The organism is Candidatus Clostridium eludens (genome assembly GCF_045310515.1).
In the GTDB taxonomy this organism is placed as follows: Bacteria; Bacillota; Clostridia; order Clostridiales; family Clostridiaceae; genus Clostridium_B; species Clostridium_B eludens.
Genome location: NZ_JBJHZX010000023.1, coordinates 1 through 57671 on the forward strand (window position 1 = coordinate 1; position 57671 = coordinate 57671).

The 57671-nt window shown below is 29.4% G+C and carries 61 protein-coding genes and 1 pseudogene (1 of these 62 running past the window's edge); 57 read left to right on the forward strand and 5 right to left on the reverse strand.

What is annotated here, in order from left to right:
* Nucleotides 1-102: 102 nt before the first annotated feature.
* Entirely contained in the window at nt 103-1860 is a 1758-nt protein-coding gene (locus tag ACJDU8_RS15070) for an Rqc2 family fibronectin-binding protein (protein ID WP_406792978.1), read from the reverse strand.
* 155 nt (nt 1861-2015) lie between these two features.
* On the opposite strand from ACJDU8_RS15070, the gene dapF reads away from it, so the two are divergent.
* The 50 genes and pseudogenes from dapF (at nt 2016) to ACJDU8_RS15320 (ending at nt 47094) form a co-directional block, all read left to right on the forward strand.
* The gene (gene dapF / locus ACJDU8_RS15075; RefSeq protein ID WP_406792979.1) at nt 2016-2837 is read left to right on the forward strand and encodes a diaminopimelate epimerase; all 822 of its coding nucleotides are present in this window, start codon (nt 2016-2018) and stop codon (nt 2835-2837) included.
* Nucleotides 2837-3925, forward strand: coding sequence for a hypothetical protein (locus ACJDU8_RS15080; protein ID WP_406792980.1), 1089 nt, complete (start codon nt 2837-2839; stop codon nt 3923-3925). The genes dapF and ACJDU8_RS15080 overlap by 1 nt, the downstream gene beginning before the upstream one ends.
* A 132-nt stretch (nt 3926-4057) precedes the next feature.
* Nucleotides 4058-5554: a GspE/PulE family protein gene (locus ACJDU8_RS15085; protein ID WP_406792981.1), complete on the forward strand. Its 1497-nt coding sequence runs from the start codon at nt 4058-4060 to the stop codon at nt 5552-5554.
* Nucleotides 5555-5723: 169 nt separating this feature from the next.
* Entirely contained in the window at nt 5724-6764 is a 1041-nt protein-coding gene (locus ACJDU8_RS15090) for a type II secretion system F family protein (RefSeq protein ID WP_406792982.1), read from the forward strand.
* Nucleotides 6765-6836: 72 nt separating this feature from the next.
* Nucleotides 6837-7262, forward strand: a complete 426-nt coding sequence (locus ACJDU8_RS15095; RefSeq protein WP_406792983.1) for a type II secretion system protein — start codon at nt 6837-6839, stop codon at nt 7260-7262.
* A gap of 29 nt (nt 7263-7291) precedes the next feature.
* Nucleotides 7292-7744, forward strand: coding sequence for a prepilin-type N-terminal cleavage/methylation domain-containing protein (locus tag ACJDU8_RS15100; protein WP_406792984.1), 453 nt, complete (start codon nt 7292-7294; stop codon nt 7742-7744).
* Complete coding sequence (locus ACJDU8_RS15105; protein ID WP_406792985.1) at nt 7696-8232, forward strand: type II secretion system protein; 537 nt, start codon at nt 7696-7698, stop codon at nt 8230-8232. Before ACJDU8_RS15100 ends, ACJDU8_RS15105 begins: the two co-directional genes overlap by 49 nt.
* A complete protein-coding gene (locus ACJDU8_RS15110) occupies nt 8201-8698 on the forward strand; it encodes a competence type IV pilus minor pilin ComGF (RefSeq protein ID WP_406792986.1) in 498 nt (165 codons plus the stop codon). Before ACJDU8_RS15105 ends, ACJDU8_RS15110 begins: the two co-directional genes overlap by 32 nt.
* 56 nt (nt 8699-8754) lie before the next feature.
* Nucleotides 8755-9099: a hypothetical protein gene (locus tag ACJDU8_RS15115; protein ID WP_406792987.1), complete on the forward strand. Its 345-nt coding sequence runs from the start codon at nt 8755-8757 to the stop codon at nt 9097-9099.
* 3 nt (nt 9100-9102) lie between these two features.
* A complete protein-coding gene (locus ACJDU8_RS15120; protein ID WP_406792988.1) occupies nt 9103-9837 on the forward strand; it encodes a hypothetical protein in 735 nt (244 codons plus the stop codon).
* Nucleotides 9838-9911: 74 nt separating this feature from the next.
* Entirely contained in the window at nt 9912-10355 is a 444-nt protein-coding gene (locus tag ACJDU8_RS15125; protein WP_406792989.1) for a hypothetical protein, read from the forward strand.
* A 30-nt stretch (nt 10356-10385) separates the two neighbouring features.
* Complete coding sequence (locus ACJDU8_RS15130; protein ID WP_406792990.1) at nt 10386-10796, forward strand: hypothetical protein; 411 nt, start codon at nt 10386-10388, stop codon at nt 10794-10796.
* A 340-nt stretch (nt 10797-11136) separates the two neighbouring features.
* Nucleotides 11137-12213: a M24 family metallopeptidase gene (locus ACJDU8_RS15135; RefSeq protein WP_406792991.1), complete on the forward strand. Its 1077-nt coding sequence runs from the start codon at nt 11137-11139 to the stop codon at nt 12211-12213.
* Nucleotides 12214-12478: 265 nt separating this feature from the next.
* Nucleotides 12479-13036, forward strand: a complete 558-nt coding sequence (gene efp, locus ACJDU8_RS15140) for an elongation factor P (RefSeq protein ID WP_406792992.1) — start codon at nt 12479-12481, stop codon at nt 13034-13036.
* Between the two features lie 39 nt (nt 13037-13075).
* A complete protein-coding gene (locus tag ACJDU8_RS15145) occupies nt 13076-13486 on the forward strand; it encodes a CD1247 N-terminal domain-containing protein (RefSeq protein WP_406792993.1) in 411 nt (136 codons plus the stop codon).
* 307 nt (nt 13487-13793) lie between these two features.
* Nucleotides 13794-14720 (forward strand): stage III sporulation protein AA, encoded by a 927-nt coding sequence (spoIIIAA, locus tag ACJDU8_RS15150; RefSeq protein ID WP_406792994.1) that lies wholly within the window; start codon nt 13794-13796, stop codon nt 14718-14720.
* 1 nt (nt 14721) lies between these two features.
* Entirely contained in the window at nt 14722-15240 is a 519-nt protein-coding gene (spoIIIAB, locus tag ACJDU8_RS15155; RefSeq protein WP_406792995.1) for a stage III sporulation protein SpoIIIAB, read from the forward strand.
* Between the two features lie 69 nt (nt 15241-15309).
* On the forward strand, nt 15310-15507 hold the full coding sequence (spoIIIAC, locus tag ACJDU8_RS15160) for a stage III sporulation protein AC (protein WP_406792996.1): 198 nt from the start codon (nt 15310-15312) through the stop codon (nt 15505-15507).
* A 9-nt stretch (nt 15508-15516) separates the two neighbouring features.
* On the forward strand, nt 15517-15900 hold the full coding sequence (gene spoIIIAD, locus ACJDU8_RS15165) for a stage III sporulation protein AD (RefSeq protein ID WP_406792997.1): 384 nt from the start codon (nt 15517-15519) through the stop codon (nt 15898-15900).
* A gap of 9 nt (nt 15901-15909) precedes the next feature.
* Entirely contained in the window at nt 15910-17118 is a 1209-nt protein-coding gene (gene spoIIIAE, locus ACJDU8_RS15170; RefSeq protein ID WP_406792998.1) for a stage III sporulation protein AE, read from the forward strand.
* 16 nt (nt 17119-17134) lie between these two features.
* Nucleotides 17135-17731 (forward strand): stage III sporulation protein AF, encoded by a 597-nt coding sequence (spoIIIAF, locus tag ACJDU8_RS15175; RefSeq protein WP_406792999.1) that lies wholly within the window; start codon nt 17135-17137, stop codon nt 17729-17731.
* Nucleotides 17732-17746: 15 nt separating this feature from the next.
* The gene (gene spoIIIAG, locus ACJDU8_RS15180) at nt 17747-18391 is read left to right on the forward strand and encodes a stage III sporulation protein AG (protein ID WP_406793000.1); all 645 of its coding nucleotides are present in this window, start codon (nt 17747-17749) and stop codon (nt 18389-18391) included.
* 96 nt (nt 18392-18487) lie between these two features.
* Nucleotides 18488-19054 (forward strand): SpoIIIAH-like family protein, encoded by a 567-nt coding sequence (locus ACJDU8_RS15185; RefSeq protein WP_406793001.1) that lies wholly within the window; start codon nt 18488-18490, stop codon nt 19052-19054.
* Nucleotides 19055-19221: 167 nt separating this feature from the next.
* Entirely contained in the window at nt 19222-19620 is a 399-nt protein-coding gene (locus ACJDU8_RS15190) for an Asp23/Gls24 family envelope stress response protein (RefSeq protein ID WP_406793002.1), read from the forward strand.
* Between the two features lie 190 nt (nt 19621-19810).
* On the forward strand, nt 19811-20287 hold the full coding sequence (gene nusB / locus ACJDU8_RS15195; protein WP_406793003.1) for a transcription antitermination factor NusB: 477 nt from the start codon (nt 19811-19813) through the stop codon (nt 20285-20287).
* 103 nt (nt 20288-20390) lie between these two features.
* Nucleotides 20391-21593, forward strand: a complete 1203-nt coding sequence (gene xseA / locus ACJDU8_RS15200) for an exodeoxyribonuclease VII large subunit (RefSeq protein ID WP_406793004.1) — start codon at nt 20391-20393, stop codon at nt 21591-21593.
* Between the two features lie 9 nt (nt 21594-21602).
* On the forward strand, nt 21603-21821 hold the full coding sequence (locus ACJDU8_RS15205; protein ID WP_406793005.1) for an exodeoxyribonuclease VII small subunit: 219 nt from the start codon (nt 21603-21605) through the stop codon (nt 21819-21821).
* An 83-nt stretch (nt 21822-21904) separates the two neighbouring features.
* Nucleotides 21905-22786 (forward strand): polyprenyl synthetase family protein, encoded by an 882-nt coding sequence (locus tag ACJDU8_RS15210; protein WP_406793006.1) that lies wholly within the window; start codon nt 21905-21907, stop codon nt 22784-22786.
* 77 nt (nt 22787-22863) lie between these two features.
* Nucleotides 22864-24738 (forward strand): 1-deoxy-D-xylulose-5-phosphate synthase, encoded by a 1875-nt coding sequence (dxs, locus tag ACJDU8_RS15215; protein ID WP_406793007.1) that lies wholly within the window; start codon nt 22864-22866, stop codon nt 24736-24738.
* Nucleotides 24725-25582, forward strand: a complete 858-nt coding sequence (locus tag ACJDU8_RS15220) for a TlyA family RNA methyltransferase (RefSeq protein ID WP_406793008.1) — start codon at nt 24725-24727, stop codon at nt 25580-25582. The genes dxs and ACJDU8_RS15220 overlap by 14 nt, the downstream gene beginning before the upstream one ends.
* Nucleotides 25579-26430 (forward strand): NAD(+)/NADH kinase, encoded by an 852-nt coding sequence (locus tag ACJDU8_RS15225; RefSeq protein ID WP_406793009.1) that lies wholly within the window; start codon nt 25579-25581, stop codon nt 26428-26430. The genes ACJDU8_RS15220 and ACJDU8_RS15225 overlap by 4 nt, the downstream gene beginning before the upstream one ends.
* A complete protein-coding gene (locus ACJDU8_RS15230) occupies nt 26427-26879 on the forward strand; it encodes an arginine repressor (protein ID WP_406793010.1) in 453 nt (150 codons plus the stop codon). Before ACJDU8_RS15225 ends, ACJDU8_RS15230 begins: the two co-directional genes overlap by 4 nt.
* A 12-nt stretch (nt 26880-26891) precedes the next feature.
* Nucleotides 26892-28589: a DNA repair protein RecN gene (gene recN / locus ACJDU8_RS15235; RefSeq protein ID WP_406793011.1), complete on the forward strand. Its 1698-nt coding sequence runs from the start codon at nt 26892-26894 to the stop codon at nt 28587-28589.
* A gap of 206 nt (nt 28590-28795) precedes the next feature.
* On the forward strand, nt 28796-29896 hold the full coding sequence (gene spoIVB, locus ACJDU8_RS15240; RefSeq protein WP_406793012.1) for a SpoIVB peptidase: 1101 nt from the start codon (nt 28796-28798) through the stop codon (nt 29894-29896).
* Nucleotides 29897-30120: 224 nt separating this feature from the next.
* Nucleotides 30121-30938, forward strand: a pseudogene (gene spo0A, locus ACJDU8_RS15245) (sporulation transcription factor Spo0A).
* Between the two features lie 196 nt (nt 30939-31134).
* A complete protein-coding gene (locus ACJDU8_RS15250; protein ID WP_406793013.1) occupies nt 31135-31656 on the forward strand; it encodes an NUDIX hydrolase in 522 nt (173 codons plus the stop codon).
* A 75-nt stretch (nt 31657-31731) separates the two neighbouring features.
* A complete protein-coding gene (spoIIM, locus tag ACJDU8_RS15255; protein ID WP_406793014.1) occupies nt 31732-32382 on the forward strand; it encodes a stage II sporulation protein M in 651 nt (216 codons plus the stop codon).
* 250 nt (nt 32383-32632) lie between these two features.
* On the forward strand, nt 32633-33511 hold the full coding sequence (xerD, locus tag ACJDU8_RS15260) for a site-specific tyrosine recombinase XerD (protein WP_406793015.1): 879 nt from the start codon (nt 32633-32635) through the stop codon (nt 33509-33511).
* A 52-nt stretch (nt 33512-33563) separates the two neighbouring features.
* The gene (locus tag ACJDU8_RS15265; protein WP_406793016.1) at nt 33564-34733 is read left to right on the forward strand and encodes a phosphopentomutase; all 1170 of its coding nucleotides are present in this window, start codon (nt 33564-33566) and stop codon (nt 34731-34733) included.
* 41 nt (nt 34734-34774) lie between these two features.
* Nucleotides 34775-36076, forward strand: coding sequence for a pyrimidine-nucleoside phosphorylase (locus tag ACJDU8_RS15270; RefSeq protein WP_406793017.1), 1302 nt, complete (start codon nt 34775-34777; stop codon nt 36074-36076).
* A gap of 145 nt (nt 36077-36221) precedes the next feature.
* On the forward strand, nt 36222-36650 hold the full coding sequence (gene hepT, locus ACJDU8_RS15275; RefSeq protein WP_406793018.1) for a type VII toxin-antitoxin system HepT family RNase toxin: 429 nt from the start codon (nt 36222-36224) through the stop codon (nt 36648-36650).
* Between the two features lie 63 nt (nt 36651-36713).
* Entirely contained in the window at nt 36714-37112 is a 399-nt protein-coding gene (mntA, locus tag ACJDU8_RS15280; RefSeq protein ID WP_406793019.1) for a type VII toxin-antitoxin system MntA family adenylyltransferase antitoxin, read from the forward strand.
* 95 nt (nt 37113-37207) lie between these two features.
* Nucleotides 37208-39715 (forward strand): DEAD/DEAH box helicase family protein, encoded by a 2508-nt coding sequence (locus tag ACJDU8_RS15285; protein WP_406793020.1) that lies wholly within the window; start codon nt 37208-37210, stop codon nt 39713-39715.
* A gap of 23 nt (nt 39716-39738) precedes the next feature.
* Nucleotides 39739-40050, forward strand: coding sequence for a phosphoribosyl-ATP pyrophosphohydrolase (locus ACJDU8_RS15290; RefSeq protein WP_406793021.1), 312 nt, complete (start codon nt 39739-39741; stop codon nt 40048-40050).
* 143 nt (nt 40051-40193) lie between these two features.
* A complete protein-coding gene (locus tag ACJDU8_RS15295; RefSeq protein ID WP_406793059.1) occupies nt 40194-41009 on the forward strand; it encodes an HRDC domain-containing protein in 816 nt (271 codons plus the stop codon).
* A 180-nt stretch (nt 41010-41189) separates the two neighbouring features.
* The gene (locus ACJDU8_RS15300) at nt 41190-43184 is read left to right on the forward strand and encodes a serine hydrolase domain-containing protein (protein WP_406793022.1); all 1995 of its coding nucleotides are present in this window, start codon (nt 41190-41192) and stop codon (nt 43182-43184) included.
* A gap of 97 nt (nt 43185-43281) precedes the next feature.
* Nucleotides 43282-43968 (forward strand): response regulator transcription factor, encoded by a 687-nt coding sequence (locus ACJDU8_RS15305; protein WP_406793023.1) that lies wholly within the window; start codon nt 43282-43284, stop codon nt 43966-43968.
* 14 nt (nt 43969-43982) lie between these two features.
* Nucleotides 43983-45008, forward strand: coding sequence for a sensor histidine kinase (locus ACJDU8_RS15310; RefSeq protein ID WP_406793024.1), 1026 nt, complete (start codon nt 43983-43985; stop codon nt 45006-45008).
* 18 nt (nt 45009-45026) lie between these two features.
* On the forward strand, nt 45027-45779 hold the full coding sequence (locus ACJDU8_RS15315) for an ABC transporter ATP-binding protein (protein ID WP_406793025.1): 753 nt from the start codon (nt 45027-45029) through the stop codon (nt 45777-45779).
* Between the two features lie 154 nt (nt 45780-45933).
* Nucleotides 45934-47094 carry an FtsX-like permease family protein gene (locus tag ACJDU8_RS15320; RefSeq protein ID WP_406793060.1) on the forward strand — a complete coding sequence of 387 codons (1161 nt, stop codon included), beginning with the start codon at nt 45934-45936 and terminating at the stop codon, nt 47092-47094.
* A gap of 178 nt (nt 47095-47272) precedes the next feature.
* Here the strand turns inward: ACJDU8_RS15320 and ACJDU8_RS15325 are convergent, their stop codons facing one another.
* The 3 genes from ACJDU8_RS15325 to ACJDU8_RS15335 all read right to left on the reverse strand — a co-directional run bounded on the left by ACJDU8_RS15325 (nt 47273) and on the right by ACJDU8_RS15335 (nt 49422).
* Complete coding sequence (locus ACJDU8_RS15325; protein WP_406793026.1) at nt 47273-47854, reverse strand: accessory gene regulator ArgB-like protein; 582 nt, start codon at nt 47852-47854, stop codon at nt 47273-47275.
* A complete protein-coding gene (locus tag ACJDU8_RS15330) occupies nt 47847-49181 on the reverse strand; it encodes a sensor histidine kinase (protein WP_406793027.1) in 1335 nt (444 codons plus the stop codon). Before ACJDU8_RS15330 ends, ACJDU8_RS15325 begins: the two co-directional genes overlap by 8 nt.
* Before the next feature lie 82 nt (nt 49182-49263).
* On the reverse strand, nt 49264-49422 hold the full coding sequence (locus tag ACJDU8_RS15335; protein ID WP_406793028.1) for a cyclic lactone autoinducer peptide: 159 nt from the start codon (nt 49420-49422) through the stop codon (nt 49264-49266).
* A 222-nt stretch (nt 49423-49644) separates the two neighbouring features.
* Between ACJDU8_RS15335 and ACJDU8_RS15340 the strand changes: the two genes are divergently transcribed.
* The 7 genes from ACJDU8_RS15340 (at nt 49645) to ACJDU8_RS15370 (ending at nt 57256) form a co-directional block, all read left to right on the forward strand.
* Nucleotides 49645-50274 carry an AAA family ATPase gene (locus ACJDU8_RS15340; RefSeq protein ID WP_406793029.1) on the forward strand — a complete coding sequence of 210 codons (630 nt, stop codon included), beginning with the start codon at nt 49645-49647 and terminating at the stop codon, nt 50272-50274.
* An 83-nt stretch (nt 50275-50357) separates the two neighbouring features.
* Nucleotides 50358-50621, forward strand: coding sequence for a hypothetical protein (locus ACJDU8_RS15345; RefSeq protein WP_406793030.1), 264 nt, complete (start codon nt 50358-50360; stop codon nt 50619-50621).
* Nucleotides 50622-50972: 351 nt separating this feature from the next.
* The gene (locus tag ACJDU8_RS15350) at nt 50973-51596 is read left to right on the forward strand and encodes an IS607 family transposase (protein ID WP_406793031.1); all 624 of its coding nucleotides are present in this window, start codon (nt 50973-50975) and stop codon (nt 51594-51596) included.
* Nucleotides 51580-52722: an RNA-guided endonuclease InsQ/TnpB family protein gene (locus ACJDU8_RS15355; protein WP_406793032.1), complete on the forward strand. Its 1143-nt coding sequence runs from the start codon at nt 51580-51582 to the stop codon at nt 52720-52722. The genes ACJDU8_RS15350 and ACJDU8_RS15355 overlap by 17 nt, the downstream gene beginning before the upstream one ends.
* Before the next feature lie 181 nt (nt 52723-52903).
* Nucleotides 52904-53503: a TetR/AcrR family transcriptional regulator gene (locus ACJDU8_RS15360; protein WP_406793033.1), complete on the forward strand. Its 600-nt coding sequence runs from the start codon at nt 52904-52906 to the stop codon at nt 53501-53503.
* A gap of 1 nt (nt 53504) precedes the next feature.
* Nucleotides 53505-54380, forward strand: a complete 876-nt coding sequence (locus ACJDU8_RS15365; protein WP_406793034.1) for an alpha/beta fold hydrolase — start codon at nt 53505-53507, stop codon at nt 54378-54380.
* 578 nt (nt 54381-54958) lie between these two features.
* Nucleotides 54959-57256: a PAS domain S-box protein gene (locus ACJDU8_RS15370; protein ID WP_406793035.1), complete on the forward strand. Its 2298-nt coding sequence runs from the start codon at nt 54959-54961 to the stop codon at nt 57254-57256.
* A gap of 107 nt (nt 57257-57363) precedes the next feature.
* Here the strand turns inward: ACJDU8_RS15370 and ACJDU8_RS15375 are convergent, their stop codons facing one another.
* Nucleotides 57364-57671: the 3' end of a DUF4153 domain-containing protein gene (locus ACJDU8_RS15375; protein WP_406793036.1), read on the reverse strand. 1432 nt of this gene lie beyond the right edge of the window; 308 of the gene's 1740 nt are visible here — the last part of the coding sequence; its start codon lies beyond the right edge, outside the window; it ends in the stop codon at nt 57364-57366.

Sequence of the window (57671 nt, forward strand, 5' to 3'; positions counted from 1 at the left end):
CCCCTAAAGGATAACGTATTCTAAGTGCTAAAGACACTAAGAATACTGTTAATAAGGTTCAGATGGAGAAAAGCATTTATCATAAGCAAACTCCACCTGAACCTAAGAATCACTTGATTCAATCTGTGTGATAGAAGGCTTTACAGGATTTACATATAAAGTTTTGTTTGAATAATATATTACCATTCCAGGTTTAGCTCCGTTTGGTTTATGTACATTTCTAACTTCCGTATAATCTACGGCCACTTTTGAGGAATTCTTGGATTTACTATAATAAGCAGCAAGATTGGCAGCTTCCTCCAAAGTTTTATCTGGAATTTTACCAAAATTTTTTACTATTACATGAGATCCGGCAATATTTTTTGTATGAAACCATAAGTCTCTTTTATCTGCAAATTTTAAGGTAAGGTAATCATTCTGAAGATTGTTTTTACCTACATATATTTCTATTCCGTCACTGGAAATAAATTTTACAGGTTTAAAACTTTTAACCTTTTTCTTATTTGCTGACTTCTTAAACTTAATATATCCAGTTTCCATAAGCTCCCTTTTTATTTCTTCAATATCGTCATAACTATCCGAATTAGTTATATTTATTAGTACAGAATTTAAATATTCAAGTTCTTCATTTGCTATTTTTAACTGTTCAATAGCTGCTTTTTCTGTTTTCTTTAGTTTATTGTATTTTTTAAAGTAAATTTGAATATTTTCAGAAGGTGTTTTATTTTTATCTAATTTTATAGTCATGTACTCCAGTGTATCACTGTAATAATTTTGAACTTTTATATGAGAATCTCCTTTGTGTATACTATAGATATTTGAGGTAAGCAATTCTCCCTGTACTCTATATATATCTTTATTTTTACAATCTTCCAAATTCTCCATTAAAATTCTAATTTTTTTGTTGCATCTCTCTAAATTTATATTTATCAATTTTTGCATATCAGAACTTTTACTATTTAACCTGTCTGTCATGTCTTTTTCATAATAAAAGTCATCTATAAGCTGGGAGGGGGTGGAATATTGTTTTTCCTCGCAATTATTCAAATAAGTTAGCTTTTCGCAGTAAAAATCCACCATTTTTCCATTTTCTATATAATAAGCAAAGTAAAATTCATTGTTTTTAAGCTGGGAAAAAATTTTATTACAAAAACCATATAAAATAGTTATAGTTGCTTCATTAAGGATATCTAGATCACATAATTTTAATTGGGCTAACATATGGTATAATTCTTTTGAGAAGGAATTACTTACACCTGTAAATATTTTAGAAAAAGAGCTTGGATTCAGGGATTTTGTGTTTTGTAATGAACATTTAAACTCTTCTCTGGTATAACAAAAAGGACTTAGTTTATTTGAAACAGGCGGAAATATATATTTAATCCCAGGGAATATAGATCTGATAGAATTAATTTCAGGTGTTATATGTTTTATACTATCCATAATTATAGTATCTTTTTTACGTATTAAGGTTATATTACTATGCCTTCCCATTATTTCCACAACCAAGGTATAGGTATTGTCAAATCCCAGTTCATTTGAGCTTTCAAAATCTAAAAATACTATTCTATCTGTATCTAATTGTGTTATGTTAATTAATTTTGATGAATTTAAATATTTTCTTAAAATCATACAAAACATAGGAGGCTGCATAGGATTTTTTTTAGTTTTATTTGTAATGTGTATTTTAGGATATACAGAACTGGAACTGATTAATAATTTATAGAGTTTTCGTTCATTTCTGATATTTATTATTATTTCATCTTTTTCAGGCTGATTAACTTTTTCAACTTTCCCTCCTAGTAAGGTTGATTTTAATTCTTGTAAAATACTGTGTATAAAGATACCGTCTAAGGCCATAATATTCATCCTCTCATATGTTGTATACCTAATAAATTATACCATTTAAAATTTTTAAAATAAAGTTATAAAATTATTGTTGATAAAAGATTAGTACAGTAGTAAACTTAATTTGAAATATTTAGTATGTTTTTATGGGAGGGTGAAATTTTGAAATGAAGTTTACTAAAATGCATGGAACAGGAAATGATTTTATAGTCATTGATGATAGACAAAATATATTCTTGGGAAAAGAAAGGGAACTTGGTTCAAAACTTTGCAGTAGACATTTTGGAGTAGGAGGAGATGGCATATTAATAGTCAGGGAAAGTAATATTGCTCCCATTAAGATGATAATAATAAATTCAGATGGTTCCTATGCTTCTATGTGTGGAAATGGAATAAGATGTTTTGCCAAATATGTATGGGAACAGAATTTAATAAAGGAGCCTGTTGTAAAAATTGAAACAGGAGATGGAATAAAAGAAGCTTTTTTAAGTATAGAAAATGGAGAAGTAAAAGAAGTAACTATTGATATGGGAACACCTTCTTTTGATCCTGAAAAAGTTCCGGTAAAATTTGAAGGTGAAGTTGTGGAAAAAGAAATAAAGATTGAAGATAAGAGCTATATTATTACTACTTTATTTATGGGAGTGCCACATACAGTTATATTTGGAAAACTTGAAAATTATGATGTAGCGGAAGGAAAATATATTGAAAAGTACCCTATATTTACACAGGGAACCAATGTGAATTTCTGTGAAATCGTAAATGAAAATGAAATAAAAGTTAAAACTTGGGAAAGAGGTGCAGGTCCTACTTTAGCTTGCGGCACGGGAAGTTGTGCATGTGTTGTGGCGGCCCATAGAGTTGGTCTTGCAGAAAAAAAAGTTAAGGTTACAGTACCAGGTGGAAGACTTTTAGTAGAAATAAAAGATCATAATGTATTTATGACAGGTCCTGCAGCAGTTTCATTTAAAGGGGAATGCGATATTTAATGGAATATTTTTCGAAAAAAATAATACTCCTTATTATGACGTTTATTATGAGTTTTACTTTAAATGGATGCATTAATAAAAATGAAGATGAAAGTGAAAAAGTAGAAATACCCCATTATTCTGACGTTATTGCAATTGAAAATAATGAAAATGGCAGTGAATTATATAATATCAATAATTATCAGTTATCTGAAAATGGATCAATTGATGATATGACACAATTAGTATATAATACACAAAAATCTGTTTATGTTTATTTAGTTAATCTAGCTAAAGAAGGGCAGCTTAGAAATAATAAAATGATTATAGTATATAATGGTATTAAAAGTGAAGTGAAAGATTTCTTTACGGCAATGGATATAGAATTAAATTCTTCGGGAGATAAAATTGCCTACAGAACATTTAAAAGTAATTCTTTAGATAGTGCACAGGGAATGAGAATATATGATTTAAAAGATAAAAAGTATGTGAAACTTAATTCTAAAGTTTTAGTTTCGGGAAATCTATATAAGTGGCTGGATGACCATAGAATAATTTATTATGGAAGCATAGAAGGTAAAAAAGACTCTGATAAAATATATATGTATGATTTTAATACCCATAAGGAACAGGTTTATTTAAATGATACTGAAGGGTATTGTATGTATTTTACTTCTGCGGGTAATAATTTATTATTTCTATCTAGGGCTGGGGAGAGTTTGTATTTATACTACTATGAATGTAAAAGTAATCAGATTAAGCTTTTAAGTAATGATTTTACAGGAATATATGACTCCATATCAGATGATAAAAGTGGAAATATATTTTTCTTTGCTAGTATAGGGAAAGATGAGACTGCTCTTTACAAATTTAATATAAATGATAATAAATTAGAGAGAATTACATATGATTTTCCTCAAAATATTAAAATTTCCGCAGGCATATCCAAGGATGAAAAAGGTAATATATACTTTATAGGCGTGGGGAATGAACAAAATAGTGGAGATGTATTTATGTATGATATAGATAAAAAATCCATAAATATTATCTCAGACCATGAAGGAAATTATAGTATTTATGGAGATAGAGGCAAAGTAATATTTAATTAGTAATGAATAGGTGCTGTGAAAATGAATAAATTTTCATAGCATTTTTTTATTTTTATTTTAGAATAAGTGTTTAAAAATTTATATTATGGACATAATCCCAAATGTATAAATTAATAGAAAGTGAGAATTATAATGTTTTCTGTGGAATTAGAAGATATAAATATTGAAGACATTGTTTTAGACACAGAAATAGTAAGGAAAATACCGGAGGAAATAGCTAGAGATAATTGTTTAATACCCTTAAAACAAGTTAATGGGAAGCTTATTGTAGCTGTAGGTAAAGAACTAAATTTAACATTAATAGAAGAATTAAAGTTTATATTAGGCAGTCAAGTACTATTTTTTAAAGCAAATAAAAAGAAAATACTTCAGTTAATAAATACGTATTATTGCAAACAAAATTTACATCATGCCTTAAAGGACATAAAATTAAATGAAAACATTTCAAAATTGACATTAAATTCCACATCTTACAGGAATAAATTTCAGAGTTCTCCAGTGGTAAAAGCGACTAATTATATAATAGATAAAGCAATAGATGAAAGAGCTAGTGATTTGCACATAGAGCCGTTTCAAAATAATGTAACTATAAGGATGAGAATAGACGGGATAATAGGAGAGTATATTAAAATTCCCGCCAATATATATCCCCTTATATGCACTAGGATAAAAATAATGGCAGACATGGATATAGCAGAAAAGAGAATACCCCAAGATGGAAAAATAAAATATGTTAAGCAAAACTTAAATTATGATTTAAGGGTGTCTACTCTTCCTACTATATATGGGGAAAAATTAGTTCTAAGAATTTTGTATAAAGATGAGAGTATAAAACATTTAAATACTCTAGGTTTTTTAAAAGAAGATGAAAAAAAAGTAAGGGCTATGATTTCGCGAAGCCATGGACTTATCTTGGTAGTAGGTCCAACTGGTTCTGGGAAAACAACCACCTTATATTCTATCCTAAATACTATAAACAAATATGAAAAAAATATAGTCAGCATAGAAGATCCTGTGGAATATACTGTAGATAATGTAAATCAAGTTAATGTAAACAGCAAAATAGGACTAGATTTTGCACAAGGCCTTAGAAGCATACTAAGGCAAGATCCTGATGTTATAATGCTTGGGGAAATAAGAGATGAAGAAACAGCACATATAGCAATAAGGGCTGCAGTGACGGGACATTTAGTGATAAGTACACTTCATACTAATGATGCTATTGAATCAATAGTGAGACTGAAAGATATGGGAGTAGCCCAGTATTTTATTGAAGATGCATTAATAGGGGTCATATCTCAAAGATTAGTTAGAAAAATATGTCCCTATTGCAAGGTGGAATATATATCTTCTTCTAGAGAAGCTAAAGAATTAAATTTATCGTCTAATCATGTTTTATATAAGGGAGATGGTTGTGCAAAATGTAATTGTATGGGTTATAAAGGAAGAACTGTTACCTATGAAATAGTTAACATGCATTATATTAAAAAAGAATATTTTAAAAATAATAGTTCTAATATTAAGGATAGCATTAAAAAGTCAAATATAGTTTCACTTAGACAGAATTGCATACAACTTGTTAAATCAGGAGTTACTACTTATGAAGAGTTTCTTAGGGTAAGCTTCTAGCAAAGGCAGGTGAAAAAATATAATAAAATATTGGGCGCTAAACAAAAGCGGAAAAAAAATTAGGGGACAGTGTGAAGAACATAAATTTAAACAGTTAAAATGTGATTTAAGGGAAGAAGGCTACTTTATATATAAAGAAATTCTTACAAAAAAATATAAGGAGCTTTTTTTGAAAAGACCTAACATATTGGATATAAGTATTTTATGTGGTCAATTAAGTCTTATGCTAAGTACAGGTATATCTGTATTTAAAGCACTGGATACTTTGGAAATTCAATGTAATAAAATTTCACTTAGGTTAGCATTGAATACTGTAAAAGAAGATGTAATAAAAGGAAAAAGCATACATAGAGGAATGGAAAGATTTAAGAAAGTATTTCCTGTGTTTATGGTTGAAATGATTAAAATTGGAGAAGAAAGCGGACGATTAGATGAAATATTAAAAAAATTATCATTTTATTATGAAAAACAATATAATGTAATCTCATCTATAAAAACTTCACTTATATATCCAGCATTGATTTTAATAACAGGTGTATTTATTATGTTATTTTTAATGACTAAAATAATCCCTACATTTACAGATATCATAATATCAAGCGGAGGAGAAATCCCTATTTTAACTAAGGTAGTTATACGCAGCTGTGAATTTTTAAGACTTCATTATATGAAAATATTTATGGTGCTAATTTTAATGCTGGTGTTATTGTATAAATTTAGTAAAAACACTAAAGTAAAAAGGATTTTAGAAAATATTAAAATCAAAACACCTTATTTTGGAAATATATATAATAATTTAATTATTTTTAAGATATGTTCTTCTATGTCTATACTTATGAAATCAGGGATAAATATAGTTAAGGGTTTTAAAATTACAAGTAAGTTGTTGGAAAATAGAGTTATAGCTGAAAAAATACAGCATTGTGTAAAATATATGGAACAAGGAGAAAGTATATATGATTCTTTAAATAAGGCACAAATAAATAACAAGATGCTGTTATCTCTTATTAATACAGGAGAAGAAACGGGAGAGATAGACATGATATTTTCCAAATTGGAAGAATTATTTAGGAGCCAAATGGACAGATACTTTAAAAAGTTAACTAAGATTATAGAACCTATTGTAATAGTGTTTCTATCTCTGTTTGTGGGAACATTTGTTATAGCAGCGCTTATGCCTATTTTTAGTATAATGGATTCCACTTTGTAAATAAAAGTTCACACTAATTGTTTACAGATAAATAATTTTAGTATAACTAATAAGAAGAAAGAGAGATGAAAGATGATAAATATAAAAATATTTAAAAATTATAAAAGAAGGGGATTTACACTTATAGAACTTATGCTGGTGGTAGCAATAATTTTAGTCCTTTTAGGATTCTTAATTCCTAAATTTTCAGCATATCAGGATAAAGTAAAAACTACTAAAGCAATAAGCACGGCTAAGCAAATTGAAACAGCTGCTATGGCTAGTTATGGTGACAATGAAGGGAAATTTAATGAAGAAGATGTACAAAATTATGTATCACAACTTACTTCTGCAGAGAATTTACAGGTTAAAGGAGATTCAGCTGAAAGTGATCTCATAACTATAAGTTATAAAAGTGATGAAAATACATATACCTTAGAAATAAACGCAGCAGATAATTCCTGTATAGTTAAGGACGGACAGAGACAAATATATCCTAAGGCATCTTCGGCTGAATAAGAGACAAAATAAATTCTAGGAGATAACTTATGGTGTTTAAAATTAAGGTAAAAGGGTTTACGCTTATAGAAGTGCTTCTGGCAATAAGTTTATTTTCCATACTTTTAAGTTTTAGCTTAGTTAATTTGGGAACTTTTAGCAGTATTAAAAATGAAGTAGATGTGGATTTAACCAGCAATAGAATTATAAATTTTATAAATAAGTCTAAACTTTATTGCAGGGATAAAAGTAAAGAAGGAGGATATATTTATTTCAATGTAAGTAGTCAAAATATAACTTTTAATGTTGGGCTGCAGAAAATATTTAAGATGGAATTACCAGATGGGTTTACTTTAAATGCAGTAGGTAATGACAATAAAATAAAAATAGATCACCGTGGAATTACCGCAGATGCTTGTAGTATAAAATTTAGAGATAGAAAAGGGGAATTGCATTGCATTACTATATGCGTTGGAACAGCCTATGTGGAATTGAAATATTAAAGTACATGATAAAGAGAGCAGTGGAAAAAGGTATATTAATAAGAAATGGTATATCTGTCAAAAAAGGATTTACTTTAGTTGAAGTATTATGCAGTATAACAATTTTTGCAGTATTGTTTATGACGGCCATTTCTATACAATTAAATTCATTTAAAATAAAAAAATACAATGAAAGTTTAGATAACTCTACTTTAATTATAGAACATATAAAAAATAATATTATATATAACTGTGATTATGATGAAATTTCATATTTAAATTCTACAAATAAACGCTATATAAACTGTAATACTTTAAATTTTGAACATATTAAGAATGAGAACGTAATTAATTTATTTTCAGATGTAATACCTAGTAAGGAGCCTTATATTGTATTAAATATATCAGGTACGAAAGTTTTAAAAGTAAATTTGCAGTTTTATGAGAATATATATGGCAATATAAAAGTTCAGGAGTGTGAGTTTTATAAGGGAAACTATAAAAAGTAAAATAGAGTCTAAAAAAGGTTTTACAATTATAGAAATACTTTTAGTTATATCGCTTGTATTCATAATAGTTACTTTACAGGTAACTGTGATATCTAAATACATGAAATTACATAGAAAAGAGATAAATTATAGCAGAGAATGTTTTTATATAAATGAAGCATTTATGATAATAGAAAATGAGATAAAAAATGCAAAGTGTATAGATATAGAAAATAATATGATAATTTTAAAAAGGTATGATAATAAAGGCTATGATTATATAAAAAAAAATAGAGGTTCTGCAGTAGTTGTTTCTTATGGGGCTATTGACTCTCCTACAGTGAATAATGTATTAAAAGGTGTAAAAGAGTTTCAAGTGGAAAAACATAAAAAAGTGTTTTATGTATCTATAAATATGGAGAAAGGTAATTTTTATACAAAATGTTTTGCAATAGAAAGAGAAAAGTTAAGAAAGGATTTATATTAATATATGCACTGCTTATAGGATGCATTTGCATTTTCATTTCACTGGGATGTTATAGTATGGAAATGTACATTAGATCTGATAACTTAGACAGGCATAAAGAGGCTTTTAAAACTGATATAACTAAAAAATATAAGGAATATCTTTTAACTGAGTTAAATCAATATATATGTGACAATGTATCCTATGAAACTACTAGTTTGAAAGAATATATGTGCTCTTTGGATAATTTCAAGATATATTTTGAGGGATCTTATATTTATTATGATGGAAGCCTGGATTGTTTTATTATTAAATATATATTTGACGGTAAATTCTATAAACAAGAAACATTTGAATATGAAATAAGAGATAAAGATATAGTGTATAGTTGTGTAGATTATTCCTTTGAGGAAGGAGGTTAAAAAATGTGGCAAAAGGCATTTTTGGAAGTAAGCAAGAAAAGCATAATATATAGAGAAATTTGCAAGAAAAAATTCTTTATAAATTTATTTAATAAAAGGAATAAAAAAGTTGTTTTTTCAAATAAATTTAAAGATATTAAAGTTAATCTAAAAAATAAAAAACTATGTATATTAGTGCATGGAGAAGAGATATATGTAACATATATGAATTTACCTAAGATAAAGAAGGAAAATCTTTATGGGGTAATAAAATATGAATTGAAAAGTAGATTTAAAAACATGGATAATATAATGTTTTCTTATGAAATACTTAAGCATAATAGACACAATTTAGAAGTAATTGTATTTTGTATGAACTGGAGTAATATAGATATAGCCAAGATATGCAGTGATAGAGGGGCCAGTATTAAAGGTATAGTGCCAATCCAATTTTACATATGGTCAAACTATAAAGATAAATTGGGAAGTGAAAATTATATATTTACCTTAATTGTGGATAATATCTTATATCTTATGGCTTGTGGAGAGGGCAAAGTTATATTTAATAATGTATTTAAGAATATATTTAAAGAAGACTTCTTGGAAAATTTAGAACAATTTCAATTTAAATTAAATATTTTAGTTCCTAATATTAAATTTTCTACTATAGCTTTTGTAGACTTTTTATATAAGGATATAATAGAAACTCTGTCTAAAAAGTATATTTGTAAGGATTTCGGTAAATTTAATATGAACTAACATGTAACATAGCAAAGTATCTGGAAGTAATAGCAAGCTAAATATGCCTCAATTTAAGGTAGGTGATTTTAATTATGAAAAGCTTATATTTTTTGCCCTATTGGTACATAGAAAATAAGCAAAATAAAAAGAGTAAAAACCTTAAGCTTTTTATTCTAATACTTTTGATAGTAAATATTATATTTTTTAATATATATTTCATGAATAAAAATAAGCTTAGTACTGTAGAAAATAAGTTTGCAAAATATAATTCCATGGAAAAATCAGAACATAATGAGAATAATACTATGAAAAGCTTTGTAAATTTTTATAGTTATATATATATAAAAACAGATCTGAAAAGTGTAGATATTGAAAACAAAAATATAGATATACGTGTGGAAGGTGACGAGAAACAGTGCTTATCTTTAATTAAAGATATTGAAAAGTCAAATAAATTTATAGTAAAGAATTTGAATTGTTCAGGAAGTGAAAAAGAAAAAAATAAAATTTGGGAAATAAATTTATTTTTTAAGTGAAGTTATTTAGATTAAGGTGGAATATTAATAATGAATAAGGTAAATAATATATATAGAGTTATTATATTGTTTTTGATTTGTAGTGGAGTCATGTTTTTAGTAAAAAATTATAATATTATTTGCTACTTGAAACAGGAGAATAGTAAACTTGAATCCTTAGAAAAAAAGCAAATTAAAAAAAATTATAAAGTAGACTATTCCGAAGTTTTAAGTGAGTTAAATTGCATAAAAGAAGTACATATACTAAATTTGACAAATTCTAATGGACAAAATTTAATGGTACAGGCGGAAATAATAGGGGATAAAAATAAAGTAAAAAATATTTTAACAGATATTAAAAATAATAAGGATTTTTATAGTATAGGCAGCATTAAAATTCAGCAGTATGAGTTACAGAATATAAAGGTAGTGGCGGATATTAATTTTAAAAAATATAATTAATATCTCTGAAATTTCCAGATAATATTATATATTTTGCAAATACATTACTGGGCAAGTATAACGTGAAACTATTATATTGGTTAGTTATTTCTTTAACAATACTTAAATATTATGTTTGCAAATAATCACGAGTTTTGATAAAATAACATTGTTTAGTGCAATCTTACACAGAGTTTGTTGTGATTTTTAAACATAACTTGTAAGTTATGTAGTGTTGCATATTTTTTGATAATTAATTAAAGATTAGTTTGGAATTTTTAAAGGAGTAATAAAAAGTTCTATAAGTGAAATTTTAATGTATATATAAAATTTCCTGTTAAGTATAAAAGGGGTAATTCGAATGTTCAAAAAAAGAATTGAAAAGTTAAGAAAATCCATGGAGAAAAAAGGTTTTGATGGAATTTTATTAGTGGGAGATGCTAACAGAAACTATTTAAGTGGATTTACAGGAAATGAAAGTTTTGCTATTATAACTTTAGATAAAGCTTTTTTTATTACCGATTCAAGATTTACAGAGCAGGCCAGACAGCAGGTTGAAGATTATGAAGTATTGGAATATGGCAAAGGTGTTTCTTTTATAGACTTCTTGTCAGATTTGTTAGATAAAATCAATGTTAAAAAAGTTGGTTTTGAAGAAAATATACTTTCTTATAGTCAATATAATCTTTACACTAGTAAATTGCAGTGTGAATTTATTCCTATGAATGGAATTGTGGAAGAACTAAGAGTAATAAAGGATGAATTTGAAATAAAGGCAATACAAAATGCAGCTGTAATTGCAGATAAGGCCTTTGAACATATAATAAAATTTATAAAATGTGGAATGACAGAAAGGGAAATAGGCTTAGAATTAGAATTTTATATGAAAAAATTAGGAGCTAAGGATTTATCTTTTCCATCTATAGTTGCTTCAGGGGTAAGATCAAGTCTTCCTCATGGAGAGGCTACAGACAAAGTCGTAAATATGGGGGAATTTTTAACGTTAGATTTTGGGTGTATATTTGATGGATACTGTTCTGATATGACAAGAACAGTAGTAATAGGTGAACCAACACAAAAAATGATGGGAATATATGACATAGTGTTGGAGGCACAGCAGTTAGCTTTGAAAGAATATAAGCCCGGGATACCTGCATCCCATGTAGATGGTATTGCTAGAGATTATATAGCAAAAAAAGGATATGGGCAATATTTCGGCCACGGCCTAGGGCATGGAGTGGGAAGAGAAATTCATGAATTACCTACTATATCCTATAAGAATAAGGGTGAATTGAAAGTGGGTATGATAGTTACAGATGAACCGGGAATATATATACCAGATTTCGGGGGAGTTAGAATAGAAGACTTACTCATAGTAACTGAAAATGGAGGAAAAGTTCTGTCTAAGTCACCTAAGGAACTATTATGTATAGGATAATTATATAATATAACATTATATTATTATAATCATAAAATCAGATAAAAATTTAAAAAAGGTCGAATAAGAATAAGAAAGGGGTTAAAGCCGTTGTATCGACATTTTAGATGTTGAGTATGTAGGGTGGTATACATCCGAATTTATGTCCCTGGAGTGTAGGACCAGACCGAAACTAGCTAATAGCGAAATCGAAGCATTATGAAAGGGAAAGTAAGCTTAAAATTTATAGTTATATAAATAAAGTTTACATAACGGCATGAATATAATGATATCAGCAGGAGATTTAAGAAAAGGGACTACTTTTGAACAAGATGGACAAGTGTATACAGTAGTAGAGTTTCTCCATGTAAAGCCAGGAAAAGGAGCAGCATTTGTAAGAACAAAACTTAGAAATGTTATAACGGGATCAGTTACTGATACTACATTTAATCCCAGTGCCAAGTTACAAGAAGCAGTTATAGAAAGAAAAGAAATGCAATATTTGTATTCAGATGGTGAGTTATATTATTTTATGGATCAAGAAACTTTTGAACAAATTCCGCTAGAATATGCAAAAGTACAAGAGGCAATAAAATTTTTAAAAGAGAATATGTTTGCTATAATAAAATTTTATAAAGGAGAGGCATTTTCTGTTGAAGCTCCAAATTTTGTTGAACTTCAAATAACTCATACAGAACCGGGAGTTAAGGGAAATACTGCTACCAATGTTTTAAAGCCAGCTACTCTTGAAACAGGAGCAATTGTATCAGTACCTATATTTGTAAATCAGGGAGAAACTATAAGAGTTGACACAAGAAGTGGAGAATATATGGAGAGAGTTTAGTAAATACTAATGGCAAAATAAATTTAAGGATGTGATATTGTGGATTCTATTGTATCTAAAGTATCTTATCTTAGCGGCTTAGTAGATGGATTGAAAATTGATAGGAATACTAATGAGGGAAAAGTTATCATAGAAATTGTAAATGTGCTTAAAAGTATGGCAGAAGAAATTGATGATATATCTGAAGCACAGAAAAATATGATAGAATATGTAGATTCTATCAATGAAGATTTGGCCGATTTACAAGATAATTTATATGATGATGACTATGAGGCTTATAAAGATGAGGGAGAAAATTTTGCAGGAATTCAATGTCCTAATTGTAATGATATAGTATATGTGGATAAAGATATATTAGAACAAAAAAGAGAATTAACATGTCCAAATTGCCATAACAATATATATTTTCAAGATAATAATATAAAAGATGAGAAATCAAGTGATTCTTAGGTTCAGGTGGAGTTTGCTTATGAGAAATGCTTTTCTCCATCTGAACATTAGAAGAACTTATCCAGGCGCGTAGCATTGCTTATCTCCCACTTTGATAGAAAAGCAGAGAACCAAAATTTTTAATTTTGTGTGAATCGCTTTCACAGAGCGCGATGGGAGTATTAGCAATGGCAGCATTCGGATAAAATATATTTTTATTATAAAAATCCTATTAAAGTATGTTACTTTAATAGGATTTTTTATTTTTTTTATTTATGTGGAATAATTCGGACAAAGTAAAAATAGGAATTAATATAAAAGAAAGGAGATGAAAAATATAGATACTAAAGAGATTTTAAATATTATACCCGAAAGTTTAAAGATGGCTATAGGAGATTTAATAAAATCTCCCCATTTACAAGAAATAAGAATAAGAGCAAATAGGCCTTTAATAATTCAACTAGGGAAAAAGGAAATTGTAATTGAGTATACACCTAAATTAGAAGAGCTAAAGGTAATAGTTCAAAGGATGAGTAATTATTCTATTTATGCCTTTGAAGAAGAAATTAAACAGGGGTATATAACTATTAAAGGCGGACACAGGGTGGGAATATGCGGAAGGTGCATTATTGAAAAAGATCAGGTTAAAACCATAAAAGATATTGCATCTATAAATATAAGGATATGTAGAGAGATTATAAAATGTTCTGATTCTATTATGAAATTTATTTTTAAAAAAGATGAAGTAATAAATACTATAATAATTTCCCCACCTAAGTGCGGTAAGACTACCCTTATAAGGGATATTGCAAGGAATATTTCTGAAGGTATGAAAAATATAGGGCTTATAGGGAAGAAAGTTTGTGTAGTAGATGAAAGAAGTGAAATAGGAGCTTGCTTTAATGGGGTTCCACAGCTAAGCGTTGGTATGAGAACAGATATATTAGATGGATGTCCTAAAAGTCAAGGTATAATTATGGCCATTAGAAGTATGTCTCCGGAAGTTATAGTTTGTGATGAAATTGGAACTTATAAGGATATGGAAAGTATCTTAACTGCCTTAAATTCTGGTGTAAGTTTAATTACTACTATTCATGGTTATGGAATAGAAGACTTATATAATAGGCCTGTTTTTAAAGAAGTAGTTGATAATAAAGTATTTAAAAGGGCTGTAGTACTAAGCAGTAGAGAAGGTTCTGGTACGGTAGAATATATATATGACTTTTTGGATAGCTCGGTAATATGGAGGCGATAAAATGGTGAAATTTTTAGGCTGTATTATGATATTATGTGCTTCTACAGGAATTGGTATTATCTATGGGGAAAGCTTTAAGAAGAGAGTTAAACAGCTAAAAGAAATACAAAGATGTATGTACCAGCTTCAAAATGAAATAATATATACTCATACGCCTTTACCTGAAGCTATTTTTAATACAGCATGTAAAAGTGTAAGTCCCATTGCAGATATTTTTAAAGACATTTCAGCTATGTTGGAAAAAAATTGTGTTGACAGCGTATATGAAGCTTTTAATAAGACATTAAAAGATAGAGAGAATGTTTTAAATTTAAAAAAGGAAGACATAGCTACCTTATTAGATTTATCCAGAACCCTTGGTGAATCAGATATAGAGGGTCAAAAAAAGATGTTTTCACTAACCCTAGAGAATATAAAGGATCAAATTGAAACATCTCAAGTTTTAATGAGTAAGAATTTAAAGATGTGCAGGAGTTTGGGTTTTTCATTAGGGGCCATAATAGTCATAGTCTTAATTTAGATAATAATAATTATACTTTTCCAATAGATTTGTTAATTTTTAATGGGAATGAAAAGGAGAGATAACAAAATGATGGACATAAGTTTAATTTTTAAGATAGCCGGTGTAGGTATAATTGTCATCCTTATAAATAAAGTTTTAGAAGCTAGTGGTAAAGGAGATTATGCAGTGGTAACCAATCTAGCAGGGATTTTAATTGTACTTATGATGGTAATAAATTTAGTGAATAAATTGTTTAATACAGTTAGAACTATGTTTCAAATTTAGGAGAAAACTATGGAGATAATCAAAATAGTAGCGTTTGCATTTGTTGCTTTGTTTATGGTATTGCTGTTTAAGGGCAAAAGAGACGACATAGCAGTTTACATAAGTATAATTGCAGGAGTTGCTATATTTTTATTTATGGTGACAAAGATAACAGCAATACTTCAATTCGTTCAGCAATTAGCGACCAAGGCAAATATAGATTTTATTTATTTAACCACTGTATTTAAAATACTTGCTATTGCATATCTAGCTTCCTTTTGTAGTGAAATATGTAGAGATGCAGGGCAGGGCAATTTAGGGGCAAAAGTTGAATTTGCAGGTAAAATCTTAATTTTAGTACTTGCAATTCCTATACTTATGGCTGTATTACAGTCAATTTTAAAGATTATGTAGGTGTTAGTTATGAAAAATAGTATATTAGTATTATTTATAGTTTTATTAATGTGCTTTAATGTACAAGCTTTTAATACAAACACTGTAGAAACAAGCACACAAAGTAAAATTAGTGTTGGAAATACAGAAGAAAGTAATACAGAAAATGTACAAAATGAAAGTCAACAGGAACAGATAAATCAATTTTATGATTATATAACAAATATGAAGACGGAAAATGAAATGTTAAATGATATAGATGTAAAAACTTATGTGCAGAATTTTTTAAAAAGTGGGCAAGGAGGTATATCATCTAAAAAAGTTTTAAGTGCAGTAATATCCTATGCAATAAAAGAGTTAAAGGCATCTATAAAGCTGCTGATACTTTTAATAGTAATCTCAATTATATGTACCCTTCTAACCAATTTACAAAGAGCTTTTAGTGGTGAACAACTATCTAATATAGCATATTTTGCATGTTATTCACTTATTATAATAATAATGGCAAAAAGTTTTTATATAGGTGTAGATATGGCTAAGTCCACTATAAATGAAATGACAAATTTTATGGTAGCTTTAATACCCATACTTATAACTTTAGTGGCTACTGTAGGGGGATTTGTAGAAGCATCAGTTATGGATCCAATTATAATAGGGGCTATAACTATAAGTGCAAACTTATTTATGTACATCATAATTCCTGTAATATCTATGTCCTTTGTAATGCAATTTGTAAATAACTTATCTTCTGAATACAAAATAGATAAACTCACTAAACTTCTAAATCAGGGGGCATTGTGGGCACAGGGAATTATAATGACTATATTTATAGGCATTATAACCATAAGAGGAATTACTTCTAAAACTATTGATCAAGTTACAGCAAAAACAGCTAAATTTGCAGTAGACAATTTTGTGCCTATAGTAGGAAAGAGTCTGTCAGACGCCATATCCACAGTGGCAGGATATTCTATATTGTTAAAAAATGCTTTGAGCAGCGTAGGGCTTATAGTAATTATTGCAATACTTTTGTTTCCTATAATTAAACTAATAATTATGATAGTTTTATATAAATTAACAGCAGCACTTATAGAACCTATAAGCGATGGGAGACTGGTAAATTGTATAAACTCTGCAGGAGATTCTCTTACACTTATAATGTCTTGTTTAATATGTGTATCTATAATGTTTTTTATAATGATAGCAATTATAGCTTCAGCGGGAAAAGTTATGATGTGAAAGAGGGTGAGATATTATGCTTGAATCCCTGAGAGAGTGGCTTATAAGTATATGTACAGCTGTATTTTTTATTACAGCCATAGAAATGCTTCTGCCTGATAACAGTATGAAAAAATATTGCAAATTTGTACTGGGGCTTATATTAATTACAATTTTTATTAATCCCATAGTCAAGATATTCAACAGAGATTTTGATATAAATGCATATACTGCAAAAGCTATAGAGAATTTTGATAACAATATTAATAGCCAAAAATCTGCAAAGGAATTTAATGAGTATAAGCAAAAAAGTGAATCGGATACCATAGAAGCCTTTGAGAGTAATCTACAGGCCAGTTGTGAGAAAAGTTTAAAGGAAAAGTATCCTGATGGAAATTATAAAGTGGTAGTAGAAGCTGATTATGACGATGAAAGTAACCTTGTATATATAAAAAATGTGGATGTGCAAGCCCAAAAAGGCAGTGTTGAAAAGGTGAAGAAAGTGGATATAAGCGGCAAAACTACTGCTGTAGGTAATTTCAATACTGAAAATAGTGAGGAAGCCAGCAGGATAAAAGCATACTTAAGCCAGCAATTAAATATATCAGAAGATGCCATACATGTAAACTCTTAATGAGGAGGGATAATTGTGAATTTCAATTTTAAAAAATGGTTAAACGAACTTCTTAAAAAAGGTAATAAAAAAAGTTCTGATGACAAAAAAAATATTATGAATCTGGTTATAGTATTTTTAGTAGGGCTGCTCATAATTATAACTATAAATTTTTTTAGTAGTTACAGTAAAAATACATACAGCAATGTAAGTAATAATAGTACAGACAATACTACTAGTGATAGCACTGGACAATCTACCTCAACAGATGGGAATGGCTCTAAAGATTATGAAGAATCCCTGCAAAAAAACTTAAAGGATACTTTAGAACAGATAGACGGAGTAGGGAAAGTAGAGGTTATGATAAGCTTTGAAAGTGGAGAAGAGCATGTACCTGCAGTAAATGTAAATGACACAACTAATACTACTGAGGAAAAAGACAACGCAGGCGGCACAAGAAGCACTACCCAAAAAAATAATGGAAGTACAGTGGTTATCACAAATGATGGAAGTAAATCAGAACCCCTTATAGTAAAAACATATAACCCTAAAGTTTTGGGAGTATGTGTTGTAGCTGAAGGTGCTGAAAATAAAATAACTGAACTTAGAATATCAAAGGCTATAACTGATTTATTTGGTTTATCTGAAGATAAGGTAAATGTATATCCTATGAAAAAATAGTATATAAATGTACCTTCAAGCATATAATTTTTTAGGAGTTAGGTATCTGAAAATAAATAGCAAGTTAAAGATGCCTTAGATAAAGGGGGAATTGAAATGAATAAAAAACAAGCAGTTATTATTGTAACTCTTTTAGCCCTGATTGTTTGTGTTGGGGTAGTTGCTACAAAACTAAATAGTCCTATAAATTACGTAAATGGTGTGGACAATAATGGAAGTACAGTATCATCTAGCAGCAGCGATAGTACTGGTGACAACAATGGCACTGAAAATAAAAATACTAAATCTGATGCCGCGCAGTCTAAAGATAGTCAGTCTGGATTTTTTGAAGAAACAAGGCTTACCAGAGATCAAAAAAATGCAGAGACTCTTCAAACTTTAAAAAATTTTATAGATGATCAGAATGTATCTAATGACAATCGCGCCGATGCTGAAAAAAAATATACTGCTTTAGCCATGAACACAAACTATGAAATGAAAATAGAAAATACTTTAAAAAGTAAAGGGTATGAAGATGCTATATGTTCCATAGAGAACAGTAAAGCAAGAATAATAGTTAAAGATAAGGATAAATTAACAGATAAGAATACACGGGAGATAAAAGATGTAGTTATGAGTATTTCTCAAATCCAGGATGTAGAGATTGAAGTTAAACAAAATTAGAATTTTAAAGTTAAGTGCACTAAAGGCATTACATAAATAGATATAACATAATATCTGGAAATAAATAAGAGTGAAAGATAGTTAAATCAATTGTAAAAAAAAATTTCATTTGATATAATATACCTAATGTTAATCTTTCCATGATGTGAAATCTAGGAGGTGCAGTTATGGAAGAAAATATGAATAATGAAGTTGATATGGGTATTGTAAAAATATCTGATGAAGTTGTAGGTGTAATTGCAGGTCTTGCCACTACAGAGATAAATGGAATAGTTGGAATGAGCGCTAACCTTGTAGGAGGAATTACCCAAATATTAACGGGTAAAAAAAACTTATCTAAGGGTGTTAAAGTAAGTGTAGGAGAGAGCAATGCAGCTATAGACTTATATGTAGTGGTAGAATATGGGGTGAGAATTCCTGATGTGGCCTTAAAGGTTCAAGAAAATGTAAAAAGGGCAGTTGAGTCTATGACAGGTTTAGAAGTTTCAGCTATAAATATACATGTTCAAAATGTTATGATTTCTAAAGCAGCAGAAAATGATGATATTGATATTATGGAAGAGTAAATAATAACAACACCCTCTACATTGAGAGGGTGTTTTATTTAATACAGTTATATTGAATATATTGAAATTGTGCATAAATATATGCATTTGCATATATATACACTTGAACTAGTATATTAGTTTAAGTATAATTATATCTGAAATGACAATAATTATTTTTAAAAGAGTATATATCAGCCAGGAGGAGAACATGAATAGAAAAAAGACCAGAGAATTGACTATGAAATTATTATTTCAAATGGCTATAAATAAAGAAGAAATCGATGTTATTATAGCAAATTTAAAAGAAAATATTCAAGCAGAACAAGGAAATGATGTAAATAATAATACAGCACACATTTACGGAGAAAATGCAGGAGAACTGAAGGATGTAGACATAGATTATGTAGTGAGGGTTTTGAAGGGAATAGAACAAAATGAAGATGTATTAAACAGAGAGATTGAAAAGTATTTAAGAAATTGGAAATTAAATAGATTATCTAAAATAGATGCTGCTATTTTAAAAATTTGTACTTATGAATTTTTATACGAAGATGATATACCTGAAAAAGTATCTATAAATGAAGCCATAGAATTAGCCAAAAAATATTCATCTGAAAAATCTGCTCCATTTATAAATGGAGTACTTGGAAATATGATAAAGGATGAAAAAATAAAAAAGAAATAGTATATCATAAGGCGTACGTAAAGAATAACCAGCGGGTGTGTAACCTATTTCACATAATATTGCTTAAGTAATACTCCTAATTTTAAAAAAGAGGTTTTAAAATATGTATATTAAAACATTGACAGTATCTGATATCAACCGTTATATAAAGAAAACTGTGGATAACGATTTTATACTTGCCAATTGTTCTATTAAAGGAGAAGTTTCTAATTTTAAATTTCACAGCAGTGGCCATATGTATTTCTCTCTAAAAGATCAATCTAGCAAGATAAATTGCATTATGTTTAAAAGTTCAGCGGAAAATTTAAATTTTATGCCTGAAGATGGCATGAAGGTTATAGTTAAAGGCAGAATATCCGTTTATGAAAAAGAGGGTGTATATCAACTTTACTGCAGTGAAATGAAGCCAGAGGGAGTAGGAGAGTTATACTTAGCTTTTGAAAGATTAAAAATGAAATTAGAACAAAAGGGATTATTTGATATTTCTCATAAGAAAAAAATACCTGTTTATGCTAAAAAAATAGGAGTAATTACTTCACCTACAGGAGCAGCAGTTAGGGATATAATAAATGTAGCTAAAAGAAGAAATAAAAAAGTAGAACTTTTAATTTATCCAGCATTAGTTCAGGGAACAAGTGCTAGCCAAGATATTATAAAAGGTATTGAAACTTTCAATTCTATGGATGATGTAGAACTTATAATTATAGCAAGAGGTGGAGGTTCTATAGAGGAATTGTGGTGTTTTAATGATGAAAAATTGGCAGAAGCTGTTTATAACTCTCAAAAGCCTATAATAACAGGAGTGGGTCATGAAATTGACTACACCATAGTAGATTTTGTGTCAGATAAGAGGGCACCTACACCTTCTGCTGCTGCGGAAATTGGGGTCTTTAGCCTAGAAGAATATCTGCAGAAACTATTAAATTATAAAAATATACTTTATGTTAACGCTAAAAATATGATAGGTGATGAAAAAAATAGACTAACTTTTATGCAAAGAGCTTTAGAATTAAATAACCCATTGGCCTACATAGCAAATCAATATGAAAGTATAGATAAAATTAAGGAAATTTTAGATTTTAAAGTAAAAGTAAAATTTAATGAAAAAAAAGAAAAATTGGCTAAAATAAATGCATTGCTTTCTGCCCATAATCCATTAAATGTTTTGAATAGGGGATACTGTATAATAGAAGATGGACAGAAAAATCTTATATCCTCTATAGAGGAGTTAAATAAAAAGTGTAAAGTTAAGGTTATTATGAAAGATGGAGCTTCTGAATTCAAACTTGTTCATTATAAAAAGTGAGGTGACTTTATGCCTAGAAAAACAGAAAATTATGAAAGTATAATGTTAAAGCTAGAAAGCATAGTAAAATCTATGGATAGTAATGAGTTATCTTTGGAAAATAGTATAAAAAATTATGAAGAAGGGATAAAGCTCTGTAATAAATTATATAAAATGTTAAATGAAGCTGAAGAGAAAATAAAGGTTCTTACTGAAGAGGGGGAAAAAGATTTCAATACTGAAACCTAAAACATCTTCAAAATCAACTAGATTATGTTTGTACTTATTGTCTATTTTTATATACCCAAAATTATAGAATGGAGAAATATATTATGGGGATTAAAGCAATATTTAAAACCTTAAAGGAAGAACTAGATATATATTTAAGAGAATATATGAAAGAAAAAGGAACTTATAATAAAAGAGTATACCAGGCCATGGAATACAGCTTAAATGCAGGAGGTAAAAGAATAAGACCCATACTATTCCTTTTGACATATAAACTCTATAATGAAAGTCATAGAGAAGTTATGGATATAGCAGCAGCTATAGAAATGATACATACTTATTCTTTAATCCATGATGACCTGCCTGCCATGGATAATGATGATTTAAGAAGGGGAAAACCTACAAACCATAAGGTGTTTGGAGAAGCTATTGCAATACTTGGTGGAGATGGACTCTTAAATGAGGCTATGAATATCATGTTTAGACATTGTATAGGAAAAGGAGAAAATGTTATAAAAGCTTGTAGTATTATTTCTGAAAGTGCAGGAGTTGAAGGTATGATAGGAGGTCAAACTGTAGATATTTTAAGTGAAAATACTAAAATATCTACAGATAAACTTTACTATATGCATAGTAGAAAAACAGGGGCAATGATAAAGGGTTCAATAGTTTCTGCCGCAGTATATGCATCTAGAAATGAGAAGGAAATAAGCAAATTAGAATATTACGGTGAAAAGTTAGGATTGGCATTTCAAATAAAGGATGATATATTGGATGTATTAGGGGATACTGCCCTTTTAGGTAAAAAAACAAGAAGTGACTTAAATAATAATAAAACCACATTTGTAACTGTTTATGGATTAAGTAAATGCCAAGAAATGTGTCATGCAATTACCCGTGAATGTATGGACGTTTTAGATGAGATAAGTGGAGATACTTCTTATTTAAAAGAGTTAACCCTATTTTTATTGAACAGAGAAAAATAAAATATTATGAAGCAGCACTTATAATGCAATAATATCTTGAAATTCAAGTATTGTTGTATAAAAAAGGATAGGTGAAAATGTTTAGTTTATTAGATAACTATAAGGATATAAATGATGTAAAGAAAATGTCTTTGGATGAGCAGAAAGAACTAGCTGAAGAAATTAGAAAATTTTTAATTGATAATGTATGTAAAACAGGAGGACATCTGGCTTCTAATCTGGGTGTTGTGGAACTTACCTTAAGTTTATTTAGTATCTTTGATTTAAATCATGATAAACTTATATGGGATGTAGGGCATCAAGCCTATGTACATAAAATCCTTACAGGTAGAAAGGATAGATTTAATACTCTGAGGCAATTTGGGGGAATAAGTGGTTTTCCTAAAAAATGTGAAAGTATATATGATTTTTTTGAAACGGGACACAGTAGTACTTCAATATCTGCCGCATTAGGTATGGCAAGGGCAAGAGATTTAAAGCAGGAAAAATATAATGTGGTAGCAGTCATAGGAGATGGAGCTTTAACAGGTGGAATGGCACTTGAAGCCTTAAATGACGTGGGCTATCGTAAAACAAAGCTTATAATAGTATTGAATGACAATCAGATGTCTATAGCAAGAAATGTAGGGGGAGTATCTAGGTATTTAAATAAATTAAGGGTAGACCCTAAGTATAATAGATTTAAGGCAGAAGTGGAAAGTACATTAAAGAAAATACCTAATATAGGCAAAGGTATGGCTAAATATCTGGAAAAATTCAAAAATGGAATAAAACAGATGGTAGTACCCGGAATGTTCTTTGAAGACATGGGAATAAAATATCTAGGACCTATAGATGGTCATAATATAAAGGAACTTACAGAAGTTCTAGCATCAGCTAAGAGAATAAATAACCCGGTTATCATTCATGTAATAACTAAAAAAGGTAAAGGCTATGAATTTGCAGAAAAAAATCCAGGTAAATTTCATGGGATAGGGCCTTTTAATTGTAATAATGGAGAAATAGCGGCTGTTTCTGCTAATACATATTCTAAAGCCTTTGGAGATGAAATGGTAAAACTGGCAAAAGAAGATGAAAAAATAGTGGTTATAACAGCGGCAATGAGAGATGGTACCGGTCTTAGAAATTTTGCGGAAAAGTTTCCAGAAAGGTTTTTTGATGTAGGAATTGCAGAACAACATGCTGTAACTTTGGCTGGAGGGATGGCTGCAGAAGGGTTGAAGCCAGTATTTGCAGTTTATTCTACTTTTCTCCAGAGAGCATATGACCAGCTTCTCCATGATATATGTATTCAAAAACTTCCGGTAGTTTTCGCTGTGGACAGGGCGGGAATTGTAGGAGATGATGGGGAAACCCACCAGGGTATATTTGATTTATCCTATTTAACCCAAATGCCCAATATGACTGTTATGTCCCCTAAATGTATGTATGAACTTATGAATATGCTTAAGTGGTCATTAAATCAAGGTTGTCCTATAGCTATAAGATATCCCCGTGGAGGAGATAGTATATATGTTAAACCATTAAAGCATTTTAAGTTTGGAAAATGGGATTGTATTTCAAATGAGGGAAAAATAGCACTAATAGCCCAGGGAAGAATGGTGGAACATGCAGTTTTAGCGGCAGAAAAGCTTAAAGAAAGAGGAATACCAGTAAGGATTATAAGTGCCTGTTTTATTAAACCACTGGATAAGGAAATGCTTCGGCAGTTGGTGGAAGAGGATGTTACCATTATAACTATAGAAGATAATATAATAAGGGGAGGCCTAGGCTCTTATATATTGGAGTATATAAATACACTGGATAAAAAAGTAAATGTGATAAATATAGGATTTAAAGATGAATTCGTAAAACATGGGAAACCAGATATTTTATATAAATTATATGGGCTGGATGTAAAAAGTATTGTAGATAGAGTACTTAAGGTATCAGAATTAAGTGGTATATTTTAAGGCGGCAAAGGAGTTTGTTATGTCAGAACCAAAGGAAAGGATAGATATACTTTTAGTAGATAAAGGGATTTTCTCTTCAAGAGAAAGAGCAAGGGCCAGTATTATGGCAGGAGAAATATTTGTAGATGGGCAGAGAGTAGATAAGTGTGGACAAAACATAAAAAAAAGTTCCAATATAGAATTTAGAGGAGAAAAGCTTCCTTTTGTAAGCCGGGGAGGATTAAAATTACAGAAGGCTTTAAAAGAATTTAACATAAATTTAAAAAATAAGGTATGTATGGATGTAGGTGCATCAACAGGAGGATTTACTGATTGCATGCTTCAAAATGGAGCTGAAAAAGTATTTTCCATAGATGTAGGATATGGTCAGTTTGCATGGAAACTTAGAACGGATAAAAGAGTAGTATGCATGGAAAGGACTAATATAAGGTATGTGACTTTAAAGGATATAGGACAATATGTAGATTTTGCAAGTATAGATGTTTCTTTTATATCATTAAAAAAAGTTTTGCCAGCGGTTATAAACTTACTAAAAGAAAATGGTAGTATAATGGCTCTTATAAAACCTCAATTTGAAGCAGGAAGAGAAAAAGTAGGAAAAAAAGGAGTAGTTAGAGAAAAATCTACACACATAGAAGTTGTGAAAGAAATTGTAACTTTTTTAAAAGAAAATAATTTAAAAGTAATTTCGCTGGACTATTCACCTATAAAGGGACCAGAAGGAAATATAGAATATCTTATATATTTTACCAAAGAAAAAGAATTTAATGAATTATTTAAAGAAGAGGATATAATTACCGTAGTAAGATCATCACATGGCGAACTGAATGGAGAGGAACTATGAAAAATATAGGAATTAATGTTAATACAACAAAAGACCCCAATAGAGAAATGTTAAATTTTATAATAAAAGTTATAAAAAATATAGATAAAAATGTAACCATAAAAACCTATGAGAATTGTATTGGACTGGATGAAAATGAAAGCAATCAATTAGATGTAGTTATAGTACTGGGAGGAGATGGCACTATATTAAATACATCTAGAAATGTACTTAAGTCAAAGACACCCCTGCTGGGAATTAATATAGGACATTTAGGTTTTTTAGCACAGGTTGAGATAAACAGTGTGGAGATAGCATTAAATAAACTTTTTAAAGGTGAGTATACAATTGAAAAAAGAGATATGATCCAGTGCAGCTATAATGATGGTAATGAAATAAAAAAATACGACGGATTAAATGATGTAGTATTATATAGGGGGATTAAGTCAAGAATACAAAGGTATGATGTGCATATAAACGATGCTTTTTATAATAGCTTTAGTGGAGATGGCATTATTATATGTACCTCTACAGGCTCTACAGCATATAATTTATCTGCAGGAGGGCCTATAATACATCCATTCTTAGATGTATTATGTTTAACGCCTATGTATTCACAGTTTTTTACAGCCAAGAGCATTGTATTGGACAGCAGATCACGTATAAGTATATCACTAGAAAAAAATTTTGAGGACTCATTTTTGTCTATTGACGGTCAAAAGTGGATAGAGGTAAATGGCTCAGAAACTATAAAAATAAATAAGTCTAAAAATAAACGCAGACTTATCAAGTTTGACGATACTTATTTTGACACACTTAGAGAGAAAATTATTTTTAATGCAAAAGGATGTGAAGGTGGAATATTATGAAGGTAACTAGGCATGCTAAAATACTGGAAATTATTAATTCGAATAATATTGAAACACAGGAAGAACTTGCAGAAAAGCTTAAAGGCAGTGGCATGAATGTAACTCAGGCTACTGTTTCTAGGGATATAAAAGAATTAAAACTTATAAAGGTATTGTCCGACAATGGCAGATATAAGTATGCAACCATATCTCATACAGAAAGTTTTTTGTCCAATAAACTGGTGAATATATTTTCTCAAACTGTAGTAAGTGTTGAAAATATAGATAATTTCGTAGTTATAAAGACTATTTCAGGTTCTGCGTCTGCAGCTGCTGAGGCTATAGATTCTCTGAATTTTATTGGTATAGCAGGAACTATAGCAGGAGATAACACTATATTTGTAATGGCCAGGGATAGGGAAAAAGCTCACACTATAACCCAAAAGATGAAAAAAATGATTTCACAGTAGGAGGCTTAGGCTATGCTGCTTCAATTAAATATAAAAAATTTTGCACTTATAGAAAAATTAGTTATATCTTTTGAATCAGGCTTTAATGTACTTTCGGGAGAAACCGGGGCAGGCAAATCTATACTCATTGATGCCATTAATTATGTATTGGGAGGGAAATTTAATAAGGATTTAATAAGAACAGGAAAAAATAAAACTTTTGTGGAGGCTGTTTTTACCATAGAAAACCCTAAGACTCTAGAAATATTAGATAAAGAGGATATATTTAGAGAAGAAGACATAGTTATAATTAGCAGAGAATCCTTTCAATCAGGAAGGACTGTTGCCAAGGTAAATGGAAGGTCTATTTTATTATCCAGTTTAAGGCGAATAAGCGGCACGCTTTTAGATATACATGGCCAGCATGACAGCCAAAATTTACTTATAGAAGAAAATCATATAAACTATTTAGATTATTATGGAGAAAACTTACTTCATGATTCATTAAAAGATTTTAAGGAAACATATGAAAGCTTGAATAAAATTAACAAAAAGATATGTGAAATCTCAGGCAAAGGCCAGGATAGAGAAAAAATTATAGATTTTTTAAAATATCAGATAGATGAAATGGATTCTGCAAATTTAAATGAAGGAGAAGAGGAAGAATTAAATAAAAAGTTCAAAATTTTCTCAAATTCTGAAAAAATAAATAATATTATTAATGATTGCTACATAAAATTATATAATGGAGAAGAGGGTGCAATTTCTATATATGACAATTTAGGAATAATTATAAAAGAGCTAAGTTCTATAAAAAATGTTGCGCCTGAACTTACCAATATATATAATTCTTTTGAAAACATATATTATAACATAGAAGGAAACATAGATGATTTAAGGAATATTAAAGATAATTTTTATTATGACGCAAATGAACTGGAATATATAAATAATAGGATATATCAAATAAATGGCTTTAAAAATAAGTATGGCAGCAATATAAAGGATATATTAAATTATAGAGATAAAATAAAGGCTGAATATGAAGAAATGAAAAATATGTCTCAGGTTATAGAAAAATTAAATTTGGAAAAGCTAAAACTAGAAGATATACTTAGACTAAAAGGTAAAGAAATTCATAAAATAAGATGTAAAATAGCAGAGGACTTACAGAAGAATATTAAAAATGAGTTGAATTTTGTGGGACTTGAAAAAAGTACATTTAAAATAGAAATTAAATTAGAAGATAAATTTACCTCAAAAGGTATGGATGATGTGAAATTTTATATAACTACTAATCCAGGAGAACCGTTAAAACCTTTGGAAAAAATTGTATCAGGCGGAGAACTCTCCAGAATAATGCTAGCCCTAAAAACAGTATTTGTGGATAAAGATTTTATTCCTACGGTTATATTTGATGAAATAGATACAGGCATAAGCGGCAGAATAGCGCAGTGTGTGGCAGAGAAGATGTATACTATATCCAAAAAGCATCAGGTATTTTGCGTTACACATCTTCCTCAAATTGCATGTATGTCGGATATTCACTATTGGGTTTCAAAACAGGTTATTGATGATATGACCTATACCAAAGTTAAAATGATGAAAAAAACGGAAAAAGAATATGAAATAGCCAGAATGATAGGAGGAAGTGAAGTTACAAAACTCACCTTGGAGCATGCAAAAGAGCTTATTAAAATGGCGGATTTAAAAAAAAATAAAATTAAATAATATTAGTTTTGCAAGTTATCTCCAAAGTATATAAAATGATAAATTATTTTAATGGATACTTTTAAGAGGTGACTTTTAACTTTTTGTATAAAATTTATATTTTAAAACAATACATTAACTTTAAATGAAACTATATGATAGCATAATAAAATATTTAAAAGGGCAACTTAAACGTAAAGAAGCAGTGTAAGACAGGAGGCAAAACTATGGGAAAAAAAATTAGAAATACGATATACTGGATGTTAATTCCTATCCTGCTTATAATATCAGTTGTCTATCATAAAGAAAGTGTATGTAAAAATGCTCATTTGCTTCAAAATAAAAAAATAAAATCTGCATTTAAAACAGTAGCAGCTAGTGATGTTAATGTATATTTAGGCGGTCAGCCTATTGGTGTAAAATTAAATACAAAAGGAGTGTTGGTAGTTGCCTTTTGTGATATAGAAACTTCAAAAGGCAAAGTTGCTAGTCCGGCGGCGATGGCTGGAATACAAATAGGAGATAATATACTTAAAGTAAATGATACCTTTGTAAAAAATTCAGAACAAACTCAAACTGAAATAAATAGATCAAACGGAAAAGATATTAAAATATTAATAGAAAGAAATGGGAATAAGATAGAAAAAGTAGTAAAAGCGGTAAGTGGTTTAAATGATAACAGTTATAAAATAGGATTGTGGATAAGGGATTCCACCGCTGGAATTGGAACCCTAACTTTTTATGATGAAAAAAGTGGTATGTTTGCAGCACTAGGTCATCCTATAGTAGATATAGATACAGGTACAAGATTGAATATAAATTCAGGAGAAGTAATAGAATCCTCTATTGTATCAGTTAAAAAAGGTACTAAAGGAAATCCAGGAGAATTAAAGGGTATATTTGTTAATGAAGAAGTTAAGCTAGGAAATATAGAGAAAAATACGGAATGCGGAGTTTTTGGAAAAGGAGACGATAAACTCAAAAAAGATTCTATTCCCATTAAAATTGGGCTTAGAAATGAGATAAAGGAAGGACCAGCTAAAATTCTAACTACTATATCTGGAGATAAGCCTGAATATTATGATATACAGATAGAAAAATTATTATCACAAGACTTACCAGGACCTAAAAGTATGGTGATAAAAGTTACAGATGCCAGATTGTTAAATAAAACAGGTGGAATAGTTCAAGGTATGAGTGGCAGTCCTATAATTCAAAATAATAAACTGGTTGGAGCAGTAACTCATGTGCTTATAAATAAACCAGATGTAGGTTATGGTATTTATATAGATTGGATGTTAAAAGATACAAATATACTGTCAAAATAAAAAATTTAGATATAACTTATAAAAGATTTAAGTAAATATAGAATATATGGTAAAATAATATTGTAGAAGATAGCATTTTAAATGCTATCTTCTAACTTTATATCATATAATAAATATATAAAAAAAATTTTTTTATATAAAAAAGAAGGAAATAAAATTCCTGTGTCGAATTTATTATTTTGTTAACATATGGCAATTAATTTAAAAAAAGGGGAGTGGCAAATATGGAAGAATCAAAAATAAATGTAATTATTGCAGATGATAATAAAGAATTTTGTAATATTCTAAATGATTATCTTCTAAATCAAAGAGATATAATGGTTACAGGTATTGCAAAAGATGGCGTGGAGGCTCTTAAATTAATTGAGGAAAAAAACCGGATTTAGTAGTATTAGATATAATAATGCCTCATCTTGATGGACTTGGGGTTTTAGAAAGATTAAATAGTATGAATATAAATCCGATGCCGCGAATAATAGTTCTATCGGCAGTAGGACAAGATAAAATAACCCAAAGGGCTATAACACTTGGAGCAGATTATTATGTAGTAAAACCTTTTGATATGGATGTATTCACTAAAAGAATTAGGCAGATGTTTAATAATGTCATAAGTAGTGGAGATGAAGTGAAAAAAACAGTATCCCTTATAGATGGGGGAGAAATAAAATTCTCAAGGGATAATCCTACTACTGATTTGGAACAGGAGATCACAAATATAATACATGAAATAGGTGTGCCTGCGCATATAAAAGGTTATATGTATTTAAGAGAAGCAATAACAATGGTAGTAAATAATATGGAGTTATTATCTGCAGTTACAAAAGAATTATATCCATCTATAGCTAAAAAATATAATACTACAGCAAGCAGAGTTGAAAGAGCTATAAGACATGCAATTGAGGTAGCATGGTCAAGGGGACAAGTAGAGACTATAAATAAAATATTTGGATATACTATACATAATGATAAAGGCAAGCCAACAAATAGTGAATTTATAGCTATGGTTGCTGATAAATTAAGATTAAAAAATAGGGTCAGCTAAATTTTCAAGATCTTCCGTTTGTTTCTTGTTTATAAATGGAAGATTTTTATGAATATATGAAAGTAGAAATAAGTATAATAAGCATTTAATTGACAAGAATAATGTTGAAGTATAAAATTGATTACAATGGCTAACTTTATTTAAGGTATATTTTATCATTAATTTAATAATCCAATAAAATCAGGGGTGTTTAACTATGAGTTTTTTCGAGAAAACAGTAAATAAAGAGATAATATATAGTGGTAAAATTATTGACTTAAATGTCCATACAGTTGAATTACCAAATGGGAAAACAAGTAAAAGAGAAATAATAAATCATGCTGGCGGAGTGGCAATACTTGCTTACAAGGACCCGGAGACGATATTTATGGTGGAACAGTTCAGAAAACCCATAGAAGGTACTTTACTTGAAATACCGGCAGGTAAGATTGAAAAAAATGAGGATGTACTTGAATGTGCCAAAAGAGAGTTGGAAGAGGAAATAGGATATAAAGCTAAAGATCTTAAATATTTAGGCAGAGTAGTTACAAGTCCAGGATTTTGTGATGAATATATATTTATTTATAAAGCTGAAGAACTATATAAAGGAAGAGATGACCTAGGAGACGAAGACGAATTCATAAATATTAAAGAAATTAAAATAGATAAGGTTAAAGAAATGATAAAAACAGGAAAAATAATAGATGCAAAAACTATTTGTGCTTTTATGATGTTATAATATTAAAGTCATATAACTCTTTTGTAAATCATAAATTAATTAAAAGAAAGTGATTAACAAAAGGGGGATGAAATTATGTTGGAAAATAGAGCATCAAATTTGATAAACAGTCATATTAAAAATAATTTTTGGCTGTATATTATAAGTTTATTATGCTTTTTTACGGGGATAGTTATTGGTATATATAGCGTCAGGTACATGGGTGGATTTGAAAAAAGTGATCTTTTAAGTTATCTGAAGGACTTTACTAAAACAGTGAATTCAGGCAGTATAAACTATAAGTCTATATTTCTAGAAACTTTAAAAAATAATGTTCCTATGATTTTAGCAGTATGGTTTTTGGGGCTTACAATGATAGGGATACCTGTAATACTTATAATAGATATAATTAAAGGATTTACCATAGGATTTACCATGAGTTTTGTAATAAGCGGCATGGGAGTTCAGGGCATGTGGTTTTCACTTTTGGGAGTGCTGCCTCAGAATATAATATATATACCATGCATAATATTTTCCTCTGTACTTGCTATGGAATTTTCGCTTATGCTTTTCAGAGACAGAGCTAGAGTTCAATGGAAATCTCATATTTTAGTTAGATTTACATCTTATTCTATGTCTTTTCTTTTAATATGCGTCGTAATGCTTATAGGTTTTTTTATGGAAACATATTTAACTCCCAATATGATTAAGCTTATTGCATCAAGTTTTACGAGGATACTATTATGATTTTAGACGAATCAAAATTAGATTTTATTATAGAAGTATTGAAGTGTTTTTTTGTATTAATATTTTTCGGCATGTTTTTACCCAAATTTATAGATTTAATATTATATAATTTTGTTATTAAACCTCATTCTTATGATAATAGTATATTCGTGTACAATATATTTAGTAGGAATATAGATATAATATATAACTATATTACTGTTTTTAACGAGTTTATAAAATTCTGACTCCCGAAGAGTAGGTGATAATTTTGGAAAGCTTTTTACTAGGTTATGCAGAGCAGTTAGAAAAAAAGCATATGAGTAAAAACACACTAGATGCATATATAAGGGATATAAGTAGATTTTGTGATTTTATAAAAAAAAGAAAAGGAAACTTGGAAAGTGTAGAAGTTGTATCTATAATGGCATATGTGCAGTATCTTCAAAAAGAGGGGAAAGCTATTTCATCCATAGTTAGGAACATAGTTTCCCTTAGAAATTTTTATAAGTATCTAATGATTAAAGGGGTAATAAATGAAAACCCTCTTTTGTATTATGAAATTCCTAAGGTAAAGCATAATATTCCTAAAGTTTTAACTATAGATGAAGTAGACAAGCTTCTTAGTTCTCCGGATTTTAGTACCTATAAAGGTATACGAGATAAAGCAATGCTTGAGATAATGTATGCTGCAGGAATGAAAGTAATGGAACTTTTAAGTTTAACTATATATGATATAGATTTAAAATTTTCACATATAAGGTGTAGGAGTTTAAAGAATAATGAAAGAGCGGTGCCAATAGGGTCTGTGGCAGTAGAATATTTAAAAAATTATCTAAATATAAGACCAAAATTGAATGTATATAACTTAGATACTTTATTTTTGAACTTAAGAGGAGCGCCCATGAGCCGGCAGGGGTTCTGGAAAATTGTAAAATACTATGCAAAAGAAGCTAAGATAGATAAGGACATAAATGCTTTTACATTAAGGCATTCCTTTGCAGTACATCTGCTGCAAAATGGTGCAGATATTAAATCTGTACAGGAACTTTTAGGGCATAAAGATTTATCTGCTACCCAGATATACTCTGCAGTGCTTAAAAAGAATAAAATTGCAGAAGTATATAAAAAGTCTCATCCACGGGCATAATTAACATATAGTTTCAATACTTTTTATGTATTAGAAAGGGTGAGGTATTTAAATGAGAAGGGTAATTTTAATAGTATTTGATAGTGTAGGTATAGGAGAGCTGCCAGATGCAGAAGAATATGGAGATGTGGGAAGTAATACTTTAGGAAATATATCAAAAGCCGTAGGTGGATTAGAACTCTCTAATCTACATAAGCTGGGAATTGGGAATATACAGGGAGCTAAAAATTTAAATAGATGTGCACAGCCTACAGGGAATTTTGGCAAATGTACAGAATTGTCTAAGGGAAAAGATACTGTAACGGGACATTGGGAAATTGCAGGAATTGTACTTAAAAAGTCTTTAAATACTTATCCAGATGGATTTCCACAGGATATAATAGAAGAATTTCAGGATAAAATTGGGAGAAAAGTACTTGGAAACAAAGTGGCATCAGGTACAGAAATAATAAATGAGTTGGGAAAAGAACATGTAGATACAGGGTATCCTATAGTGTATACTTCTGCAGATAGTGTATTCCAGGTAGCTGCCCATGAAGAGGTTATTCCCGTAGATGAGTTATATAAAATGTGCAGCACAGCAAGGAAAATGCTCTCGGGAGATAGAACTGTAGGAAGGGTAATTGCCAGGCCTTTTATTTATGATAAGGGGAAGTATGTAAGAACTTCAAATAGAAAAGATTTTGCACTGGATCCACCGGAAAAAACTATGCTTGATTATATAAAAGAAGCAGGACTAAATGTAATGGCAGTAGGAAAAATAGAAGATATATATAATAAAAGAGGAATAACAGAGGCAGTTCATATAAAAAATAATATGGATGGTATAGATAAAACTTTGAGTTATATGGAAAAAAATCAACCAGGTCTCATATTTACAAATTTGGTTGATTTTGATATGTTATATGGACATAGAAATGATGTAGAAGGATATGCTAAGGCTCTTATAGAAGCAGATGGAAGAATCCCTGAAATAATTTCCCGTATGAATGGAGAGGATGTACTTGTAATAACTGCAGATCATGGCTGTGATCCAACTACGGAAAGTACAGATCATTCCAGGGAGTATATACCTGTACTAGTATATGGTGAAAATTTAAAATCCAGAGTAGATATAGGAGTAAGAAAATGTTACTCGGATATAGGTAAAACTATATTAGATCTTTTAGATATAAAAAATGATTTATATGGAATTAGTTTTAAAGATCTAATAAAGAAGTAATTGAGAGATGCAAGGCATACATCTTTAGGGAGAAATTTAGTATGGATATGAAATATATAATTCAGAAGAAAAAAGTTGGTGAAAGTTTAACATCAGAAGAAATAGATGAAATGGTACAGGGATATATAAAGGAACAAATACCTGAGTATCAGATGTCAGCTTTTCTTATGGCAGTTTGTTTTCAAGGTATGACTGAACAGGAGACTGCAAATTTAACCATGTCTTTTGTTAATTCTGGAGATAAAATAGATTTATCAGATATTAAAGGTATAAAAGTAGATAAACATTCATCTGGAGGTGTAGGTGATAAAATTAGTTTGATTGTTGTGCCTTTAGTGGCTGCACTAGGCATACCTGTGGCTAAAATGAGCGGCAGGGGACTAGGTCACACCGGCGGTACTATAGACAAATTAGAAGCCATAGAAGGTTTTAATACCCAGTTAAGTAAAGGTGATTTTATAGACAATGTAAATACATATAAAATGGCTATTGTAGGTCAGTCCGCAAACCTAACCCCTGCAGACAAGAAGATTTATGCATTAAGAGATGTTACTTCCACAGTAGATAGTATTCCTTTAATAGCAAGTTCAATTATGAGTAAGAAAATAGCTTCAGGGGCAGATGCAATTGTTTTAGATGTAAAGGTAGGGTCTGGTGCATTTATGAAGTCCTTGGATGAAGCTAGAAATTTAGCAAGAACCATGGTCTCAATAGGCAAATCCCTTAATAAAAAAACTATAGCATTGCTTACGGATATGAATCAGCCTTTAGGGCATGAAGTGGGAAATGCCAACGAGGTTAAAGAAGCAATAGAAGTATTAAAAGGTAAGGGTGCAGAAGACGAAACTTTAGTAGCACTTACTATAGCTTCTTATATGGCAGTATTAGGCGGGGCATTTCAAGATGTAAATACCGCATATAAGGCTTTAGAAGAACTGATCAAATCAGGCAGGGCAATAGAAAAATTCAAGGAATTGGTAAGGATACAAGGAGGAAATCCCCAGGTAATTGATAATCCACAGATGCTTCCCCAGGCACAAAATCATATAGACATAAAAGCTCATAAAAGTGGCTATGTATACAAGATTCAGGCAGAATCCATGGGACGGTGTGCAATGTTACTTGGTGCCGGCAGGAAGACAAAAGAGGACATAATTGACTTATCTGCTGGAATTACAATGGTTAAGAAAGTGGGAGATAAGGTTTTATCAGGTGATACTCTCTGTATTTTACATAGTAATAAGGATAATTGTATGGAAGCAGAAAAAATAGCCCTAAATGCTTTTTCTATAGGTGATATACAGCCACCGAAAACTCCTTATGTTTACGATATTATAAAATAAAGAACTGTTATATAAGCACTATCATTATGTGTGTAATGTTAGTGCTTTATTTTTGATGAAAAGGTAAAAATAAGTTATAATATATAAATAACGAAAAGGATTGATATAATAAGATATAAGGTTAGTATAGAAAAGTGGTGAATTTATGGTTAATAATATTGATTTACCTAAAATAAAGCAAAAAATAATATTTATGCAAAGTAACCTAAATAAATTAAGGAAATTGCAAAAGATTTCTAAAGATATATTTATAGAAGATTTTAGAAATGTAGACAGTGCTAAGTATTTATTACAGGTGACGATTGAAGCTATGCTAGATATAAGTAATCATATAATAGCTAGAAATCGAATGGGAAAACCAAAGACTAACAAAGAAAGTTTTGAAATACTTGCAAAAGAGAATATTATAGATAGAAAGTATGTGAATATTTATTTTGCCATGGCCAAATTTAGAAACAGAATTGTTCATATATATTCTGATGTTAATGATGAAATGATTTATGAAATAACTCAAAATAATTTAGAAGACTTCGAAGCTTTTATTCAAACTATAATTAAAAATATTAATCTATAAGTAAATTATTAATTTTATTATAGAAAATTTCAAAGGTAAGTATATAGGATTGGAGGTGATAATGTGCTCAATATAGAAAATAAATTACAAAGCTTAAAAAAATATTTTAGTAGACAGTCTGATATTCTAGGCGTATGGATAATAGGGTCTTATGGAACTGAATATCAAAGAGAAGAAAGTGATATTGATTTTGCAATGCTTTATAATAAAGACATAAATGATTTAGAAGAAATTAAATATGCCTGTGATATTACAGAAGTACTTAAAATAGATAACATTGACACTATAAACTTAAGAAAAGCACCTATCACTCTTCAATTTAAAACCATAAATGAAGGTAGAAATTTATATGAAGCAGATTACATTAAAGTATGCGACTATATAGAATATGTAATAAATAGTTACCAGCATAACAAGTATTATTTAGATAAGTTTGATAAAGATTATTTTGGTAGTTTTTGATTTATAAAAGGGTAAGTTATATATTGAACATAAAATTGCATATGGTGGAATTGGTATATTGAGTAAAAGTATCCTGTTTTTTAGGGGGCGAAATTATGACAAGGTATATAAAAAGGCATGTCTATAATATAGCTGGGGATTCAATAGCAGCTAAAGAAATAGATAGTTCTAATTGTATTACAGGTGAGGCTGATCATTTATTGCTTAAGTTGAAGGAATCTTTTAAGAAGGCTGTAAGCATTGATATGATAGTAGCATTTTTAATGGAATCAGGAGTGAAGCTTCTAGAATCTGAATTTAAGGAAATAGCTAATCAAAATATACCTATAAGAATACTTACAGGAAATTATTTAAATATAACTCAACCTCAGGCTTTATATATGCTTAAAGATATTATGGGAGATAAAGTTGATTTGAGGTTTTATAATGTGCCTAATAAGTCCTTTCACCCCAAAGCCTATATTTTTCAGTATGAAAAGAGCGGAGATTTATATATAGGATCTTCTAATATATCAAAGTCTGCGCTGACCAATGGTATTGAATGGAATTATAGATTAGATAAAGAGAAGAATATACAGGATTACAACAGTTTTAAAAGTACCTTTGAGGATTTATTTTTTAATCATTCTACAATAATAGATGAACAGGAAATGAGAAGGTATTCTCAGGTTTGGATAAGACCAAAGCTATATAAACAGATGAATGATGAAGAAGATTTTTGTAATAACCGAGAAAGTAATTTCGTAGAAGATGAAAATACTGTAATTGGGCTTTATGAGCCAAGAGGAGCTCAAATAGAGGCTTTATATGAATTAAGAAAAAAGAGAGAAGAAGGATATGACAAAGGGTTAGTAGTTGCAGCTACAGGGATAGGAAAAACATATCTAGCTGCTTTTGATTCAAGATCTTATAATAGAGTTCTTTTTGTTGCACATAGAGAAGAAATATTGAATCAGGCAGCAGTTTCTTTTAAAAATGTAAGGCCGGATAAGTCTATAGGGCTTTTCTGCGGAGATAATAAGGATACTATTGATGATTTTATATTTGCTACAGTTCAAACCATTGGAAAGCCTGAGTATTTGAAGAATGAATATTTTACTAGAGAGGCTTTTGACTATATTGTAATAGATGAATTTCATCATGCTGCAGCAGGAAACTATAAAAATATCATAGATTATTTTGAGCCAAAATTCATGTTAGGTTTAACTGCCACACCAGAAAGACTGGATAACAAAGATGTATTTGCGTTATGTGACAATAATATTGCCTATGAGGTTAGATTATTGTCTGCAATTAATAAAGGCTGGTTGGTACCTTTCAGATATTATGGAATATATGATGGACTGGTGGATTATGAATCTATAGACTATAAAAATGGTAAATATGATGATAAACAGCTGGAATTAGCTTTAATGATAAATAAAAGAGGAGATTTAATAATTGCACATTATAAGAAATATAAAAGTGAAAGAGCTTTAGGATTCTGTTCCTCAAGAAAACATGCAGAATTTATGGCTGAATATTTCAACACCGGAGGAATAAAAGCCTGTGCTGTAGTCAGTGATGGAAGTTCTTCCTATTGTATGGATAGAAAAGAGGCAATAAATAAGCTGCGTAAGGGTGATATAAAGGTAATATTTTCAGTGGATATGTTTAATGAAGGTCTTGATATTCCATCGGTGGATCTGGTAATGTTTTTAAGACCTACACAGTCGCCAACAATATTTCTACAGCAGCTAGGAAGAGGTTTGCGCAAGTGGAAGAATAAAAGGTATTTAAATGTATTAGACTTTATAGGTAATTATAAAAAGGCAAATCTTATACCCTCATTTCTTACAGGTCATCCAAAGATTGCAGGGGATTATAGAATTATACCTGATGAGAATGAATATCCAGAGGATTGTTTTGTAGATTTTGATTTCAGGCTTGTAGATATATTTAAGAAAATGGCTCAGCGAGAAAAAAGGCTTCAGGATATGGTAAAAGACGAATACTATAGGATAAAAGGAAACTTAGGGCATAGACCTTCAAGAGTGGAACTGATTACCTACATTGAGAATCACATATATTATAAAATTAAAAATGCAGCAGATAAGAGTCCTTTTAAAAATTATTTTAGATTCTTAAGGGGCATAGATGAATTAACAGAAGATGAAGGTAAGCTCATAGATACAAAGGCAGAAAAATTTATAAATATGATAGAAAGAACCTCCATGTCTAAAACCTATAAAATGCCTGTATTTTTAGCTTTTTATAATAAAGGAGAATTGAAGATACGGATAAATGAAGATGATATATATAGTAGTTTTAAAAATTTCTATAGAAAAGGTTCAAATGCTGTAGATTTACTAAATCAAAAATCTACAGAAGGCTTTAAATCATGGGGTAAAAAACAGTGGTGTAAATTGGCACAAAGTAATCCATTGAAGTTTTTAGCAAAGACTGAAAAAGAGTTTTTTTATTTTGATAAAGATGAATACTGTTTAAATGAAAGTTTAAAGGAATTTAATATAAGTGAATCTTTTATGAGAAACTTTAAAGATGCAGTAGATTTTAGAATAAGAGAATATTATAAAAATAGGGTGGAAAATAAGAAAAAATAGAATATGTAAAGGAAGATTGAAAAATGAAGGTTTATAATAAATTGGTTCGTGATAAAATACCACAGGTAATAAAAACTGCAGGTAAAAAATTTGACATAAGAAAAGCGGATAAAGAGGAGCATTATAAATTGCTAGAAATGAAGTTAGAGGAAGAAGTAAAAGAATTTTTGGAAGATAAAAATTTAGAGGAACTGGCAGATATTATGGAAGTATTATTTGGACTGGCTGAGAATATGGGTTATAGTGAAAGTGACTTACTTCAAAAGAGGATGGAGAAGAAAAAAGAACGTGGAGGATTCAAGGAAGGTATTGTGTTGGAGAAAGTGTGGAATTAAAAGTTTTATTGGTAATAAGTTATTTAAGGAATTAGGAAGAGAATAGTTTAACTAAAAATGTATTTTTTGAAATTAAAAATGCAAATGTACCACTTCTTTGTCTTCATGACATTCGATTAGAATATGGGGGATTATGAGGACAAATAGATTTTCTTATACTTACAAAGCAGTATATTTGTATTTTAGAAACAAAACAACTTCAAGGCAATATAAATGTCAGTAAGGAAGGAAATTTTATAAGGGTATATACAGATAAATTTGGGAAAACTACAAAGATTGGAATGTATAGCCCTGCTGAACAAAATAGAAAGCATGTAAATTTAGTGAAGAAGCTGATAAAAGAAAAATTTAATATAGATAAAGTACCAATAAAATCTCTTATTGTAATGGCAAATCCTAAGACCATTATTAGGAAAGATTATGCTCCTAAAGAAATTCAAGAACAGATTATAAGAGCAGAAAATTTATCCTCCTGCTTGTCAAAGTGGATTGACGAAATTGATTATAGTTTAAAAGAGAATATGGTTTTTACTATTGCTAATTATTTAAAAGAAAATCATAAACCTATTATTTTTGATTATAATGCAAAATATAAATTAGATGAAAAGTCAACAATTGTAGGTAATAATATGCATGAGTTAGAACAGGATAAGAACAAAGGAATTGATAAAAATGTTAAAGATGAAGATATATTAATAAAGAGCAAAGAAATTGAATCTACAGATTTAGACAGTTTAAGAGTGAAGTTAAAAAAATTTAGACTAGAAACTTTTAGAAAAGAAAATGTTAAACCATATTTCATATTTAGTAATAGGGAAATGGAAGTACTAATAGAAGAAAGACCTCAGAGTAGGGACGAGTTGCTTAAAGTAAAAGGATTTGGAGAGAAAAAAGTTGAGAAGTATGGTGAGGGAATTTTAAAGATTTTTAATATAAAAGATGAAAAATTCAAATTTTAATTGAATACATATGGCTAATAAATTAAATTTTGTGTCGACTTTGTTAACACTCTGTAACCTTACAAAAATGTAAGGTTATTTTTATATAAATAGATTGGTGCTTCTTATTTATTAAATTAGAATTTACTTAAGGTCTGAGATATTAAAGTATATAGAAATTTAGTTTAGGAGGCTTTCACTATGAAAAAAACTATAACTTATATACAAAGATTTTTAATTATCTTTGTAATCATTGCATATAGTTTACCTTATTTTTGTTGCCCAATATCTATTATTTATCATATGTTAAGTACGAAAAATATCACTATTTCAGAGAACAAAAAAGTAAAAAGCAACACTTCTTTATTAAGTAACAAGAATAAAGAACCTTTAACTGAAAATAATGTGGAAAAATTTGCAGATAGTATTTTTAATGAACAGTTGAAAAGGCTTAATGTACCTGGAGCAGTTTTTACGGTTGTTGATCAAAACAAAATACTTTTTCAAAAAGGATATGGTTATTCTGATATAGATAAAAAAGTACTAGTAGACCCCAAAAAGACTATTTTTAGGGTAGCTTCCGTTTCAAAGCTTTTTACTGCTACAGCTGTTATGCAGCTCAAAGAAAAAGGTAAAGTAAATTTAAATGAAGATATAAATGCCTATTTTAAGGACTTTAAAATAAAAAATAACTATTCAAAACCTGTAACTCTTGAAAATCTATTAACTCATACTGGTGGATTTGATGAAAGACTTGTTGGGGAACAGACAGAAAGCTATCTTCAAGAAAAGTCACTTAAGGATAGCCTAATATCTCATTTACGTCCTCTAATTCGTGAACCAGGTGAAGCCCCACAATATAGTAACTATGGTATGGCTGTAGCTGGATACGTAGTTGAAAGTGTATCTGGTATCCCTTTTTATAAATATATGGAAGATAATATATTTACTCCTCTTCACATGAATAGTAGCAGCTTTGTTTTTAATAATAAAGTACTAGGCAATCTGTCCCAAGGGTATGATTATAAAAAGGGTAAATATGTTAAAGTACCTATCTATGGACAAGCTCTTACACCAGCAGGTGGACTTAAAACTACAGCGGATGATATGGCTAAATTTATGATTGCACATTTAAATGATGGTACCTATGGAAACACACATATATTAAATAAGAATACTGCAGAAGATATGCATAGTCAGCATTTTGCATTCAATAAAAATATGGTTGGGATCTGCTATGGATTTGAGCAGAATTATGTAAATGGTATTAGAACAATTTATCATCGTGGTGATGATTATGGTTTTCACAGTATGCTGTGCTTAATACCTAATAGCAATTTAGGATTTTTTATTTCAACTAATGGTGAAGCAGGAACTAACTTATGTATCAATATAGCAAATCAATTCATAAGCAGATACTGCACCCAATCTAAAATTAAAACCAGTTTCATTAATAAAGCTAAATCTACCAAAAGTGACCTTGAAAAATTTGAAGGAACCTATCGCGGCGTTAGATATCCAAGAAAAGAAATAGGAAAGTTATTATTATTAATGTCTCCAACCATAAATGTTAAAAGCAATAATAATACATTGATTATGAACTATCCTGGTGGGCAGGATAGTTATACAGAAATAGAACCGTCCCTTTTTAAAAACATTAAAAAGGGAGATATGATTGCATTTAAGTCAGACGGACAAGGAAATGTAAACTATATGCTTCAAGATGGATCAACTGTTGCACTTGAAAAAATTCATTGGTATGAAAATCCGAACTTGCATAAAGCCATTTTTATACTTTTTGCATTATCATTTTTATGTATACTCTTTATGATGATATTACTTAATTTTAAAAATAAGGCTAGGCAAGAACCGTCAATTTATAAATATCATAGATGGATTATACTACTTATATGCATTTTAAATTTAGTATTTTTATTAGGAATGACTAAGGAATGTGTGGCTTTATCATCGTCTCTTATGTTTTCACCTAAACTGCCCAAGGCAGCTATATGTTTATTGTTTATTCCCATATTCACTACCATACTTACTTTTGGACAAATGTTTTCAATATTTATATATCGCAATAGAAAATCATTTAATTTTATAGCTATACGTTACATAGTAATTTATTGTATATTTCTAATGTTTAATCTATTTCTGAATTATTGGAATCTCTTTGGATTCAAGTTTTATTAGTATCACTGCTATCAGCTTCCTTCAATAGTAAAAATATGATATATTAAAGAAAAGCTACTGAAATATCATATCTTAACTTTAAAGGGAGGAAGCTGATTTGTACAAGATACTCGTTATTGAGGATGATATCAAACTTAATAGACTTATAGCAGAGTATCTCCAAAAATATGGATATGAACCTATTATCATAGAAGATTTTAAGAATGTAGAAAAAGAAATGAAAGAAGCAACAGTTGATTTGATTCTGCTAGATATAAATCTTCCATATTATGATGGGTTTCAATTATGTAAGACTTTTAGAAGAACTTCAAAAATACCCATAATTATTATTTCTTCACGCAATAGTGAGGAAGAGCAGATAAGGGGGATTGAATTAGGGGCAGATGATTATATTTCAAAGCCCTTTAGTTTTGACTTTCTTCTTACTAAGATCCAGGCCACAATAAGGAGAGTATATGGTGAATATGCAGATGAAGTAAATATAATTGAAAGTTTAAGTGGTATTAAGCTTAATAAAGATACATTTAAAATGGTTTATAATCAAATTGAAATTGAACTCAGCAAAAATGAGTTTAAGCTTTTAAGTAAGCTCATTAAAAACCAAAATAAAATTATCAGTAGAGAAGAACTTTTAGAGGAAATTTGGGATGATGTTACTTTTGTAGATGATAATACTTTAACTGTGAATATAACAAGAATAAGAAATAAACTTAAGGGATTAGGTGTTGATGAATCTATATCAACTAAGCGGGGTATAGGATATATGTTTCAGTCTAATTGTTGATGAGAGGAATTAACATGAGTAGAAAACTATTAATTAATTTTATAAAAGATAAACTATTTTTTACCATGACATATTTTTTTAATACTTTTTTGATCATTCTTTATTCCTATTTGGTGGCTGTGAAATTTGATGTAGTATATCCTTTGCTGCTATCAATAATAATATATATTTTTTTAATACTAAATGAATGGATTAAATATTACAAATTTAATAGAAGCCTTAATGAAGGTATAGAAAATAGGTATTTTAATTTAGATCCTAGAACGCGAGAACAACAGAAAGTTGCTAGAGCTATATTTAAGATACATGAAAATTATACAAATCAGATAAGTGCAATTCGTGCCGAAAATACAAATAATAAATATTTTCTATCACAATGGATTCACAATATAAAAACTCCTGCTTCAATAATTGATCTTATTATCGAAAATGCTATCAATGAAATAGGTTTTAATAAAATAAATACATTGAATTTTTTTCTGGATATAAGAGAAGAAAATAGTAAAGTTAAAAATAGTTTGGATCAAATTCTAAATATTAGTAGATTAAATAATTTCTCAAAAGATTATGAACCTCAAACAGTGGATCTAATTTCCTTGTTAAAGGAAATTATCAATAGTAAAAAAAGTCTGTTTATTTATAATAATGTATTTCCTAAAATAGAATTTCAATGGGAAGAAGCATTAATTATTACAGATAAAAAGTGGAATAAATTTATGCTTGAACAGATTTTAGTAAATGCTATTAAATATTCTCATAATAGTAAGGAGCAGAAGTATGTGCATTTTAAAATATCTATGAGTAATAAAAAAACCATATTAACAATTAGAGATGAGGGTATTGGAATTCCCAGCTATGATCTAAAAAGAGTTTTTGAACCCTTCTTTACAGGAGAAAACGGGCGAAAAATACAAAATTCCACAGGCATAGGCTTATATATATGTAAAGTGATAGCTAAAAAGTTGAATCATAATGTAGTTATAGAGTCTGAGATTAATAAAGGAACTACTGTTTCAATTATTTATCCATCAAAAATTTAATTATAATGGAGTGATAGGATGGAGATATTATGTGCTGAGGATATTGTTAAAGTATATGAAGGGAGTTTGGAAATTAACTCTACTAATGTATTAAATGGCATCAGTTTGAGTATTGAAAGTGGAGAATTTACTGCTATCATGGGCCAATCTGGAAGCGGAAAAACTACCCTGATTAATATATTGTCAGGTATTGATAAACCTAATAGTGGAACAGTGAAAATAATGAATAAATACATAACTTCATTGAACAAGAGAGGAAGATCTATTTTTAGACGAGAAAATTTAGGAATTATATTCCAGGCCTTTAATTTACTTGACAATATTACACTAGCGGAAAATGCTGCACTTCCCTTGATATTTAATGGGAGGAATACACAAGAAATTGACGAAAAAATAAAAAAATATTTTACCTTTTTCAATATATATGATATTAAAGACAAGTATCCTTATAGTGTGTCTGTGGGTGAACGGCAAAGAGCAGCAGCATGTAGGGCATTGATAAATGAACCAAGCATCATTTTGGCTGATGAACCTACAGGAAGCCTTGACCCAGGTACTTCAAAAAAATTTATGAGATATATGCAGATAATAAATGAGGAAAGAAATGCAACAATACTTATGGTTACACACGACGTTCAGGCAGCAAGCTACTGCAAACGAGTGATTTTTATAAATGATGGAAAGATATGTACGCAAATATATAATAAAGGAGATCAAAGCGCTTTTTTCAATAGAATACTAGATACTCTTGCGGTGATTAGTGGTGAATAATATGAATTACAGAAAAATAATTAAACAAAATATAAAATCAAATTTCAGTGAATATTTTGCTTATATATTTTCTTTGATGGTTTCAGTCTTATTCTTTTTTATTCAATTTACTCTATGCAATGCGTACATAGTAATTGGACAAAATAATATTATTATGATATCCTCAATCGGTGTGTTTAATACAGCCCTATGGTGTATATTTACACATATATCCTTTATGAAATGTCGTCAAAAAGACTTTGTAATATTTTTAGCTTTGGGTATGACACATCATGAGCTTAAGTTACTTCTTCTTCTTGAAAATATTTTAATTTTTCTTATATATATGCCTATAGGATTAATTCTAGGTATTATGTTTTCAAAAATCATTGCTCTTTCCATATTCAAACTCGTAGGAATTTCTCATGTTACTTTTCATTTTAAATCAATAGTTTATATAATTACTATTGGTTATTATACAATACTTACTATTATATTCATCTTATGGACATTTAAATTCATTAATAGCCTACCTGTATTAGATGAACCAAATCACAAGATTTTAAATAGACTATATGCTAGAAATAAGTATATATTAAAAGTTTCTATAATCTCTTTGATATTGTGTTGTATTTATTTAAATGAAATGTTGGGCTTACCTACTAGAATTAGATACTATGTTAATTATTCTTTTATATCTATAATCGGAACTTATTTATTATTTTTAACTCTCATAAAAACTCTTAGTATCTTTATAAAATCAAATAAAAATTTTTATTATAAGAGAATTTTTTTAATAAATGAAGTAGAAACCTTTTTTAGAAGTAACAAAATTATTATTTTCTTTATTGCGTTCTTAAACTTCATATTCTGTATTTGTAAGAGGATTTATTATTTACCTGACTCAAGAATATATTATGCTCATGTTATTTTTCAGAATTCTGTTTTTAATTTGATATATACATTTATTGTATTGCTAAGTTTTATTGCTTCTGCAGTGATAATGTACTTTAAAATGAAAATTGATTTCTATAGTTGGAAATTTAAAAAAAATAACTTATATGACATTGGATTGATTGATGAAGAAATAAATGCCCTATTGATATGTAAACTTAAATTAATATTTTTTTCACATGTGATTTTAATAGCATTGGCAAGTATTATATATATCTTCCTTTTAAAGCTTAGTAGAGAATTCATAATAAGTACAATTAAAATATTGAGCTACTATTTTATTATACAATTATTAGGTTATATTATTGCTAAAGATAAATTAATTGAAATTTCATATACCTCTCATGCTAGCAGCGCAGCAGTCAAGAACTTGAAATTTTAAATTTTGATAAAAATTTAAGAGATTCAAAAAATAAAAAATCACCCATCAAGTTGGAATTTGCTCCAAAATTAAAATTTAGTATTCCAAAAACTAGTCAAAAGTATTCTTATATACAATTATTGATTGTATTATGCTGAAATACCAAATATTTACTTAAATAAAACATGAATTTATATTCTCATGTCTCTTGATTACTAGAAACATGCTCATTATTTATTTTTCCAAGCATCATCATTATTATTGCACCAACAATTGAAATTACAGCAGTATTTAAGAATTTATGTGGTATGAAATAACATGATACACTTAATAAAAAAGTAATTATTATAGAAGTGTATTTGAGCTTCATTCTTCGTTCGTTACTTTTTATTCTTTTATTAACGTTGTCTACGGGAGCAAAAATGCAAACAAGTATAAATGAAATAATTAATGAGGTTATAAAAATAATATTATTGAATGAAATATACTTACCCATAATAATCATTCCTAAAAATATAATAAAACTAATAAAGAAACATCCCCAGTAAGTTTTTGCATGATATCCACCTGAAAATAACCTAATGGGGCAGAAAAAAATAAGAATAACTAGATAGTATTTTTGAAGTGAAAATAACCAAAATATAATAAAGTAGGGAATGATTTTGGTAACTTCATCAAAAATACAAATTAATCCGTATTCTATTTTCTTTAGGTCTAAATCAGAAAATTCAGGATTTGTTTTAGAAATTTGGTTTACTAAACAACTTATAATGTTACTCATTTATGTTTCCCTCCATCTTAAACTTTATCAAAAATTTAGTTCTTTCTGGAACACTTTTTACAGATATAGTCCCATTATTTTTCTCAACTAATTGTTTAGTAATATACAATCCAAAACCATGAGTATCATTTTGTTTAGTTTTTGTAGAAAAACCTTTGTTAAAGACTTTTTTTACTATATTTTCAGGAATAACATCTCCATTGTCAGATACCTCAATACAAAAGTTTTCGTATTCCTTAAAGGTAGTAATAGATATTTCTTTACGCTGAATATTTGATGTAAGCTGAAATGATTCAAAGGCATTATCTACAAGGTTACTTATAATACTTATTAATTCATCTTGTCTAATTTTTAACAAACTAAAAGATTCTTTAATTGTTACCTTAAAATCTATGTTGTTTTTTACTGCATAGTTGTTTTTTATAGATAATAGTCCGTCTATATAATCATTCCCTGTATCTAAATATCTAAAAGAGGAATGTATTGTATCTGAAATTTGTCGCACATAATTATCTATCCTCTCTACAGTATTAGGCTTGTTTAATGAGCATAGCCCCTGTATAACATTAATATGATTGGCAAAATCATGTTTTTCCTGTCTTATTATACTAATTATTTCTTCCATATTTTTAATTTGGTGCTCTTGAATTTTATAATTGATACTTATATCCACAGCTAGTTGTTTTTCTTGTAAGCTTTTAAATTTTGCTATTAAGAATATAAAATACATAATGAAAATAAAAATGTTATAGGTTTGGATATTCTTTATATTAAAAATACCATAGTTAATACAAAATATAAAAAGGGTAAACACACCTAATTCAAGTATTAAATTAGCAAAGATAGCTCCCTCTCTTTCGAATAATCTAAGTTTAGTAAAATATGAATTAAACTTAAAAATCATTGCTACAATAAGTATTTGTAATATTTTCGAAGTTAATGTAGCGATCCATACATATCTAAAATCAAAAAAAGCTTGATTTAAATTTATGTTAAATATAACCATTAGAATGATTTGAGTAAAAAATTCAGTACTAAAAAGTATTGTAAAAAATAAAGAAACAATAATTGCAGAATGAAAAATCCTTATTTTTGTAATCCAGGAAAGTATTAAAGTAATAAATACTACAAGAAACAGTGTATGATAGACTAGCAGCATATGCAATCTACTCCAATAGGCTGCAAAAACAAGGAATATAAATAATAGTCCTGTCTTAATTTTGTTCTGTATTATAAATCTTTTTTTATCATATAGTGTTTCAAAAATTCCTAAAAGAAGTAACGTTTCTATAATATCTACAACTATTTGTCTTATGGCAATATGCATAAATTTCTCCTTTCATTCTTGTTTTTTTATAAATGTTGTAGATTCATAAAAAATCTACAACATTTATAAAAAACCTAATGAATTATTTTAGAAGCTCATCAGGACATTTTGGCTGGTGTCCCATCCCCCAACATGTAGGAGTCATAACTATTTCTGACAAAAGCAGAGAAACAGATCCTACCATTTTCATACTTTTTTCTAATAACTCTTCTTTTAATTTTTCTTTTTTCAACGATTTCATTTTCCATATCCCTCCTGTAAAGCATATTAATTTATAAATTCTACAATATATTGAATTTTCCTGCTATTTTTTAAAAAAAATAAAACTTAAGAAAATCAAGTTTTATTTTCCTAAATGCAAAAGCATAAGTCAGTTTTATGGAATTTATCTGCCCAAAGTGTTTTAATAAAGAAAAAGGAAGAACGAAATATATCGTACATATTAACATAAGGAGTGAAAAATATGGATAAATTAATATGTTTAGTAGGTGAATCGGGTAGTGGTAAATCTACTATGGCAACACTATTAGAAAAGGAAGGGTATAATTACATACGGTCGTATACAACCAGAAAACCTAGACATGAGGGAGAAAGGGGACATATCTTTGTTGATATTGTTCCCTCTATAACTGTAGATAATGGAAAAGAGGGTTTTGAGGGAGCTTTAGATGAAGAAAATATAATAGCCTATACCTTCTTTGATAAGGCTCATTATTGGTCAACCAAAGAGCAATATCAAGGTAAAGGAACTAGCATTTATATAATAGATCCCACAGGAGTTAAATATTTAAAAGAAAAGGTAAAAGATGCTGAAATAATGGTTATATATTTGAAGGCAGACGAACGGAAAAGAAAAGCTAGGATAATTAATAGAGGTTGTGAGAAAATCAAGTTTGTTCCATCAAGTAGAAATCAACAAAAAAGAATGCGAATGCAAATAAAAACGACAACACAGCAAGAAGTATATAGAAGAATAAAATATGATAGAGATGTTTTTAAAATCATTAAATGCGATTATGTTATAGATGCTAATAGAAGTATAGAAGAAGTTTTAGAGGATATAAAAAGGATTATAAGAAGAGAAGATTTATAATTAACGCAAAAATTATTCGACAATTAAAGGGATTTTAACACAATTTGTAGAATATATTTAAAAATGGAAAAGGGGATGTGAAAGTGAATAAAGATGAACTAAAACAAAAAATATTGGAGTTCCTAAAAACAAACAAGTATACAAGTTTGCATAACTTATGCCCAATAGGAGTCATATTGCCGATTGACGCAAAAGATGTTGATGATTTAACTAACCCTACATGTTTGATAAAAACTTTTGACACGTTATGCGAGCTTGAAGCAGAAGGTAAAATAGTAAATAGTTACAAAGGGACTGCCAAAGATTTAAATACAGCAATGATTGCTTCTAAGTGGTATTTAAAATAGTTTATCAGAGTATAGGTTAATTTCTACTTGCTATTGACGCACTTAGTTTTCTGGTTCTTTCATATTGTTTCCAATAGATGGTTATGAGCATAAAAGTGGATACCCCGTTAAGGAGTATCTGCTTTTGTGTTGGAGAGGGAAATTCGGATGTTGATGGTGCTACCGAGGATTTGCTTATAGGGAATATGCACATGACAATATTGTCATGTGACATGGTTGTCATATAATGTGAAGTATGTTATACTGTTTGTTAAGGAGGCTGACGACAGTTAAGAAAAGTTTATAAAACTCTATGAAAATTTGTTGATATTTTTATAGTTTGTTGTATGATAATTTCAAGGAGTGATTAACTTGAAATATTATTCAATAGGTGAATTTGCAAAACTAATAGGTAAAACAGAACAAACATTAAGAAATTGGGATAAAAATGGGACACTTAAGCCACACCATGTAATAGAAAGTGGCTATAGATACTACTCACAGGAACAACTTAATCATTTCTTTGGTTTTAAAAACGATAATAGGCAACGGAAACGCAAAATAATTGGATATTGTAGAGTATCAAGCAATAAGCAAAAAGATGATTTAGAAAGACAAATTGAAAATGTTAAAACATATATGATTGCTAAAGGATACTCATTTGATATTATATCTGATGTAGGAAGTGGAATTAACTACAATAAAAAAGGATTAAATCAATTAGTAGAACTAGTAACAACCTCACAAGTAGAAAAAATAGTTATTCTTTATAAAGATAGATTGCTAAGATTTGGATTTGAACTTATTGAAAACTTATGTAGTCAATTCAATGCAACTATCGAAATAATTGATAATACAGAAAAGACCGAGGAACAGGAATTGGTTGAGGATTTAATTCAAATTGTTACAGTATTCAGTTGTAGATTACAAGGTAAAAGAGCCAATAAAGCTAAGAAGATGATTAAGGAGCTGTTAGAAGATGAAAAGGGCAATTAATATTAGACTTTTCCCATCTAAAGAGCAGGAGGTTCTTATGTGGAAACACATAGGCTCGATGCGATATGTGTTTAATTGGGCATTAGATAAGCAGATGAAACATTATGAAATCACTAAAAAGAAGTTATCAGTTGCAGAATTAGGTGTGGAATTGACAAAACTTAAAAATCAAGAAGGTTTTGAATGGTTATATGAGGTTAGCAATGCTACCTTAAAAGAATCCCTAAGAGATTTAGATAAAGCCTATAAAAATTTTTTTAATGGAAGTGGTTTTCCTAAGTTCAAAAGCAAGCGAAAGTCTAAGGATAAATTTTATTCAAGATACGATAAAATCTACTTTAAAGAAAACATAGTTAATCTTGAAAAGATAGGTAAAGTACAATGTAGGCATAACTACGACATTGATTTATCAAAAGTAAATAAATTCAGTAATCCAAGAGTGAGTTTTAATGGTAGAGTATGGGTACTTTCCGTTGCCGTTGAAATTGAAGTGGAAGATAAAAAAGAACAGTTAAAAAACTTTACTGTAGGGGTAGATTTAGGTATCAAAACACTTTCAGTAACTAATATTGACGAATTAGACACAAAGAATATTAATAAGACAGCAAAGGTGAAAGGACTAATAAAAAAATTAAAAAGACTACAAAGACAATGTTCACGAAAATATGAAAAAAATAAGAAAGGAGCATGTTACCAAAACACCTCGAACATTGCAAAACTTGAAAAGAAGATTAAAAAACTTCATAGTAAATTAGCACATATTAGAGAAAATCATATACATCAAGCTACATCTAAAATAGTGAAAATCAAGCCTTTTAGAGTAGTTATGGAAGATTTGAAAGTATCTAATATGATGAAAAATAAGCACTTGTCAAAGGCAATAGCAGAGCAAGGATTTAGTATGTTTATTACTCAAATGAAAAATAAATGTGCTAAATATGGAATAGAGTTTATCCAAGTACCAACATTTTATCCTTCAAGCAAAACTTGTAGCCAGTGTGGTAGGATAAAAAAAGACTTAAAGCTATCAGATAGAACTTATAAATGCGAATGTGGATTTGTAGCTGATAGAGATAAGAATGCTTCCTATAACCTTGCAAAGTATGGTTTAGAAATATCAGCTTAAAAGATATTCTAAATTGGGTATTCGTTACAACCCACTACTGAAAAGTAGCAAAGCCTATAGAGTGTTATACAAACCAAAGTAGTCTCGGCAAAATGGAACACTATGAAGTAGGAAAGAAACAAAATAATAAACTTTTATAATCTTTTTATAAACTTTTATAGATTTTTGGTAACGGTGTGTTATGCCTAAAGAAACATTTTATAACCTGCCAGAGAGTAAGCAAAAAGTTGTTTTTGAAGCAGCTGTTCAAGAGTTTTCGACGCAACGATATAGCGATGCCTCTATTAACCAAATTGTGAAATCAGCAGGAATACCTAGAGGAAGCTTCTATCAGTATTTCAATGACAAGGCAGACATATTTATGTTCGTACTTGAAAAAATTACAACGGAAATCAAAGCTATTGAACAGAAAAATATGGTGGACAACAGTGATTGTGACGCCTTGACTCAGTTTGCAAACAAACTCGCCTCTACTATTGAACTTAACAGCTCCAAACCTGAGTATGTACGTATCACAATGATACAGTCCAAAGAAAGTGATCCTTTTGTTAAAAAATTTTTTGAATTACAGGAGGAGCATAAACAGGCGGTAATCAAACTTTTTGAGCGGGATAAGCAGCGTGGGCTGGTTCGTGAGGATGTTGACGCTGCAGCTGTCATTGATATGGTTTATCTGCTTTCAAAAGAAACATTCTATGCCATAGGTTCAGATGGAGACACTTATCAAAAAAGAATGAAAACATTCTTAAGAATAATCCGTGAAGGAATAAGGAGGTCTTAGCATGAGCAGAATCACGTTCTATGATGGAAAAGTGTCAACAGAAGGAGACGAGCTTTATTATAAAGTACGCGGCGAAGGAAAGCCTATCTTGTTTATAGCTCCCGCGGGCGGTAATGGCGATGGTTATTATCCTGTGGCCTGCATTCTTGCTGACGAGTACAAGGTCATCACATACGACAGGCGTGCAAATGCCAGAAGCACAAAGAATTTTCCAAATGATTTTGATATACGTCAGCAAAGTCGGGATGCCCTTGCCGTGTTAAATGCTGCAGGGGAAACGTCCGCAATCGTAGTGGGTAACAGCAGCGGCGCGGTCATAGCACTTGACTTGGCAACCGCTTATCCGGAGGCGGTACATGCCGCAGTTATCCATGAGGCTGCCATTCCATCGGTACTTGCCGACGCCGAAGCTGTAAAGTGGAGTGAATTTTTTAAATCCTGTTATGAGCTTGGCAAACGAAAGGGTGCGGCATGGGGCGCGATGAAATTTTACTTTGGCGTCGAATTGCCGGCTGTCCGTTTAATGATGGCTACCATGAAAGTGCTCAAATATATGAAACAGGATAAAACAACATGTAATGTGGAGCGCATTCCATCAAAAGAAGCGTCTGATATACTATTGTTTAATGAGTTATTACCCGTTACAGGATACAGGCCGGATTTTGACGCTCTCAGAAACAGCGGTGTCAAAATATTTATTGGTTGTGGTCAATACGGACTAAAGAAAAATGCATGGTATGCTAAAGCGGCGAAAATATTAGCCGATAGGCTCTCCTGTGATTTCGTTACGTTTCCCGGACATCATGGCGAGTATATGAGCAGTCCCATACTTTGGGAAAAAGTATTACGGGAGACAATACGAAAAGCAGGCTGGTAGGCAGTAACTCGAAAGGTGTAAAGGTTAGCTATAAACAATAGGAATGTGAAACCTGTTCTGTCGTACGGCCATATAAAAAAAGCCGTCAAAAACATAAGCATAAATTTATATTTATATTTTAATCAATTTAATCAATAATAATCAATTGAAAATATGATTGAATTCTTAAATATAAGTATCAACATCAATTATTTTACTTTAATGGAATTCTATATAAATTCACCGTCCGTAGGCCAGGTTCAAATATAAGAAGAAGACATGAAATATACTGGCGTGGCCATTATAGGTCAAAAAATCAAAGAAATTTATGGGCGGTTATTGCGTCCATTTTTTATTTTTGTATTTTGTATATATGCTGAAAAATATGCAAAAATAATAGAAGAACTTATTATAACATGTAGAATAATTAGACATTTTAATATATAATTAATGTAATATCATATTATAGTATAAATGCAAATAAATTAATATATTTCTTATAAAAAACATATTTATATACTAATGGTCAAGGAACATATTACAATATTAAAGCCTTTGGTTAATATTGTGAGGTCAACTTTTAAAGAGGTGTTGTAATAGTGAATGTGGCGTTATTTGTAACCATAATAGGACTATCCCTTATATTTAGTTACATAAACATAAAAAAGGACAGAGAGTTAGACAAGCTTAATAAGAAATTTAAATTACAAAGAATGTATTTTGAGGAGTTATTTAAAAATTCTCAGGATGGAATTGTTATACTTGATAATGAAGATAGAATTGTAAACGTTAACGAATCTTTTGAAAGAATTTTTCAATATAAATCGGAGGAAATAAAAGGTTTATCTGCAAATGATGTTATTGCAAATTCTCATATAGAAGATGCTTTTCAGTTTTCTAATATAATTATGCATGGTGGTACTGTTAATTCAGAAACTAAACGAAAAAGAAAGGATGGCTCGTTAGTAGACGTAAATGTAATCGCTTTTCCATTTATATTTGATACAAATCAAGTTGGATTATGCGCTATGTATAAAGATATTGCCTATGAAAAAAAATCGAAGCAGGAACTACATTTGCAGAGACTTTATTTTAGCCAGCTTTTAGAGAATTCTCCTGAGGCCATATGCATACTTGACAATGAAGATAGAATTATTGATGTAAATCCTGCATTTGAAAAACTATTTGGATACGCCAAGGAGGAACTTAAAAATTATTATATAAATGATAGAATTGTTCAAAGTGAGGCAATTCAAGAGGCAACAGATATTTCCCAAAGTGTTATGAATGGAAATGTTATGGAATATGAAACTTTTAGGATGAAAAAAGACAAAAGTTTAATTAATGTGCATATACTTGCCCATCCTATATTATTTGAAGATAAACAAATAGGTGTATTTGGAATATATAAGGATATAGCTGAGCGAAAACGCTGGGAGGAAGCATTAAAGGCAAGTGAATATACTTTTCGTACACTATTTGAAAGTTCTTCAGATGCAGTGATTATCTTGGAAAATGGTAAGATAATTGATTGTAATACAGCTACTATTGAATTATTGGGCTATAATTCTAAGATGAACATAATTGGCAAAAGTCCATATGAGCTTTCTCCGGAAAAACAACCTGACGGAAATATATCTAAAAAGAAACAAGATGACATATTAAAAAGAGCTGTCCAAAATGGCAAAATTAAATTTGAGTGGTGGAATCAAAAAATTGATGGCACTTTATTATCCGTTGAGGTCATGATGACAGCTATTTTGCTTAATGGAAAAGAGGTTTTCCACTGCATGTGTAGAGATATCAGTGAGCGAAAACAAATGGAACGGACATTAAAGTATCTAAGTTATCGTGACCAGTTAACCGGGCTATATAACAGAAGATTTTTTCAGGAAGAACTAAACCGAATGGACATACAAGGCAGTTTTCCTTTAACTGTTGTCATGGCAGATGTGAATGGGTTAAAGCTCATTAATGATTCTTTTGGTCATGCTGTAGGAGATGAACTTCTAAAAAAAGCATCTGAAGCTATGAAAAAGGGGTGCCGATCTAAAGATATTATCGCTAGATTGGGTGGTGATGAATTTGTAATTTTAATGCCCCAAACAGATGTATATGAAACAGAACAGGTTGTCAGCCACATTAAGAGTATAGTATCAAAAGAAAAAATAAATTCTGTTTATGTAGATATTTCTTTTGGATATGAAGCTAAAAGAAATAAAAAAGAAAAGATTGAAGAAATCTTAAAAAAAGCAGAAGATAATATGTATAAGAGAAAGCTATTTGAAAGTCCCAGTGTGAAAAGAAAAGCTTTAGATTCCATTATTAAGACTCTTTATGAAAAAAGTAAAATAGAAGAGCGGCATTCTTATAGAGTTTCAGAATTATGTAAAAGTATGGGCAGGGCTCTTGGCTTACCAGAAAGCGAAATTGAAAAACTTAAAATTGTAGGATTGCTTCATGATATAGGAAAAATAGCTGTAGAAGAAAATATACTTAATAAGAAGGAAAAGCTTACCTATGATGAGTGGGAAGAAATAAAGCGTCATCCAGAGATAGGATATAGAATACTCAGTACAGTAGATGGCATGTCAGAAATAGCTCAATATATACTGGCACATCACGAAAAATGGGATGGAAGTGGATATCCTAAATCTTTAAAAAAAGAACAAATACCACTTCAATCAAGAATTATAACTATAGCAGATACCTATGATGCCATGACTAGTGAAAGAAGCTACCGCAGTGCCCTAACAGAAGAAATTGCAATAGAGGAATTGCAAAAAAATTCAGGTATTTACTTTGATCCTCAATTAGTAGGTGTATTTATTGAAAAAGTATTGAACAAGCCTCTGCTAAAGTGGAAAAGTGGCAATGGCTTGGCTACTAATATTTAAAAAAAACTATCATCTAAAAGAAGTATAACTGGGCAGTTTCAAAACTGCCCTTTTTCCTTTCCTTACACTTTTTTACTTTAGATTATTGAATTTGTAGTATTAAAATTTTATTTCATTTTAACAAGTACGTAGAAATCAACTCTGTTAGTCTTAATGGTTTCATCTAATGTATTTTTATTGCCAGATATATTTAAGAATATAAATTTCACCTTTATTTTTTGATTTTCATCAACTAATGTCATTTCTTCAGGAGATAGGGAGTTTTCTCTTGAAAGTGTAGAATGTTTTTTCCCCAGGTTATTTGTAAAATTATTTAAATTCTTAGTGTAAATTTCATTTCCTTTATAATTCATTTTTATAATAGAGGTTTCATAATCATACCAAACAGTCAAATTGGAGTTTGGTGGATTACCGG

Excerpts from the sequence above, each read along its gene's own strand:
- ACJDU8_RS15070 (WP_406792978.1), bottom strand. The coding sequence starts at position 1,860 with ATGGCCTTAGACGGTATCTTTATACACAGTATTTTACAAGAATTAAAA.
- dapF (WP_406792979.1), top strand. The coding sequence starts at position 2,016 with ATGAAGTTTACTAAAATGCATGGAACAGGAAATGATTTTATAGTCATT.
- ACJDU8_RS15080 (WP_406792980.1), top strand. The coding sequence starts at position 2,837 with ATGGAATATTTTTCGAAAAAAATAATACTCCTTATTATGACGTTTATT.
- ACJDU8_RS15085 (WP_406792981.1), top strand. The coding sequence starts at position 4,058 with ATGTTTTCTGTGGAATTAGAAGATATAAATATTGAAGACATTGTTTTA.
- ACJDU8_RS15095 (WP_406792983.1), top strand. The coding sequence starts at position 6,837 with ATGATAAATATAAAAATATTTAAAAATTATAAAAGAAGGGGATTTACA.
- ACJDU8_RS15100 (WP_406792984.1), top strand. The coding sequence starts at position 7,292 with ATGGTGTTTAAAATTAAGGTAAAAGGGTTTACGCTTATAGAAGTGCTT.
- ACJDU8_RS15115 (WP_406792987.1), top strand. The coding sequence starts at position 8,755 with ATGGAAATGTACATTAGATCTGATAACTTAGACAGGCATAAAGAGGCT.
- ACJDU8_RS15120 (WP_406792988.1), top strand. The coding sequence starts at position 9,103 with ATGTGGCAAAAGGCATTTTTGGAAGTAAGCAAGAAAAGCATAATATAT.
- ACJDU8_RS15125 (WP_406792989.1), top strand. The coding sequence starts at position 9,912 with ATGAAAAGCTTATATTTTTTGCCCTATTGGTACATAGAAAATAAGCAA.
- ACJDU8_RS15130 (WP_406792990.1), top strand. The coding sequence starts at position 10,386 with ATGAATAAGGTAAATAATATATATAGAGTTATTATATTGTTTTTGATT.
- ACJDU8_RS15135 (WP_406792991.1), top strand. The coding sequence starts at position 11,137 with ATGTTCAAAAAAAGAATTGAAAAGTTAAGAAAATCCATGGAGAAAAAA.
- efp (WP_406792992.1), top strand. The coding sequence starts at position 12,479 with ATGATATCAGCAGGAGATTTAAGAAAAGGGACTACTTTTGAACAAGAT.
- spoIIIAA (WP_406792994.1), top strand. The coding sequence starts at position 13,794 with ATGAAAAATATAGATACTAAAGAGATTTTAAATATTATACCCGAAAGT.
- spoIIIAB (WP_406792995.1), top strand. The coding sequence starts at position 14,722 with ATGGTGAAATTTTTAGGCTGTATTATGATATTATGTGCTTCTACAGGA.
- spoIIIAC (WP_406792996.1), top strand. The coding sequence starts at position 15,310 with ATGATGGACATAAGTTTAATTTTTAAGATAGCCGGTGTAGGTATAATT.
- spoIIIAD (WP_406792997.1), top strand. The coding sequence starts at position 15,517 with ATGGAGATAATCAAAATAGTAGCGTTTGCATTTGTTGCTTTGTTTATG.
- spoIIIAE (WP_406792998.1), top strand. The coding sequence starts at position 15,910 with ATGAAAAATAGTATATTAGTATTATTTATAGTTTTATTAATGTGCTTT.
- spoIIIAF (WP_406792999.1), top strand. The coding sequence starts at position 17,135 with ATGCTTGAATCCCTGAGAGAGTGGCTTATAAGTATATGTACAGCTGTA.
- ACJDU8_RS15185 (WP_406793001.1), top strand. The coding sequence starts at position 18,488 with ATGAATAAAAAACAAGCAGTTATTATTGTAACTCTTTTAGCCCTGATT.
- ACJDU8_RS15190 (WP_406793002.1), top strand. The coding sequence starts at position 19,222 with ATGGAAGAAAATATGAATAATGAAGTTGATATGGGTATTGTAAAAATA.
- nusB (WP_406793003.1), top strand. The coding sequence starts at position 19,811 with ATGAATAGAAAAAAGACCAGAGAATTGACTATGAAATTATTATTTCAA.
- xseA (WP_406793004.1), top strand. The coding sequence starts at position 20,391 with ATGTATATTAAAACATTGACAGTATCTGATATCAACCGTTATATAAAG.
- ACJDU8_RS15205 (WP_406793005.1), top strand. The coding sequence starts at position 21,603 with ATGCCTAGAAAAACAGAAAATTATGAAAGTATAATGTTAAAGCTAGAA.
- ACJDU8_RS15210 (WP_406793006.1), top strand. The coding sequence starts at position 21,905 with ATGGGGATTAAAGCAATATTTAAAACCTTAAAGGAAGAACTAGATATA.
- dxs (WP_406793007.1), top strand. The coding sequence starts at position 22,864 with ATGTTTAGTTTATTAGATAACTATAAGGATATAAATGATGTAAAGAAA.
- ACJDU8_RS15225 (WP_406793009.1), top strand. The coding sequence starts at position 25,579 with ATGAAAAATATAGGAATTAATGTTAATACAACAAAAGACCCCAATAGA.
- ACJDU8_RS15230 (WP_406793010.1), top strand. The coding sequence starts at position 26,427 with ATGAAGGTAACTAGGCATGCTAAAATACTGGAAATTATTAATTCGAAT.
- recN (WP_406793011.1), top strand. The coding sequence starts at position 26,892 with ATGCTGCTTCAATTAAATATAAAAAATTTTGCACTTATAGAAAAATTA.
- spoIVB (WP_406793012.1), top strand. The coding sequence starts at position 28,796 with ATGGGAAAAAAAATTAGAAATACGATATACTGGATGTTAATTCCTATC.
- ACJDU8_RS15250 (WP_406793013.1), top strand. The coding sequence starts at position 31,135 with ATGAGTTTTTTCGAGAAAACAGTAAATAAAGAGATAATATATAGTGGT.
- spoIIM (WP_406793014.1), top strand. The coding sequence starts at position 31,732 with ATGTTGGAAAATAGAGCATCAAATTTGATAAACAGTCATATTAAAAAT.
- ACJDU8_RS15265 (WP_406793016.1), top strand. The coding sequence starts at position 33,564 with ATGAGAAGGGTAATTTTAATAGTATTTGATAGTGTAGGTATAGGAGAG.
- ACJDU8_RS15270 (WP_406793017.1), top strand. The coding sequence starts at position 34,775 with ATGGATATGAAATATATAATTCAGAAGAAAAAAGTTGGTGAAAGTTTA.
- hepT (WP_406793018.1), top strand. The coding sequence starts at position 36,222 with ATGGTTAATAATATTGATTTACCTAAAATAAAGCAAAAAATAATATTT.
- ACJDU8_RS15285 (WP_406793020.1), top strand. The coding sequence starts at position 37,208 with ATGACAAGGTATATAAAAAGGCATGTCTATAATATAGCTGGGGATTCA.
- ACJDU8_RS15290 (WP_406793021.1), top strand. The coding sequence starts at position 39,739 with ATGAAGGTTTATAATAAATTGGTTCGTGATAAAATACCACAGGTAATA.
- ACJDU8_RS15300 (WP_406793022.1), top strand. The coding sequence starts at position 41,190 with ATGAAAAAAACTATAACTTATATACAAAGATTTTTAATTATCTTTGTA.
- ACJDU8_RS15310 (WP_406793024.1), top strand. The coding sequence starts at position 43,983 with ATGAGTAGAAAACTATTAATTAATTTTATAAAAGATAAACTATTTTTT.
- ACJDU8_RS15315 (WP_406793025.1), top strand. The coding sequence starts at position 45,027 with ATGGAGATATTATGTGCTGAGGATATTGTTAAAGTATATGAAGGGAGT.
- ACJDU8_RS15320 (WP_406793060.1), top strand. The coding sequence starts at position 45,934 with ATGATATCCTCAATCGGTGTGTTTAATACAGCCCTATGGTGTATATTT.
- ACJDU8_RS15325 (WP_406793026.1), bottom strand. The coding sequence starts at position 47,854 with ATGAGTAACATTATAAGTTGTTTAGTAAACCAAATTTCTAAAACAAAT.
- ACJDU8_RS15330 (WP_406793027.1), bottom strand. The coding sequence starts at position 49,181 with ATGCATATTGCCATAAGACAAATAGTTGTAGATATTATAGAAACGTTA.
- ACJDU8_RS15335 (WP_406793028.1), bottom strand. The coding sequence starts at position 49,422 with ATGAAATCGTTGAAAAAAGAAAAATTAAAAGAAGAGTTATTAGAAAAA.
- ACJDU8_RS15340 (WP_406793029.1), top strand. The coding sequence starts at position 49,645 with ATGGATAAATTAATATGTTTAGTAGGTGAATCGGGTAGTGGTAAATCT.
- ACJDU8_RS15355 (WP_406793032.1), top strand. The coding sequence starts at position 51,580 with ATGAAAAGGGCAATTAATATTAGACTTTTCCCATCTAAAGAGCAGGAG.
- ACJDU8_RS15360 (WP_406793033.1), top strand. The coding sequence starts at position 52,904 with ATGCCTAAAGAAACATTTTATAACCTGCCAGAGAGTAAGCAAAAAGTT.
- ACJDU8_RS15365 (WP_406793034.1), top strand. The coding sequence starts at position 53,505 with ATGAGCAGAATCACGTTCTATGATGGAAAAGTGTCAACAGAAGGAGAC.